The 48,380-nt window shown below is 73.1% G+C and carries 52 protein-coding genes (1 of these 52 only partly in view); 16 read left to right on the plus strand and 36 right to left on the minus strand.

Features of this window, described 5'->3' with window-relative positions; all coding sequences use genetic code 11:
• The 4 genes from ACI6PP_RS00830 to ACI6PP_RS00845 all read left to right on the plus strand — a co-directional run.
• Window positions 1–517, plus strand: partial view of a DedA family protein gene (locus ACI6PP_RS00830; RefSeq protein ID WP_421108233.1) — the 3' portion only. 104 nt of this gene lie to the left of the window's left edge; 517 of the gene's 621 nt are visible here — the last part of the coding sequence; the start codon falls outside the window, past its left edge; it ends in the stop codon at window positions 515–517.
• Window positions 517–852, plus strand: coding sequence for a YnfA family protein (locus ACI6PP_RS00835; RefSeq protein ID WP_421108235.1), 336 nt, complete (start codon window positions 517–519; stop codon window positions 850–852). The genes ACI6PP_RS00830 and ACI6PP_RS00835 overlap by 1 nt, the downstream gene beginning before the upstream one ends.
• An 18-nt stretch (window positions 853–870) precedes the next feature.
• On the plus strand, window positions 871–1,824 hold the full coding sequence (locus ACI6PP_RS00840) for an SDR family NAD(P)-dependent oxidoreductase (RefSeq protein ID WP_421108236.1): 954 nt from the start codon (window positions 871–873) through the stop codon (window positions 1,822–1,824).
• Window positions 1,825–1,914: 90 nt separating this feature from the next.
• The gene (locus ACI6PP_RS00845; RefSeq protein ID WP_421108238.1) at window positions 1,915–3,468 is read left to right on the plus strand and encodes a hypothetical protein; all 1,554 of its coding nucleotides are present in this window, start codon (window positions 1,915–1,917) and stop codon (window positions 3,466–3,468) included.
• On the opposite strand, the gene ACI6PP_RS00850 is transcribed toward ACI6PP_RS00845, so the two are convergent.
• Complete coding sequence (locus tag ACI6PP_RS00850) at window positions 3,457–3,897, minus strand: SRPBCC family protein (RefSeq protein ID WP_421108240.1); 441 nt, start codon at window positions 3,895–3,897, stop codon at window positions 3,457–3,459. The genes ACI6PP_RS00845 and ACI6PP_RS00850 overlap by 12 nt on opposite strands.
• A gap of 176 nt (window positions 3,898–4,073) precedes the next feature.
• On the opposite strand from ACI6PP_RS00850, the gene ACI6PP_RS00855 reads away from it, so the two are divergent.
• Complete coding sequence (locus ACI6PP_RS00855) at window positions 4,074–5,000, plus strand: AurF N-oxygenase family protein (protein ID WP_421108241.1); 927 nt, start codon at window positions 4,074–4,076, stop codon at window positions 4,998–5,000.
• A gap of 3 nt (window positions 5,001–5,003) precedes the next feature.
• On the plus strand, window positions 5,004–6,632 hold the full coding sequence (locus tag ACI6PP_RS00860; RefSeq protein ID WP_421108243.1) for an FAD-dependent oxidoreductase: 1,629 nt from the start codon (window positions 5,004–5,006) through the stop codon (window positions 6,630–6,632).
• On the opposite strand, the gene ACI6PP_RS00865 is transcribed toward ACI6PP_RS00860, so the two are convergent.
• Both ACI6PP_RS00865 and ACI6PP_RS00870 read right to left on the minus strand, forming a co-directional pair.
• A complete protein-coding gene (locus ACI6PP_RS00865; protein WP_421108244.1) occupies window positions 6,629–7,405 on the minus strand; it encodes an SDR family NAD(P)-dependent oxidoreductase in 777 nt (258 codons plus the stop codon). The genes ACI6PP_RS00860 and ACI6PP_RS00865 overlap by 4 nt on opposite strands.
• Window positions 7,406–7,425: 20 nt before the next feature.
• Entirely contained in the window at window positions 7,426–8,697 is a 1,272-nt protein-coding gene (locus ACI6PP_RS00870; RefSeq protein WP_421108245.1) for a DUF445 domain-containing protein, read from the minus strand.
• 65 nt (window positions 8,698–8,762) lie between these two features.
• On the opposite strand from ACI6PP_RS00870, the gene ypfJ reads away from it, so the two are divergent.
• The 4 genes from ypfJ (at window position 8,763) to hrpA (ending at window position 15,971) form a co-directional block, all read left to right on the plus strand.
• On the plus strand, window positions 8,763–9,683 hold the full coding sequence (gene ypfJ / locus ACI6PP_RS00875; protein ID WP_421108247.1) for a KPN_02809 family neutral zinc metallopeptidase: 921 nt from the start codon (window positions 8,763–8,765) through the stop codon (window positions 9,681–9,683).
• Window positions 9,673–10,443, plus strand: a complete 771-nt coding sequence (locus tag ACI6PP_RS00880; RefSeq protein WP_421108248.1) for a CPBP family intramembrane glutamic endopeptidase — start codon at window positions 9,673–9,675, stop codon at window positions 10,441–10,443. The genes ypfJ and ACI6PP_RS00880 overlap by 11 nt, the downstream gene beginning before the upstream one ends.
• Window positions 10,444–10,500: 57 nt before the next feature.
• The gene (locus tag ACI6PP_RS00885) at window positions 10,501–11,880 is read left to right on the plus strand and encodes an acetamidase/formamidase family protein (RefSeq protein WP_421108250.1); all 1,380 of its coding nucleotides are present in this window, start codon (window positions 10,501–10,503) and stop codon (window positions 11,878–11,880) included.
• A gap of 197 nt (window positions 11,881–12,077) precedes the next feature.
• Window positions 12,078–15,971 (plus strand): ATP-dependent RNA helicase HrpA, encoded by a 3,894-nt coding sequence (hrpA, locus tag ACI6PP_RS00890; RefSeq protein ID WP_421108252.1) that lies wholly within the window; start codon window positions 12,078–12,080, stop codon window positions 15,969–15,971.
• Window positions 15,972–16,095: 124 nt separating this feature from the next.
• On the opposite strand, the gene ACI6PP_RS00895 is transcribed toward hrpA, so the two are convergent.
• The 5 genes from ACI6PP_RS00895 to ACI6PP_RS00915 form a co-directional block, all read right to left on the minus strand.
• Window positions 16,096–16,455: an FKBP-type peptidyl-prolyl cis-trans isomerase gene (locus ACI6PP_RS00895; RefSeq protein WP_476712913.1), complete on the minus strand. Its 360-nt coding sequence runs from the start codon at window positions 16,453–16,455 to the stop codon at window positions 16,096–16,098.
• A 21-nt stretch (window positions 16,456–16,476) separates the two neighbouring features.
• Complete coding sequence (locus tag ACI6PP_RS00900; protein ID WP_421108323.1) at window positions 16,477–17,277, minus strand: aldo/keto reductase; 801 nt, start codon at window positions 17,275–17,277, stop codon at window positions 16,477–16,479.
• 127 nt (window positions 17,278–17,404) lie between these two features.
• Entirely contained in the window at window positions 17,405–17,872 is a 468-nt protein-coding gene (locus ACI6PP_RS00905; protein WP_421108256.1) for a MarR family winged helix-turn-helix transcriptional regulator, read from the minus strand.
• 44 nt (window positions 17,873–17,916) lie between these two features.
• Entirely contained in the window at window positions 17,917–19,131 is a 1,215-nt protein-coding gene (locus tag ACI6PP_RS00910; protein WP_421108258.1) for an acyl-CoA dehydrogenase family protein, read from the minus strand.
• A gap of 30 nt (window positions 19,132–19,161) precedes the next feature.
• Window positions 19,162–20,496, minus strand: coding sequence for an acyl-CoA dehydrogenase family protein (locus tag ACI6PP_RS00915; RefSeq protein WP_421108260.1), 1,335 nt, complete (start codon window positions 20,494–20,496; stop codon window positions 19,162–19,164).
• A 161-nt stretch (window positions 20,497–20,657) separates the two neighbouring features.
• Here ACI6PP_RS00915 and def point away from each other — a divergent pair, with 161 nt between their 5' ends.
• Window positions 20,658–21,257: a peptide deformylase gene (def, locus tag ACI6PP_RS00920; protein ID WP_421108262.1), complete on the plus strand. Its 600-nt coding sequence runs from the start codon at window positions 20,658–20,660 to the stop codon at window positions 21,255–21,257.
• Here the strand turns inward: def and ACI6PP_RS00925 are convergent.
• From ACI6PP_RS00925 to ACI6PP_RS00945, 5 genes are read right to left on the minus strand one after another with little or no spacing between them, the layout of a single operon-like run.
• On the minus strand, window positions 21,254–22,060 hold the full coding sequence (locus ACI6PP_RS00925; RefSeq protein WP_421108264.1) for a TrmH family RNA methyltransferase: 807 nt from the start codon (window positions 22,058–22,060) through the stop codon (window positions 21,254–21,256). The genes def and ACI6PP_RS00925 overlap by 4 nt on opposite strands.
• Window positions 22,053–22,538, minus strand: a complete 486-nt coding sequence (locus ACI6PP_RS00930) for a precorrin-2 dehydrogenase/sirohydrochlorin ferrochelatase family protein (RefSeq protein ID WP_421108266.1) — start codon at window positions 22,536–22,538, stop codon at window positions 22,053–22,055. Before ACI6PP_RS00930 ends, ACI6PP_RS00925 begins: the two co-directional genes overlap by 8 nt.
• 1 nt (window position 22,539) lies before the next feature.
• Window positions 22,540–23,679 (minus strand): SPFH domain-containing protein, encoded by a 1,140-nt coding sequence (locus ACI6PP_RS00935; protein ID WP_421108268.1) that lies wholly within the window; start codon window positions 23,677–23,679, stop codon window positions 22,540–22,542.
• Window positions 23,680–23,710: 31 nt separating this feature from the next.
• Window positions 23,711–24,172, minus strand: a complete 462-nt coding sequence (locus ACI6PP_RS00940) for an NfeD family protein (protein WP_421108270.1) — start codon at window positions 24,170–24,172, stop codon at window positions 23,711–23,713.
• Window positions 24,173–24,211: 39 nt separating this feature from the next.
• Complete coding sequence (locus ACI6PP_RS00945; protein ID WP_421108272.1) at window positions 24,212–24,997, minus strand: ABC transporter ATP-binding protein; 786 nt, start codon at window positions 24,995–24,997, stop codon at window positions 24,212–24,214.
• An 84-nt stretch (window positions 24,998–25,081) separates the two neighbouring features.
• On the opposite strand from ACI6PP_RS00945, the gene ACI6PP_RS00950 reads away from it, so the two are divergent.
• The gene (locus tag ACI6PP_RS00950; RefSeq protein WP_421108274.1) at window positions 25,082–25,810 is read left to right on the plus strand and encodes a hypothetical protein; all 729 of its coding nucleotides are present in this window, start codon (window positions 25,082–25,084) and stop codon (window positions 25,808–25,810) included.
• 28 nt (window positions 25,811–25,838) lie between these two features.
• Window positions 25,839–27,068 (plus strand): phosphoserine phosphatase SerB, encoded by a 1,230-nt coding sequence (gene serB, locus ACI6PP_RS00955; RefSeq protein WP_421108276.1) that lies wholly within the window; start codon window positions 25,839–25,841, stop codon window positions 27,066–27,068.
• Window positions 27,069–27,364: 296 nt separating this feature from the next.
• On the opposite strand, the gene ACI6PP_RS00960 is transcribed toward serB, so the two are convergent.
• Window positions 27,365–27,877, minus strand: coding sequence for a SixA phosphatase family protein (locus ACI6PP_RS00960; RefSeq protein WP_421108278.1), 513 nt, complete (start codon window positions 27,875–27,877; stop codon window positions 27,365–27,367).
• 132 nt (window positions 27,878–28,009) lie between these two features.
• Between ACI6PP_RS00960 and ACI6PP_RS00965 the strand changes: the two genes are divergently transcribed.
• Window positions 28,010–28,183: a CsbD family protein gene (locus ACI6PP_RS00965; RefSeq protein ID WP_421108280.1), complete on the plus strand. Its 174-nt coding sequence runs from the start codon at window positions 28,010–28,012 to the stop codon at window positions 28,181–28,183.
• 87 nt (window positions 28,184–28,270) lie between these two features.
• Here ACI6PP_RS00965 and fabI read toward each other — a convergent pair whose 3' ends face one another.
• The 3 genes from fabI to ACI6PP_RS00980 all read right to left on the minus strand — a co-directional run bounded on the left by fabI (window position 28,271) and on the right by ACI6PP_RS00980 (window position 30,097).
• Window positions 28,271–29,050, minus strand: coding sequence for an enoyl-ACP reductase FabI (fabI, locus tag ACI6PP_RS00970; protein WP_421108282.1), 780 nt, complete (start codon window positions 29,048–29,050; stop codon window positions 28,271–28,273).
• A 45-nt stretch (window positions 29,051–29,095) separates the two neighbouring features.
• Window positions 29,096–29,800, minus strand: a complete 705-nt coding sequence (locus ACI6PP_RS00975) for a beta-ketoacyl-ACP reductase (protein ID WP_421108284.1) — start codon at window positions 29,798–29,800, stop codon at window positions 29,096–29,098.
• 81 nt (window positions 29,801–29,881) lie between these two features.
• Window positions 29,882–30,097: a dodecin gene (locus tag ACI6PP_RS00980; RefSeq protein WP_421108286.1), complete on the minus strand. Its 216-nt coding sequence runs from the start codon at window positions 30,095–30,097 to the stop codon at window positions 29,882–29,884.
• Window positions 30,098–30,185: 88 nt separating this feature from the next.
• Between ACI6PP_RS00980 and ACI6PP_RS00985 the strand changes: the two genes are divergently transcribed.
• Window positions 30,186–30,482, plus strand: coding sequence for a DUF3099 domain-containing protein (locus ACI6PP_RS00985; protein ID WP_421108288.1), 297 nt, complete (start codon window positions 30,186–30,188; stop codon window positions 30,480–30,482).
• A 13-nt stretch (window positions 30,483–30,495) separates the two neighbouring features.
• Here the strand turns inward: ACI6PP_RS00985 and ACI6PP_RS00990 are convergent, their stop codons facing one another.
• Together ACI6PP_RS00990 and moaA are read right to left on the minus strand one after the other, a co-directional pair.
• Window positions 30,496–30,708 carry an acetone carboxylase gene (locus tag ACI6PP_RS00990; RefSeq protein WP_421108290.1) on the minus strand — a complete coding sequence of 71 codons (213 nt, stop codon included), beginning with the start codon at window positions 30,706–30,708 and terminating at the stop codon, window positions 30,496–30,498.
• A 7-nt stretch (window positions 30,709–30,715) separates the two neighbouring features.
• Entirely contained in the window at window positions 30,716–31,729 is a 1,014-nt protein-coding gene (gene moaA / locus ACI6PP_RS00995; RefSeq protein WP_421108292.1) for a GTP 3',8-cyclase MoaA, read from the minus strand.
• A gap of 72 nt (window positions 31,730–31,801) precedes the next feature.
• Here moaA and ACI6PP_RS01000 point away from each other — a divergent pair, with 72 nt between their 5' ends.
• Window positions 31,802–32,587, plus strand: a complete 786-nt coding sequence (locus ACI6PP_RS01000; protein WP_421108294.1) for an SURF1 family cytochrome oxidase biogenesis protein — start codon at window positions 31,802–31,804, stop codon at window positions 32,585–32,587.
• Between the two features lie 3 nt (window positions 32,588–32,590).
• On the opposite strand, the gene ACI6PP_RS01005 is transcribed toward ACI6PP_RS01000, so the two are convergent.
• From ACI6PP_RS01005 to ACI6PP_RS01085, 17 genes are all read right to left on the minus strand, one after another.
• Window positions 32,591–33,406, minus strand: a complete 816-nt coding sequence (locus tag ACI6PP_RS01005) for an enoyl-CoA hydratase/isomerase family protein (RefSeq protein ID WP_421108296.1) — start codon at window positions 33,404–33,406, stop codon at window positions 32,591–32,593.
• A 241-nt stretch (window positions 33,407–33,647) separates the two neighbouring features.
• A complete protein-coding gene (locus ACI6PP_RS01010; protein ID WP_421108298.1) occupies window positions 33,648–35,246 on the minus strand; it encodes an ABC-F family ATP-binding cassette domain-containing protein in 1,599 nt (532 codons plus the stop codon).
• Between the two features lie 62 nt (window positions 35,247–35,308).
• Window positions 35,309–38,104, minus strand: coding sequence for an AfsR/SARP family transcriptional regulator (locus ACI6PP_RS01015; protein WP_421108299.1), 2,796 nt, complete (start codon window positions 38,102–38,104; stop codon window positions 35,309–35,311).
• Between the two features lie 46 nt (window positions 38,105–38,150).
• On the minus strand, window positions 38,151–39,212 hold the full coding sequence (locus ACI6PP_RS01020; RefSeq protein WP_421108300.1) for a hypothetical protein: 1,062 nt from the start codon (window positions 39,210–39,212) through the stop codon (window positions 38,151–38,153).
• Window positions 39,209–39,847 carry a hypothetical protein gene (locus tag ACI6PP_RS01025; protein WP_421108302.1) on the minus strand — a complete coding sequence of 213 codons (639 nt, stop codon included), beginning with the start codon at window positions 39,845–39,847 and terminating at the stop codon, window positions 39,209–39,211. Before ACI6PP_RS01025 ends, ACI6PP_RS01020 begins: the two co-directional genes overlap by 4 nt.
• Window positions 39,844–40,692, minus strand: coding sequence for a TadE/TadG family type IV pilus assembly protein (locus tag ACI6PP_RS01030; protein ID WP_421108303.1), 849 nt, complete (start codon window positions 40,690–40,692; stop codon window positions 39,844–39,846). The genes ACI6PP_RS01025 and ACI6PP_RS01030 overlap by 4 nt, the downstream gene beginning before the upstream one ends.
• The gene (locus tag ACI6PP_RS01035) at window positions 40,689–41,138 is read right to left on the minus strand and encodes a TadE/TadG family type IV pilus assembly protein (RefSeq protein WP_421108304.1); all 450 of its coding nucleotides are present in this window, start codon (window positions 41,136–41,138) and stop codon (window positions 40,689–40,691) included. The genes ACI6PP_RS01030 and ACI6PP_RS01035 overlap by 4 nt, the downstream gene beginning before the upstream one ends.
• Window positions 41,135–41,572, minus strand: coding sequence for a TadE/TadG family type IV pilus assembly protein (locus tag ACI6PP_RS01040; protein ID WP_421108324.1), 438 nt, complete (start codon window positions 41,570–41,572; stop codon window positions 41,135–41,137). Before ACI6PP_RS01040 ends, ACI6PP_RS01035 begins: the two co-directional genes overlap by 4 nt.
• Window positions 41,569–41,790, minus strand: a complete 222-nt coding sequence (locus ACI6PP_RS01045; RefSeq protein ID WP_421108306.1) for a hypothetical protein — start codon at window positions 41,788–41,790, stop codon at window positions 41,569–41,571. Before ACI6PP_RS01045 ends, ACI6PP_RS01040 begins: the two co-directional genes overlap by 4 nt.
• Before the next feature lie 39 nt (window positions 41,791–41,829).
• Complete coding sequence (locus ACI6PP_RS01050; protein WP_421108307.1) at window positions 41,830–42,729, minus strand: type II secretion system F family protein; 900 nt, start codon at window positions 42,727–42,729, stop codon at window positions 41,830–41,832.
• Window positions 42,726–43,613 (minus strand): type II secretion system F family protein, encoded by an 888-nt coding sequence (locus tag ACI6PP_RS01055; protein ID WP_421108309.1) that lies wholly within the window; start codon window positions 43,611–43,613, stop codon window positions 42,726–42,728. Before ACI6PP_RS01055 ends, ACI6PP_RS01050 begins: the two co-directional genes overlap by 4 nt.
• Window positions 43,610–44,917 (minus strand): TadA family conjugal transfer-associated ATPase, encoded by a 1,308-nt coding sequence (locus tag ACI6PP_RS01060; protein WP_421108310.1) that lies wholly within the window; start codon window positions 44,915–44,917, stop codon window positions 43,610–43,612. The genes ACI6PP_RS01055 and ACI6PP_RS01060 overlap by 4 nt, the downstream gene beginning before the upstream one ends.
• Window positions 44,914–45,708, minus strand: a complete 795-nt coding sequence (locus ACI6PP_RS01065; protein WP_421108312.1) for a CpaE/TadZ family protein — start codon at window positions 45,706–45,708, stop codon at window positions 44,914–44,916. Before ACI6PP_RS01065 ends, ACI6PP_RS01060 begins: the two co-directional genes overlap by 4 nt.
• A 4-nt stretch (window positions 45,709–45,712) precedes the next feature.
• Entirely contained in the window at window positions 45,713–46,408 is a 696-nt protein-coding gene (locus ACI6PP_RS01070) for a hypothetical protein (protein ID WP_421108313.1), read from the minus strand.
• A gap of 134 nt (window positions 46,409–46,542) precedes the next feature.
• The gene (locus ACI6PP_RS01075; RefSeq protein ID WP_421108314.1) at window positions 46,543–46,968 is read right to left on the minus strand and encodes a hypothetical protein; all 426 of its coding nucleotides are present in this window, start codon (window positions 46,966–46,968) and stop codon (window positions 46,543–46,545) included.
• The gene (locus ACI6PP_RS01080) at window positions 46,965–48,188 is read right to left on the minus strand and encodes a CpaE/TadZ family protein (protein ID WP_421108316.1); all 1,224 of its coding nucleotides are present in this window, start codon (window positions 48,186–48,188) and stop codon (window positions 46,965–46,967) included. The genes ACI6PP_RS01075 and ACI6PP_RS01080 overlap by 4 nt, the downstream gene beginning before the upstream one ends.
• The coding region (locus ACI6PP_RS01085; RefSeq protein WP_421108317.1) for a hypothetical protein at window positions 48,185–48,380 on the minus strand (196 nt) is incomplete at its 5' end. The genes ACI6PP_RS01080 and ACI6PP_RS01085, both read right to left, overlap by 4 nt.

The following is a 48,380-nucleotide window of genomic DNA, read 5'->3' on the forward strand; positions in this document are numbered from 1 at the left end:
GGTGCCGGGCGAGGTCGCGGTCCTCGTGGGAGGCGTGGTCGCCCACGGCGGGTCGCTGCCGCTGTGGGCGGTGATCGTGGTCGGCATCCTGGGTGCCGCCCTCGGCGACCAGGTCGGCTTCGTCGTCGGACGACGCTGGGGCCCGCGGCTCGTCGAGCACCTGCCCCACCGCGTCCGCACGGGCGGCGAGGTCGACCGCGCACTGGACCTGGTGCGCCGTCGTGGCGGCCTGGCCGTCGTCGTCGGACGGTGGGCCGCGGCCCTGCGCGCCCTCGTGCCCGGCGTCGCGGGGATGTCCGGGATGCGCCAGCTCACCTTCACCCTGTCCAACGTCGTGGGTGGAGCGATCTGGGTGGGCGTCGTCGCGGTCGCCGGGTTCGCCGCCGGCGCCTCGTACCGTCAGCTCGAGACCCGCCTCGGGCGTGGCGGCGAGGTGGTGGCGGCCGTGGTGGTCGTCGCGCTCGTCGCCGCCGTGCTCTGGCGCCGCCACCGCTCGTCCCCCACCCCGGAGGCCTGATGACGATCACCCGCTCCATCGTGCTGTTCGCCGCGGCCGCCCTGCTCGAGATCGGCGGCGCCTGGATGGTGTGGCAGGGGGTGCGTGAGCACCGGGGCCTGCTGTGGGTGGGCGCCGGCGTCGTCGCGCTCGGCCTGTACGGGTTCGTCGCGACCCTGCAGCCCGACGCCGACTTCGGACGGATCCTCGCCGCGTACGGCGGGGTGTTCGTCGCCGGCTCGCTCGCCTGGGGCGTGGTCGTCGACGGGTTCCGCCCCGCGCGCACCGACGTGCTGGGTGCGCTCATCTGCCTGGTCGGCGTCGCGGTGATCATGTACGCGCCCCGCAGCCAGTGACGTCGTAGCGTCGTCGCCATGAGCACCCCACAGCAGCCCATCGGCTCCGGGTTCGGCGCCGACACCACCGCCGCCGAGGTCCTCGCCGGCATCGACCTCACCGGCAAGGTCGCGGTCGTCACCGGCGGCTACTCCGGCCTCGGTCTGGAGACCACCCGCGCGCTCGCCGGCGCCGGCGCGCACGTCGTCGTCCCCGCGCGGCGTCCCGACGCCGCGCGCGAGAACCTCGACGGCATCGACGGCGTCGAGGTGGACGAGCTCGACCTCGGCGACCTCGCGAGCGTCGAGGCGTTCGCCGACCGCTTCCTGGCGTCCGGACGCACGATCGACCTGATGATCGACAACGCCGGCATCATGGCGTGCCCCGAGACGCGCGTCGGCCCGGGCTGGGAGGCCCAGCTCGCCACCAACCACCTCGGCCACTTCGCGCTCGTCAACCGGCTCTGGCCCGCGCTCGCGCCCGGTGGCGCGCGCGTGGTGTCGGTGTCGTCGTCGGGACACAAGAACAGCCCCGTCGTCTGGGACGACCTGCAGCTCGAGCGCGGCTACGACAAGTGGAAGGCCTACGGCCAGGCCAAGACCGCCAACGCCCTGTTCGCCGTGCACCTCGACGCCCTGGGCAAGGACGTGGGCGTCCGCGCGTTCTCGCTGCACCCCGGCGGCATCCTGACCCCGCTGCAGCGGCACCTGCCGAAGCAGGAGATGGTCGACAAGGGCTGGATCGACGAGGAGGGGAACTCGCTGAACCCGTCGTTCAAGACGCCCGAGCAGGGCGCCGCCACGTCGGTCTGGGCGGCCACCTCCCCGCAGCTCGACGGCCTGGGCGGCGTCTACTGCGAGGACTGCGACGTCGCGCCGGTCTCCACCGACTCCTCGCCCGGCGTCCGTCCCCACGCCGTCGACCCCGACGAGGCCGCCCGGCTGTGGTCGGTCTCGGCCGAGCTCACGGGAGTCGACGCGTTCGCCTCCTAGCGGCGCCCCAGGGTCGACGTGCCGGAGGTCACGCCCGTCGTTCACGTCGAGGACGGGCTTTCGTCACGTCGACCACGGACAATCGCTGACGTGGGGGTCACGTCGGTCGAGCGCGCGCAGACGCCCTCTGGGCCCCTCGCCCGTCTCCGCGGGCGGCGCGTGTCCGACCGCGCCTGGGTCGGGCTGTGCGTGCTGCTGGTCGTCGCGGTGCGCCTGCCGTTCCTGACGCTGCACGTCGGCGCCGACGAGGGCGGGTTCCTGCTGCTCGGGTCGCAGTGGCGCTCCGGCGCCGGCTCGCTCTACGGCCAGTACTGGGTCGACCGGCCGCCGCTGCTCATCGGCGCCTACGGGCTGGCCGACGCGCTCGGTGGCGTGGTGGCGCTGCGCCTGATCGGCTGCGTCGCGGCCGGCGCCACCGTCCTGCTCGCCGCCCACGCCGGACGGACGGCACGCGGCGCCGCCGGTGGACGCTGGGCCGCGATGGCCGCCGGCGCCTTCCTCACCACGTCGATGTTCGGGGCGCCCGAGGTCAGCGGCGAGCTGCTGGCCGTCCCGTTCGTGATGGCCTCGGTGGCCGTCACCCTCTCGGTGATCGGCACCCGCGACCCCCGCCGCCAGCTGCTCGGCGGGCTCCTCGCCGGCGCGCTCGCGGCCGTCGGTCCCCTGGTCAAGCAGAACTTCGTCGACGGCTTCGTGTTCGCCGTCGTGGCCCTGGCCGTCGCCGCCCTCACCGGACGGATCGACCGCCGCGCCGCGGGGCGTGCCCTGGCGGGCGGCGTCGTCGGCGCCCTGGTGACCGCGGCCGTGGTGCTCGCCTGGGCCGCCTCGCGAGGGACGTCCCTGCCCGAGCTGTGGAACGCCCTGATCCCGTTCCGCGCCGACGCCGCGGCCGTCATCTCCAGCTCGGCCAGCCCCGCCACCGGCGAGCGACTGGTGCGGCTCGTCGGGTCGTTCGTGATCAGCGGCGGCGCCGTCCTGGCCACGCTCGCCCTGATCTCGGTGGTCCGACGACGCGGACGCGACCACGTGGGCACCGGTGCCGTCGCCGTCCTCGGCTGGGCGACGTTCTCGGTGTTCGCCGGGGGCAGCTACTGGCTCCACTACCTGCTCGAGATGCTGCCCGGCCTCGCGCTCGCGGCCGCGATCGCCGGTGGCGGCGTGCGGCGCACGCGTCGGGTGGGACGTCCCGTCGTCGTGTACGCGCTGCTGCTCGCCGTGGTCGCCGGCACCACCAGCAGCATCACCCGCATCCAGGAGGGCTCGGTGCCCTACACGGCGGGCACCTGGCTGGGCGCGGCGTCCCGTCCCGGCGACACCGCGATCGTGGCCTACGGGCAGCCGGGGATCCTCTACGAGGCCGGGCTGAGCAGCCCGTACTCGATGGTGTGGAGCCTCCCGGTGCGGGTGCGCGACCCGAGGCTCACGCAGATGACCGCCGTCCTCGAGGGCCCGCGCGCACCGGTCTGGCTGGTGCAGTGGAGGGGGACGATGCGGTCGTGGGGCATCGACCCGTCGGCCGCCGAGCCCGTGATCGAGGCGCGCTACCGCCGCGTCGCCGACGTCTGCGGGTACGCGGTCCTGCTGCGCGACGACGTGGAGCGCCCGGTGCCGCCCACGCCCGCGGTGTGCCCCTCAGGACCCTGACGCCTCGAGCGCGTCCCTGATCCCGTCGCGGCACAGGTCGGCGAAGATGCCCAGCCACTGGGTCATCGCCGCGTCGTCGACGGTCGAGTCCACGACCATCAGGTGCTCCACGACCGTGCCGCGGTCACCGGCGTCGAGCACGTGCAGGGTCTCGGTGGCGCCGCCGACCGGGCTCTGGTTGCGGAGCACCAGCCGGCACCGCGACGCCGAGCGCTCGTGGCGGACGACCACGACGTCGGACTCCAGCGGCTCGTCGAAGACCCAGGTGGTCGAGACCAGCTCGGCGCCGACGTCCTCGACCCGGCCGTCGACCGGGGCGAAGGTGCGGACGGCCCGTCCCCAGTGACCGGGGCCGGTGAGGTCGGTCACGACGGCCCACGCCCGCGCCATCGGCAGCGTGGTCGTGAGCTCGCGCCTGGATGACGTCACGTCGCTGCTCTCCCCCGTACGACGGCCCCTCGCCGCTGGCGCCCCCGTCGCGGAGGCACAGCCCGATCCTACTGGTACGTACCAGTGCGAAACGACGTGTCGGCGCGTGACGGTAGCCATATGACACGAACGATGTATCATTCATCGTGTCAGTTAAGTCCACTCGGAGGTGTCCCATGAGCAGCACCACGATCCGCCCCGGCAACATCCGTGACGAGGCCCCCGAGGGCGGCCACGACGACGTCGCCGCGCGCCTGCTCGACTCGGCCGCGACGCTGTCCTACGACCCGGCCACCGAGCTGGACTGGGACGCCCCGCTCGAGCCCGGCCTGTACGGCCTGAACCCCGAGTGGTGCTCGCTGTACGGCACCCCGCTGTGGGACGAGATGACCGAGGACCAGAAGGTCACGCTGACGCGGCACGAGGTCTGCTCGATCATGAGCACCGGCATCTGGTTCGAGATGATCCTGCAGCAGATGATCCTGCGCGACCAGTACGTCCAGGACCCCTCCACCTCGGAGTTCCAGTTCGCGCTCACCGAGATCGCCGACGAGTGCCGGCACTCGATCATGTTCGCGCGCGCCTGCGCCAAGATGGACGTCCCGAACTACACCCCCAAGCGCCTCACCGTCGAGGTCGCCCGCGCCTTCAAGACCCTCGCCAACGCCGAGGCCGCGTACGGCGGCATCCTCGTGGCCGAGGAGGTGCTCGACGTCATGCAGCGCGACTGGATGCGCGGCGAGCAGGTGCTGCCGATCGTGCGCGGCACCAGCAAGATCCACGTGGTCGAGGAGTCGCGGCACATGAAGTTCGCCCGCGAGGAGATCCGCGAGTCGATGCAGGGCGTCAGCGAGCGCCGTCGCCGGATGAGCGCGTTCGTGATCTCGATGGCCGCCTACTTCATCGTCACCAGCATGGTGAACCCCGGCGTGTACGCCGCCGCCGGGCTCGACACCAAGCGCGCCGTGCGCGAGGCCGCCCGCAGCGAGCACCGCAAGGCGATGATGCGCACCAGCTGCGCGCACCTCATGCACTTCCTGTCCGAGGTCGGCCTGCTGACGCCCCGCGCGGCCAAGGTCTACCGCAAGATCAACATGCTCTGACCCATGTCCTACGCGATCACGCAGAGCTGCTGCAACGACGCCACGTGCGTCTCGGTGTGCCCGGTCAACTGCATCCACCCGACGCCCGACGAGCCCGACTTCGGCACGACGGACATGCTGTACATCGACGGTGACAGCTGCATCGACTGCGGTGCCTGCGCCGACGCGTGCCCGGTCGACGCGATCCGTCCCGCCGACCGGCTGTTCGGCCCCGAGTCGATCTTCGTCGAGCTGAACGCGCAGTACTACGCCGATCGCGACGTCGACCACACCTGGGGCGAGCCGCAGTTCCCGCGGTCGATGCCCACGCCGAGCCGGGGGCTGCGCGTCGCGGTCGTCGGCACCGGGCCCGCGGCGTCCTACACCGCGCAGGAGCTGCTGTACGCCACCGACGCCGAGGTCACGATGATCGACCGGCTGCCCGTGCCCGGCGGGCTGGTGCGCGCCGGCGTGGCGCCCGACCACCCGTCCACCAAGCGCATCGGCGACAGCTTCGCGTCGATGTGGGACAACCCGCGCCTGCACCTGGTGGCCAACCTCGACGTGGGCCGCGACGTCAGCCGCGAGGAGGTGCTCGAGCACCACCACGCCGTCGTGTACGCCACCGGAGCGGCGTCCGACCGCGCGCTCGACGTGCCAGGCGAGGACCTCCCCGGCAGCATCAGCGCCACCGACGTCGTCCGCTGGTACAACGGCGACCCGCTCGCCGACGTCGAGGCGCCCGTGCTGACGTCGGCGCGCGCCGTCGTCGTCGGCAACGGCAACGTCGGCCTCGACGTCGCCCGCATCCTCACCGGCGACCCCGACCACCTCGCCACCACCGACATCGCCGACGAGGCCCTCGCCGCCCTGCGCGACGGCGCGCTGCACGAGGTGGTCGTGCTCGGCCGCCGCGGCCCCGAGCACGCCGCCTACACCGGCCCCGAGCTGGTGGCGCTGGCCCACCGCCTCGACGCCGAGCTGGTCGTCGCCGACGACCCCGACACCCGCGCCGCCATCGAGGCCGCCGCGCCCGGCACCCGCGCCGCGCTGCTGCGCGACGTGCCGATGGTCCCGGTCGACCTCACCGCTCCCCCGGCTCCGGGTCGCCGCATCGTCCTGGCGTTCGGCCTGGCCACCCGCGAGCTGGTGGGCGACTCCCACGTCACCGGGGTCCGCACCGCGCGCGGCGACGAGCCCGGGCCCGAGGTGGCCACCGGGCTGGTGGTCCGCGCCGTCGGGTACCGCGGCCGGCCGGTCGCCGACCTGCCCTTCGAGGACGAGTCGGGCACCGTGCCCCACGAGGGCGGAGGCGTGGTCGACGCCGACGGCGCCCGCGTGCCCGGCACCTACGTCGCCGGCTGGATCAAGCGCGGCCCCTCCGGTGGCATCGGCGCCAACCGCACCTGCGCCGCCGATACCGTCGCGACGATCCTCGACGACCTCGGCCACGGACGCGTCCCCGCCCCGAGGCGCGGCGCCGCCGCGTTCGCCCGGCTCGTCCGCAAGCGGCAGGGCGACGCCCTCGGCCTGAAGCACGTGCTCAACATCGACCGCACCGAGCGCGAGGCCGGCGCCGCCGCGGGACGCCCGCGCGTCAAGCTCACCACCGTCCCCGACCTGCTGGCCGCCGGACGCGGACGCAAGCGCTAGAAGACCGAGTAGCCGCCGTCGATCGTGACGATCGACCCGGTCATGAAGCTCGACGACGGCGAGGCGAGGTGCACGACCGTCGGCGCGATCTCGTCGGGCGTGGCGTACCGCTCCATCGGCGCGTCCTCGATCCACTGGCGCCGGAACTCCGGCTCGTCCACCGGCGACATCTCGGTCTTGACGTACCCCGGCGCGACGGCGTTGACGCGGATGCCCAGCGGGGCCCACTCGGCCGCGAGGGACCGCGTGAGGTGGTGCACGGCGGCCTTGGACGCGTTGTAGGCGGGCTGCCACTGGGGACGGTTGACGATGTCGCCCGACATCGAGCCGATGTTGACGATCGACCCGCCGCCGTGCTCGGCCATGTGCCGGGCGGCGGCCGTGCTGAGCATCCACACGCCCATCACGTTCACGTCGAAGACCTCGCGGAACTCGTCGTCGCCCACCTCGAGCGCCGGTCGGTGCACGCACGTGCCCGCGTTGTTGACCACGACGTCGAGGCGGCCGGTCTCGTCGACGGTGCGGGCGACGAGCGCGTCCACCTCGGCACGGTCGGTGACGTCGGTGCGCACGGCGAGCACGCGTCGGCCGGTCTCCTCGGCGAGCGACGCGGCGACGTCGACGGACGCGTCGCCGTCACGCGCGGCGATGACGACGTCGGCGCCCGCCTCGGCCAGCGCACGCGAGAACGCGAGGCCGAGGCCGCGGTAGCCGCCCGTCACGATCGCGGTGCGCCCGTCGAGGGCGAACCTGGAGAGCACGGTGTCGGTCATGGGTTCCTCCGGTGGATGGGTCAGACGAGCACGACGAAGGTGTGGATCACCAGGCCGACGAGACCGCCGACGACGGTGCCGTTGATCCGGATGAACTGCAGGTCGCGGCCCACGTGCAGCTCGATGCGCCTCGCGGCCTCGTGGCCGTCCCAGCGGTCGACGGTCTCGGAGATGACGGTGGCCAGCTCGCTGCCGTAGTTGGTCACCAGGAAGGCCGCCGCGTCGCTGAGCATCGTGTCGAGGCGCTCCTGGGTGGCCGCGTCGTCCACGACGAGGCGGCCGTAGCCCACCAGCGCCTCGATGCCGCGGGTGCGCAGCACGCTGTCGGGGTCGGCCAGGGCGTCGGCGAACGCGTTGCGCAGGGCGTTCCAGATCGAGACGGCGCTGTCGCCGACCTTCGGCTGCGCCAGCACCCGACGCTTGAGCCGCTCGGCGCGCTCGCGGGTGTCGTCGTCGTGCTGGAGGTCGTCGGCGAGCTGGGCAAGGAAGTCGTCCAGGGCCTTGCGGGCGCGGTGCTCGGGGTCGTCGCGGACGTCGGCGGCGAACGCGATGGCCTCGCGGATCAGGCGCTCGGAGACGCGCTCGTCCACCCACTGCGGGGTCCACCACGGTGCCCGCTCCTGGACGACGGCGACGATGTCGCCCTCGTGGTCGGTCAGGTAGCGGTGCAGCTCGCCCACCGCCAGGTCGACCAGGCCGTGGTGGGCGCCCTCGGCGACGACCTCCTGCAGCAGCTGCCCGGCGACGGGGCTGAGCTCCTCGTCGGCCAGCCGCGGGATGAGGGTCTGCTCGACGAGCGCGCGCACGTCGTCGTCCTTGATCCGGACGACGGCCTGGCGGGCGATCTTGGCGACCTCGCCGACGACGCGCGTGGCGTGCGCCTCGTCGGAGACCCACGTGCCGATGCGGCGGCTGACCTGGGCGCTCATGACGCGCTCGCGCACCACCTCCTGGGACAGGAAGTTGTCGGTGACGAACTCCTGGAGGCTCTGGCCCAGCGCCGCCTTGCGGGTGGGGATCAGCGCGGTGTGCGGGATCGGCAGGCCGAGCGGGTGGCGGAACAGCGCGGTGACGGCGAACCAGTCGGCGATCGCGCCCACCATGCTCGCCTCGGCCCCGGCGTTGACGAACCCCCAGAAGCCGTCCTGCCCGAGCGTGGCGGCGAAGACGACCGCCGCGAGCACGAGCAGCGACAGGGCGACGGCCTGCATGCGTCGCAGCCCCTTCAGACGCGCGGCGTCGGCCTCGCCGCTGCCCGGGACGTTCAGCTGCAGGGGGGTCTGGGTGGTCACGAGCCGACCTTAGGTGGTGGCGCGGCCGACGGCCCGCGGGCCCGCCGCGCCCTAGACTCCCGCCCATGACCTTCCGCGAGGGCGCCGAGCTCGACACCAGCCAGGTGACGTCCGGAGGTGGCGGCCGCGGCGGCGCCATCGTCGGCGGCGGGGTGGGCAGCATCCTGCTGCTCGTCCTGGGCCTGATCTTCGGCGGCGACGTCCTCGGCGGCGCCGGTGGTGGCGGCGGGCTCGCCTTCGACCCGACGACGATCACGCAGGCCGGGCAGTCCGAGGGGGACCTGTCGGGCAAGGCGTTCGACGAGTGCCGCACCGGTGCCGACGCCAACGCCAACGACACCTGTCGCGTGATCGGCACCGTCAACAGCGTGCAGGACTACTGGAGCGACGCGCTGCCGGCCGACGGCAACCGCCAGTACCGCGAGGCCCAGACCGTCCTGTACTCCGGGCAGACCCAGTCACCCTGCGGCACCGCGTCCAACGCGACCGGCCCCTTCTACTGCCCGAGCGACGAGCGGGTCTACATCGACGCGTCGTTCTTCGACGAGCTCACCCGCACCTACGGCTCCGACGGCGGTGCCCTCGCGCAGATGTACGTCGTCGCGCACGAGTACGGCCACCACGTGCAGCAGATCCTCGGGGTGCTCGGGGCGGCCCAGCAGGACCGTCAGGGCGCCGAGTCCGGGTCGGTGCGCATCGAGCTGATGGCCGACTGCCTCGCGGGCGTCTGGGCCAACCACGCCTCGTCCACCCGCGACGCCGACGGCGAGGCGCTGCTCGAGCCGCTGACGCGCCGCGACGTCGAGTCGGCGCTGTCGGCGGCGGCGGCCGTCGGCGACGACCGCATCCAGCGCGCGTCGGGCGGCCAGGTGAACCCCGAGGCCTGGACGCACGGGTCGGCCGCGCAGCGTCAGCGCTGGTTCACCACCGGCTACGAGTCGGGCACGCTCCAGCGCTGCGACACGTTGAACGCGCGTGACCTCTGAGACCACCTCGCCGACGGCGTCCACCCGGCGCCGGCTCGGCATCGAGGTCTGGATCGTCCTCGGCCTCTCGCTCGGCCAGTCCGGGGTCTACGCGCTCGTCAGCCTGGTCGCCAAGCTGACGCAGGGTCCGCTGCGCGACCAGACCGCGACGCTCAACGCCTCGCGCAGCTCGCGCGAGTACCTCGACCTCACCTACCAGCTGCTCGGCATCGGGTTCGCGCTCGTCCCCGTGGTGCTGGCGCTGTTCCTGCTGTGGACCGGTGGCGACCGCGTCCGCGACGTGCTCGGTCTCGGTCGCGGCGGCACGGGCCGCGCGGTGCTCGAGGGCGCCGGCCTCGCCGCCCTGATCGGGCTGCCCGGGCTCGCGCTGTACTTCGTCGGGCGCGCGATCGGCATCACCGCGACGGTCGTCCCAAGCGGCCTGGACGCCTACTGGTGGACGGTGCCGGTGCTGGTGGTCGCGGCGGCGCAGAACGCCGTCCTCGAGGAGGTCGTCGTCGTCGGGTACCTGATGACGCGGCTGCGCCAGATCGGCTGGTCACCGGCCGCGACGATCGTCACCAGCGCCCTGGTCCGCGGGTCGTACCACCTGTACCAGGGCATCGGCGCGGGCCTCGGCAACGTCGTGATGGGCCTGGTGTTCGGATGGTTCTACCACCGGTTCGGACGGGTGCTGCCGCTCGTCGTCGCCCACACCATCCTCGACGTCGTCGCGTTCGTGGGCTACGCGCTGCTCAAGGACGTCCTCGGCCTGCCGTGACGCGCCTGACGTCCTCGGGCAACCGGGACGAAACACCCCGCTCCTAGCGTCACGCAGATGACACCCTCCCCCGGTCACGACGCCCTCGCCCACGCCACCGCCCGCCGTCTGCTCGCCGGCATCGGACGACGCGACCTGCTCCGGGCGGCCGCGGCCACCGCCGCCACGGGCGCGGTCGCCGGCGCGCCCGTCGCCGCCGAGGCCGCCGGTCGTCCGCGTCCGGGGAAGCACCGTCCCGTGGGCGTCCTGCAGCCCGGGACGGGCCGCATCGACGGCGACCACTACCTCAGCGCCACCCCCGACTCCGTGCGCTGGGGCTACGTCCCCGGCACCGACGCCGAGCCCGTGCTGACGATGCGCTCGGGCCGCACGGTGACCATCGACGCCCTCTCGCACGAGGGGATCCTGGAGGACCAGGGACGCGACCCGCTCACCTGGTTCGGCTCGAAGGGCGTCGGGCGCTCCGAGGTGCTGCGCGACGCCGTCTCGGTCGCCCGCGACTACGACCGCACCACCCGCGACTTCGACAAGGACGGCCCGCACGTCGTCATCGGCCCGATCCACGTCGAGGGCGCGCGCCCCGGCGACGTCCTCAAGGTGCAGACGCTGTCGGCGACGCCCCGCGTGCCGTACGGCGTCGTGTCGAGCCGTCACGGCAAGGGAGCGCTGCCCGTCCAGGCCGGCGGCCTGCCCGCGGCCGGCATCACGCTCGACGAGGTGATGCCGCCCGTGGCCACCGACGGACGCGCCACCGGCGACCCCGAGCGCTACGGCAACGTCTCGGTCTTCACCCCGGTGGAGTCGACGCGGCGGGGGCCGGTCGCCGTGATGGACCGCCGCGGCGGCAGCGTCAAGTTCCCGCTCCAGCCGTTCATGGGGATGATGGGCGTCGCGTTCGCCGACGGGAGCAGCGAGACCGCACCCGAGCTGAACTCGATCCCGCCCACGCTCGGCGGCGGCAACATCGACATCAGCCTGCTCGGCCCGGGCTCGACGTTCTACCTGCCGGTGCGCGCCGACGGTGCCCTGTTCTACGTCGGCGACCCGCACCTGGCGATGGGCGACGGCGAGGTCGCCCTCACCGCGCTCGAGGGCTCGCTGCGGGCGACGTTCCGCCTCACGGTGTGCAAGCGCGGACGCGGCGGCGCGCCGGCCGTCGCGTTCGACTACCCGTTCGCCGAGACCGCGGACGCCTGGATCCCGATCGGTCTGTCCGACCCCGACGGCTCGCTCGGCGGCGGGCAGTCCAGCGACCTCGACGTCGCGATGCGCCGCGCCGTCGTCAACGCGCTCGACTTCCTCGAGGCCGAGCAGGGCATGGACCGCGCCACGGCGTACGCCTACCTGTCGGCCGCGGGCGACTTCGTCGTCTCCCAGGTCGTCGACCGCACCACCGGCGTCCACGGCGTCATCGCCAAGTCGCACTTCGTCCGGTAGTCGTCGCGACAGGACAACCGGCCCGTCGCCCCAGCGGAACCACCCGCACCACTCCCCACGGAGAACCGACGACACCGTGGGAAGTTCTCCGGGGTGTCGTCGGATTCCCAGGTGAACCTGGGAATCCGACAACAGGTCCGGCGAGCCCACCACCGGGGCGGGCGCGGTTGGCGGGGGCTGGGATGATGGGCGGGCCCATGAGCAGCCCCTCCCCCTCCACCGCCGCACCCGACCTGCGCGACCTGCGTCGCCGGATCGGGGCCGTCGGCCTGCGCGACGAGCGTCGTCTGCGCCGCCGGCTCGACCAGCTGCGCGGTCAACGCGACGAGGCCCGCCACGCGCAGGACCTCGAGCGCCTCGTCCAGGACGTCGGCACCGCCGAGGCCAGGGTGGAGCACCGCGCGTCCCTGGAGCCACGGCTCGACCTGCCGCCCGAGCTGCCGGTCTCGGGCCGCGCCGACGAGATCGCCGCCGCGATCAGCGAGAACCAGGTGGTGATCGTCGCGGGCGAGACCGGCTCGGGCAAGACCACGCAGATCCCCCGCATCCTGCTCGGCCTGGGACGCGGCGTCCGCGGTCGCATCGGGCACACCCAGCCACGACGCATCGCGGCGCGCACCGTCGCCGAGCGCATCGCCGAGGAGTGCGGCGGCGAGCTGGGCGGCACCGTCGGCTACACGGTGCGGTTCCACGACCAGGTCTCCGACGACACGCTCGTCAAGGTGATGACCGACGGCATCCTTCTCGCCGAGATCCGCAGCGACCCGTTCCTGCGCCAGTACGACACGATCATCATCGACGAGGCGCACGAGCGGTCGCTGTCGATCGACTTCCTGCTCGGCTACCTCAAGCGGCTCCTCCCCCGCCGCCGCGACCTCAAGGTCGTCATCACCTCGGCCACCATCGACCCCGAGAGGTTCGCCGCGCTGTTCGACGGGGCGCCGATCATCGAGGTCAGCGGGCGCACGTTCCCCGTCGAGGTCCGCTACCGGCCCGTCGTCGACCGCGACGACACCGACCCCTTCGAGGCGGTCGCCGACGCCGTCGAGGAGCTCGGCACCGAGGGCGACGGCGACGTGCTCGTGTTCCTGTCGGGCGAGCGCGAGATCCGCGACGCCACCGACGTGCTGAACCGCCGCAGCTGGCGACGCACCGAGGTGCTGCCCCTGTACGGACGGCTGTCGGCCGCCGACCAGCACAAGATCTTCCAGCCCCACACCGGACGACGCGTCGTGCTGGCCACCAACGTCGCCGAGACGTCGCTGACCGTGCCCGGCATCCGCTACGTCGTCGACGCCGGCACGGCCCGCATCTCGCGCTACAGCCAGCGCCTCAAGGTCCAGCGGCTGCCGATCGAGCCCGTCTCGCAGGCCAGCGCCAACCAGCGTGCGGGCCGCTGCGGTCGCGTGGCCGACGGCATCTGCATCCGGCTGTACTCCGAGGAGGACTACGACGGGCGCCCGGAGTTCACCGACCCCGAGATCCTGCGGACCAACCTCGCGTCGGTGCTGCTGCAGATGGCCTCGGCCGACCTCGGCGCCGTCGAGGACTTCCCGTTCATGGACCCGCCCGACAGGCGGGCCGTGCGCGACGGCGTCGAGCTGCTGCTCGAGCTGGGTGCGCTGCAGCCCGAGGTCGAGGGCGAGAACCACCGTCTCACCGACGTCGGACGCGTCGTGGCGGGTCTGCCGCTCGACCCCCGGCTCGCCCGCATGCTCGTCGAGGCCCAGCGCAACGACTGCCTGCGCGAGGTGCTCGTCATCGTCTCCGGCCTGTCGGTGCAGGACCCCCGCGAGCGCCCGTCGGACGCCCAGCAGGCCGCCGACACCAAGCACGCGCGGTTCGCCGACAAGGGCTCGGACTTCGCGTCCTACCTGCACCTGTGGGACTACCTGCGCGAGCAGCGCAAGGCCCTGTCGGGCAGCGCGTTCCGGCGGATGTGCCGCGACGAGTACCTGCACTACCTGCGCGTGCGCGAGTGGCAGGACGTGCACGGGCTGCTGCGCCAGAGCGCCAAGGACCTGCGCTGGTCGCTCGACACCCCGCCCGCCGACGCCGACCGCGTCCACCAGTCGCTGCTCGCCGGCCTGCTCTCGCACGTCGGTCTGCAGGAGCCGGAGGGACGCGACTACCTGGGCGCCCGCGGTGCCAAGTTCGCGGTGTTCCCCGGATCGGCCCTGGCCAAGAAGCCGCCCCGCTGGGTGATGGCCGGCGAGCTGGTCGAGACCAGCCGGCTGTGGGCGCGCACGGTCGCGCGCGTCGACCCCGCGTGGGTCGAGCAGGCCGCGTCCCACCTGGTCAAGCGGTCGTACTCCGAGCCGCACTGGTCCAAGAAGCGCGGGTCGGTGATGGCGCACGAGCGGGTCACCCTCTACGGCATCCCCCTGGCCGCCGACCGGCTCGTGACGTTCGGCAGCATCGACCCGGTGACGTCGCGCGACCTGTTCATCCGGCACGCGCTCGTGCAGGGCGAGTGGGACACCCGGCACCACTTCTTCGACCGCAACCGCGCGCTGCTCGACGACGTCGAGGACCTCGAGGAGCGCGTCCGCCGCCGCGACATCCGCATCGACGACGACACGCTGTTCGCCTTCTACGACCGCCTCGTGCCCGCCGACGTCGTGTCCGGCCGGCACTTCGACACCTGGTGGAAGCAGGCACGCCGCAGCTCCCCCACGCTGCTCGACCTCGACCCCGAGCAGCTGCGACGCGACGGCGCGCTCGTCGACGCCGACGCGTTCCCGACGTCGTGGACGTCCGGACCCGACGCGCCCGCCATGCCGCTCAGCTACGTCTTCGAGCCCGGCACCGAGACCGACGGCGTCACCGTCGACGTGCCGCTGGCGCTGCTGCCGCGCGTCGAGGAGTCGGAGTTCGCCTGGAACGTGCCGGGCCACCGCGAGGAGCTCGTCACCGCGCTCATCCGCACGCTGCCCAAGACCTGGCGCAAGCAGTTCGTCCCCGCGCCCGACTACGCGCGTCGCGTGCTCGAGCGCATCGGCAGCACCGAGGGCGACCTCGCCACCACGGTCGCCGACGAGCTGCGCCGGATGACCGGCGTCGTCGTGCCGGCGCAGGAGTTCGCCGTCGACGCGCTGCCGCCGCACCTGCGTCCGACGTTCCGGGTGCTCGACGACGGCCGCGAGGTCGGCCGCGGCAAGGACCTCGCCGCGTTGCGCGAGGAGCTGCGCCCCAAGGCCCGCAGCGTGCTGTCGGCGGCGTCGTCGGGCCTGGAGCAGACCGGCGAGACCACGTGGGCGTTCGGCACCGTGCCCCGCTCGGTGACCACCGAGATCTCCGGCCACCAGGTCACCGCGTACCCGACGCTCGTCGACCGCGGCACGAGCGTCGACCTGACCGTGGTGGAGTCCGAGGACGTGCAGGCCGCGCGCACCACCGCGGGGCTGGCACGGCTTATTGTCCTGAACACCAGCTCGCCGGTGCCGAACATCATGCGGGCGCTGTCACGCACCGACACCCTCGTCCTGGCCACCAGCCCCTACGCCACGGTCGCCGACCTCGTCGAGGACTGCCGGCTGGCCGCCGTCGAGGAGCTGATCGCCTCGGCGGGCGGGCCGGTGTGGGACGCGGACGCCTACGCGCGGCTCCGCGAGCACGTGCGGGCCGAGGTGCACGGCGCCACCGAGCGCGTCCTGCGGCTCGTGGTGGCCACGCTGCACGCGTGGGGCGAGGTGCGCCAGGCGATGGCCGACGCCCCGCCGGCCCGGGCCGCCACCGTCGACGACGTGCGCGTGCAGGTGTCGTGGCTGGTGTTCGCCGGCTTCGTCCGCGAGACCGGTGCCCTGCAGCTGCAGCACCTCCCCCGCTACCTCAAGGCGGCGACGTCGCGGTTCGCCGACGGCGTCGACGTGCGCGTGGACGCCGAGCGCACCGCGACCGTCCAGGACCTCGAGGCCGAGCTGCACGAGATCGTCCAGGCGCTCCCCGAGGTGCGACGCGACACCGCGTCCGTCCGACAGTGCAGGTGGATGCTCGAGGAGCTGCGGGTCCAGCTGTTCGCCCAGCGGCTGCGCACCGCGGGCGCGGTCTCGGAGAAGCGCGTCCGCAAGGCCCTCGACGCCCTGCGCTGACAGCCAGCGATCTACCTCACGGAGAGGCGGCTGGCGCCCGGCTGGCAAGGCGCGCCGAGGACGGCGAACTGTTCTTGTTCGCCGACGAGGCAGCAACGCCGCCAGCCGGGATGCCAGGCGTCTCTCAGCCGACGCCGAGCAGGTCGATGACGAAGATCAGCGTCTGGCCGCTGAGGCGGTGGCCGCCGCCGGCGGGGCCGTAGGCGAGCTCCGGCGGGATGACCAGCTGGCGGCGTCCGCCGACCTTCATCCCCGGGATGCCCTCCTGCCAGCCGGCGATCAGGCCCTGCAGCGGGAAGGTGATGGACTCACCGCGGTCCCACGACGCGTCGAACTGCTCGCCGGAGTCGAACTCGACCCCGACGTAGTGCACCTCGACGCGGTCGCCGGCCTTGGCCTCGTCACCGTCGCCGACGACGACGTCGGTGGACTGCAGCGTGGTGGGGGCGTCCCCACCGGGGAAGTCGATCTCGGGCTTGGTCAGGTCAGTCATGGCACCAGCCTCTCAGGACAGGAACTCGTCGGGGTTCGGGCCCGTGCGGTCACCCTGGTCGAGCGCGCTGATGGCGGTGACCTGCGCGTCGGTGAGCTCGAAGTCGAAGACGTCGAAGTTCTCGACGATGCGCGACGGCGTGACCGACTTGGGGAAGACGACGTTGCCCTCCTGGACGTGCCAGCGGATCACGACCTGCGCCGGGCTCTTGCCGACCTCCTCGGCGATGGAGCCGATGGTGGGCGACTCGAGGTCGCCGCGGCCGAGCGGGGTCCAGGCCTCGGTCAGGATGCCGCGGTCGGCGTTGACCTGGCGGAGCGCGGTCTGGGTGAAGAAGGGGTGCACCTCGACCTGGTTGACGGCAGGAGTCACGTCGGTCTCGGCCGCGAGCCGGTTCAGGTGGTTCTCGTGGAAGTTCGAGACACCGATCGAGCGGGCCTTGCCGTCGCGGTACAGCTCCTCGAAGCCCTTCCAGGACTCGACGTAGCGGTCGAGGCCGGGCAGCGGCCAGTGGATCAGGTAAAGGTCGACGTAGTCGAGCCCGAGCTTGCCGAGGCTCTCCTCGAGGGCGGCGATCGCCTCGTCGTGGCCGTGGGAGTCGTTGTTGAGCTTGGTGGTGACGAACAGCTCGTCGCGGTCGACGCCGGACGCGGCGATGGCGCGGCCCACGCCCTCCTCGTTGCCGTACATGGCAGCGGTGTCGATGTGGCGGTAGCCGGCGTCCAGCGCGGCGCCGATCGCCTTCTCGACCTCGTCGGGCTCGACCTGCCAGACACCGAACCCGAGCTGGGGGATGGTGTTGCCGTTGTTCATGGACAGGCTGGGGACCTGGGTCACAGGTGATCGCTCCTCGTGCTGGTGGGCGTCAGAAAGCGGCGTCCGGTCCGGACGCCACACCCATGCCAACACGAGCCGGAGCGGCGCGCATTCCCGAGGAAGCTCAGGCGATGCCGGCGTTGTCGAGCGCGAGGTTGAGCCGGCCGAGCTGGCCGGCGAACGCGGCGAGCTCGGGGGCGTCCCAGTCCTCGAGGGCGTGCACGAGGTTGTCGTGGCGCTGCTGGCGCACGCTCGCCAGACGCGTCGCAGCCTCCTCGGAGACGGCCACCAGGCGCGCGCGTCCGTCGGTCGGGTCGGGCACGCGCTCGACGAGGTGCAGCTTCTCCAACGTCGCCAGGCCCCGGCTGATCGTCGACTTGTGGACGCCGATGCTGTCGGCGAGGTCGCTGCCGCGCACGCCGACGCCGGTCTCGTCGGTGGACTCGCTGACCGCGATGAGCATCAGGTACGAGGCGTAGTCGAGGTCGGGGTGGATCTGCGTCACCAGCTGCATGCTCCGGATGCGGGATCGGCGCATGAGCCTCACGAGCTCGTACTCGACGTCGTGCTCGACGGTGATGTCAGGGCTCATGGGCGCAGGTTATCGTCCCGCACCCAACGTCGTCGCGACCGCGGTCACTTGAGCTCCGACGAGCTGAGGCCCAGGAGGCGGCGCGCGACGATCAGCTGCTGGATCTGCTGGGTGCCCTCGAAGATGTCGAGGATCTTGGAGTCGCGGGCCCACTTCTCGAGCAGCTCGTTCTCGCCGTAGCCGAGGGTGCCGGCCAGCTCGACGCAGCGCAGCGTGATCTCGGTGCCCACGCGACCGGCCTTCGCCTTGGCCATCGAGGCCTCGAGCGAGTTGGGCTTGCGGTTGTCGGCGAGCCAGGCCGCCTCGAGCGTCAGCAGGTAGGCGGCGTCCCACTCGGCCTCCAGGGCCAGGAACGTCGACACGGCCCCCACCTGCAGGTGCGCCGGGCGGTCGTAGTCGACCTGCATGCCGGCCTCGTCGAGGAGCCGCTTGAGCTCCTCCAGGGCGGCGCGCGCGCACCCGACCGCCATCGCGGCCACCAGCGGACGCGTGTTGTCGAACGTCTGCATGACGCCCGCGAACCCCTGCTTGGTGTCGACCTCGGGGCTGCCGAGCAGGTTTTCGGCGGGCACGCGGCAGTTCTCGAGGATGATCGTCGCGGTGTCGGAGGCCTTGATGCCGAGCTTGTGCTCGAGGCGCTCGACGCGGATGCCGGGGAGGTCCTTGGGCACGACGAAGGACTTGATCGCCGCGCGTCCCTTGTCCTTGTCGAGGGTCGCCCACACCACGACGGAGTCGGCGCGGCCACCGGAGGTGACGTAGATCTTCTCGCCGTTGAGCACGTAGTGGTCGCCGTCCTTGACGGCCGTGGTGCGGATCGCGGCCGAGTCCGAGCCGCAGCCGGGCTCGGTGATCGCCATCGCGGCCCACGTGCCGTCGAACCGTGCGAGCTGCTCGTCGCTGGCCACCGACGCGATGGCCGAGTTGCCCAGGCCCTGGCGGGGCATCGACAGCAGCAAGCCGACGTCGCCCCAGCACATCTCCATCACGGATAGCACCGACGACATGTTGGTGCCGTTCTTGACGCCCGCGTCCTTGCCCTCGGTGGTCGAGCGGCGGACACCCGCGGCGCCGGCGCCCTGACCCTGGCCGGAGTCACCCATGCCGTCGACGAGCGAGGCGAGCAGGTCCAGCTCCTTGGGGTACGCGTGCTCGGCGCGGTCGTACTTGCGGGAGTTGGCGCGCAGGAACTCCGCGGCCACCTGGTGCGCCTGGTCGACGAAGGCGCGGAACTTCTTGGGGCTCTCGAGGTTGATCATCGTCAGTCCTTTCTCGTCGGGTCCTCGTCGTCAGACGAGGAGCCCGCCCTCCATCACGCCGATCGCCCGCAGGTCGCGGTACCACCGCTCCACCGGGTGCTCCTTGACGAAGCCGTGGCCGCCGAGCAGCTGGACGCCGTCGGTGCCGATGCGCATGCCGTGCTCGGAGCACAGGCGGCGCGCGACGGCCGTCTCGCGGGCGAAGTCGAGCCCCTGGTCGGCTCGCGACGCGGCGCGCAGCGTGGCCAGGCGCATGCCCTCGAGCTCGATGCCGATGTTGGCGACCATGAAGGCCACGCTCTGGCGGTGCGCGACCGGCTCGCCGAAAGCCTTGCGCTCCTTGACGTACGGGATCACGTAGTCGAGCACCGCGCGGCCGGTGCCGAGCGCGAGGGAGCACCAGGCGATGCGCGCCCGGCGCACGCTGTCGGCGTAGACGGCGGGATCGCCGTCGCCGAGCAGCGCGTCCTCGGGCACCTCGACACCGTCGAGCACGAGGCGACCGAGGCCGGCGGCGCGCACGCCCATGGACGGCTCGGCCTCCACGACGACGCCGGGCGTGCCCGACTCGAGCAGGAACAGCGCGGGGCCGGTGCCCTCGAGGTGGGCCGCGACGACGAAGAGCTCGGCCCGGTCGCCGCGGACGACGGCGGCCTTGACGCCGTCGAGCCGGAAGCCGCCCGCGCTGCGGGTGGCGGTGGTGCGCAGGGCGAAGGGGTCGAAGAAGGCGTGCGGCTCGGCCACGGCCAGCGCGGCGGCGGGCACGTCGTCGCCGGTGAACGCGCCGAGGTAGGTGGCCTGCTGGTCGGCGGTGCCCCAGGAGGCGAGGGCGGTGGCGACGGCGTTGGGCGCCAGGCAGGCCACGGCGATGCCCATGTCGCCGTGCGCGAGCGCCTCGCCCACCAGCACGCCGGTGGTCGCTGAGCGCTCGGCCGACAGACCGCCCAGCTCCTCGGGCACGCCCACCAGGGTGAGGCCGAGGTCGGTGGTCTGCGCGAGCACCTCGCCCGGCGCCTCGGTGGACTCGTCGGCCTTCTCGGCGGCCGGACGCACGACCTCAGCGGCGAACTCGGACACGACGTCGACCATCATCTGCTGGTCGTCGGTGGGCGTGAGGTCGAAGACGCCCGAGCGCGAGGCCGGCCTCTGACGGGCGGCGCCGCCCTGGCCGCGCTGGCGCGGGAAGCGGCGCGAGACGGCGCCCGCGGTCTGGAAGCCGGCCTTGGCGCCGTGGTAGACGGCGCTCTCGGTGGCCTGGCGCAGGCCCAGCTTGTCGAGGACGGGCAGGCCGGCGAGCTTGTTCATCGCGGCCAGGCCGAGACCCATCGCGTCGCGGCGGTGCGGTGAGGTCGGTGCAGAGGGCACGGTCGACTCCTTCGTGGCGGTGCTGAGGCTTCAACTGTAACTCTGAGTTGCAGTTTTGTCGCTGTCTCGTGGCTCTCACTTCGACGTGTCGGCCGGTCCGCCCCCGAGGCCCCGTCTCCGATAGCCTGGGGCGCCCCCTCCGCACGTCCCAGGAGTCCTCCGTGCCCCGACAGCCCGACGCGTCCGTCCCGACCGGCGGCACCGTCCGTCCGATCGTGCGCTGGGGCGAGCCGGTGATGCACCACAGGCTCAAGCCCGTCACCGAGCACGACGACGCGCTGCGCGAGCTCGTGGCCGACCTGTTCGCCACCATGTACGCCGCCGACGGCGCCGGGCTCGCGGCCAACCAGATCGGCGTCGACCTGCAGGTCTTCGTCTTCGACTGCACCGACGGCGACGACATGCGCGTGGCCGGCGTCGTCTGCAACCCGGTGCTCACGCTCCCCGAGGGCAAGGACCGCAACCTCGACGACGACGACGAGGGCTGCCTGTCGCTGCCCGGCGCCTTCACCGCCTGCGCGCGCCCGGACTGGTCGCAGGTCGACGGCACCGACGCCGACGGCAACCCCGTCACCTACGTCGGCGAGGGCGGCACCCTGGCCCGCTGCCTGCAGCACGAGACCGACCACCTGCACGGCACCGTCTTCGGCGACCGGGTGCCCAACCGGGCGCGCAAGAAGCTCTACAAGCAGCACGACGCGGTCGCCGAGGACTACCCCGCCGACTGGCCCGTCACCCCCCGCGACGACTCGCGCGACTAGGTCGCGCGGGGTCGCAGGGCGTAGCAGGCGACGGCGGCCGCGGCGGCGACGTTGAGCGAGTCGATGCCCGGCGCCATGGGGATGACGGCGCGGTGGTCGGCCGAGCGGGTCCAGTGCGCGCTCAGGCCGGGGCCCTCGGCACCCAGCATCAGGGCGACCGGGCCGTCGAGGTCGAGGCCGGCGACGTCCTCGGCGTCGTCGGCGAGCGTCATCGCGACGGTGGTGAAGCCGCGGTCGCGGAGCAGCTGCGGCGTGCCGAACCAGTCGTCGACGCGGGCGTAGGGCAGCCAGAACACCGAGCCCATCGACACCTTGATCGCCCGGCGGTACAGCGGGTCGGCGCAGCGCGGCGACAGCAGGACCCCGTCGAACCCCAGCGCGGCGACGCTGCGGAACACCGCCCCCACGTTGGTGTGGTCGCTGAGGTCCTCGACCACCACGACGCGCGAGGCGCCGTCGAGCACCTCGTCGACGGTCGCCAGCGGCGCGCGCTCCAGCGAGGCGAGCGCGCCGCGGTGCACGTGGAACCCCGTCAGCGCCTCGATCTGCTTCTCGGGCAGGACGAAGCACGGGGCGTCGGACGCGGCGAGGACGTCGCCGAGCGAGTCCACCCACCGCGGGGCCATCAGGAACGAGCGCGGACGGTGGCCCGCCTCGACGGCCCGGCGCACCACCTTCTCGCCCTCGGCCAGGAACAGCCCCCGCTCGGTCTCGAGCAGCTTGCGCAGCTGGACGTCGCGGAGGTCGACGTAGTCGGCGAGCCGCGGGTCGGTCGGGTCCTCGACCTCGACGACGTCAGCCACCGGCGCCGTCCTCGAGCGCCTGCATCAACGCGTCACGGGTGGCCGCGGCCGTGGCCGGGTCGCGGTTGGCCATCACCGCGACGGTGATCGGGCCGTGGTGCCCCGACGCCGGCGTCCAGGCCGTGCCGCGCAAGGCGTCGTCGGCACGCACGCAGAACACCCGGGCGTCCTCGGCCTCGGCCACGACGGCCTCGTTGACGGCCGGGTCGTCGGTGGCCGCCATCGCGTACCAGGCACCGTCGAGGTCGCCGCGCTCGTAGGCGCGCTCGGCGAGCGAGACGCGTCCGTGCCGCACGTGGTCGCGCACCTCGTCCAGGACGTCGGGTGCGACGACGTGCACGCGGGCCCCCGCCTCGAGCAGGGTCCGGATGCGGCGGCGCGCGACGCGTCCCCCTCCGACGACGACCACCCGCCGTCCCACCAGCAGGAGGCCGGCGGGGTACGGCGGGTGGCTCGGTCCGGGACCGTGGTCGCTCACGTCAGGCGCTGGGCCCAGCCGGCGGCGGGTCGCCGGCGTCGTCGACGGCCGGCGGCTGCTCGGCAGGAGCGGGCGCGGCGAGTCCGCCGGAGGTGCCGGCACCGGTGGGCGACGCGGCCTCCTCGGCGGCCTTGAGGGCCTCCTTGACGGCGTCGGACTGCTCGCGACGGTCGGCCTCCAGCGACGGCGCGGGCGGCGTCTCGATGTCGACGCGCTTGGCGGGACCGTCGGTGTGCACCGGGATCGAGCCCACGGCCTGGCCGAGGCCCTTGAGCGCGTCGCCGATCTCGCTGGGGATGAAGAACATCTTGTTGGCCTCGCCGTCGGCGATCTTCGGCAGCATCTGCAGGTACTGATAGGCCAGCAGCGACTGGTCGGGGCGGCCGTCGTGGATGGCCTGGAAGACCGTGGAGATGGCCTGGCCCTCGCCCTGCGCGCGCAGGATCTGCGACTCGCGCTCGGCCTGCGCCCGCAGGATCTGCGACTCGCGTGCACCCTCGGCCGACAGGATCTGCGACTGCTTGTCGCCCTCGGCCGACAGGATCGCGGACTGGCGCTGGCCCTCGGCGGTGAGGATGGCCGCGCGCTTGTCGCGGTCGGCGCGCATCTGCTTCTCCATCGAGTCCTTGATGGACGGCGGCGGGTCGATGCCCTTGAGCTCGACGCGGTTGACCCGGATGCCCCACTGGCCGGTGGCGCCGTCGAGCTCGCCGCGCAGCTTGGTGTTGATCTCGTCGCGGCTGGTCAGCGTCCGCTCGAGGGTGAGCCCACCGATGATGTTGCGGAGCGTGGTCATGGTGAGCTGCTCGATCGCCTGGATGTAGTTGGCGATGCGGTAGGTCGCGGCCGTGGGGTCGGTGACCTGGAAGTAGATGACGGTGTCGATCGAGACCACCAGGTTGTCCTCGGTGATCACCGGCTGCGGCGGGAACGACACGACCTGCTCGCGCACGTCGATCAGGTAGCGCATCTTGTCGATGAACGGCGTGATGATGTTCAGGCCGGGGTTGAGCGTGCGCTGGTACTTGCCGAACCGCTCGACGATGCCCGCGCGGGCCTGCGGGACGATCTTGATCGTCATCGCCAGCGTGACGATCGCGAGCAGGGCGATCACCGCCAAGATGATGGTCACTGCACCCATTGCAACACCGTTCCCTTCGGTCCCGACACGGCTACATGTCGTGGGGGTAGACGACGGCGGTCGCGCCGTCGATCTCGAACACCTGCACGCGCGTGCCGGGCTCCAGCACCGCGGTCTCGTCGTAGGACCTCGCCGTCCAGATCTCTCCGTGCATCCGCACCTGGCCACCGTCGCGGCCGATGGTCGTCGTGACGACGGCCTCGGTGCCGATCAGCGCCTGGGCGCCGTCCTGGAGGTGGGCGCCGCGGTGCAGCCTGCGCATCATCGGCGGCCGCACCAGCCCCAGCATCGAGACCGACACCACGACGGCGAGGGCGATGTTGACCGGCAGCGGCGCACCGAGACCGTCGCCGATCGCACCGGCGAAGGCTCCCGAGGCCAGCATGAGCAGCACGAGGTCGAGGCTCACGAGCTCGGCCGCGGCGAGCAGGACGCCGCCGGTGGCCCAGGCCGCCCAGCTGTTGTCCCCCCACCACTGCCAGAAGTCGTTCACGACTCCACCCTAGTGGGGCGGCGGGCACGAAGTGCCAGGTCAGCGGGCGCGTCGGGCGGCCCAGCGGCCGTCGACGTGGTCGACGACGAGCGGCAGGCCGTAGGTGCGTCCGAGCGTGTCGGCGTTCATCGTCGTCTCGATCGGCCCGGCGGCGACGACGCGTCCCTCGCGCAGCATGAGCACGTGGGTGAACCCCGCGGGGATCTCCTCGACGTGGTGCGACACCATCACCGTCGCCGGCGACGCGGGGTCACGGGCGAACTCGGTCAGGAACGCCACGAGCTCCTCGCGCCCGCCGAGGTCGAGGCCGGCGCCCGGCTCGTCGAGCAGGAGCAGCTCGGGGTCGGTCATCAGGGCGCGGGCGATCATCACGCGCTTGCGCTCGCCCTCGCTCAGGGTGCCGAACGTGCGGTCGGCGAGGTGCGCGACGCCGACCTGGCGCAGCAGCTGCGCCGCGCGCTCGTGGTCGAGGTCGTCGTACTCCTCGCGCCAGCGCCCGAGCACCGCGTACGACGCGGAGACCACGGCGTCCGACACGCTCTCGGCGCGCGGGATGCGCTCGGCGAGCAACGAGCTGGTGTGGCCGATCCGCGGACGCAGCTCGAACACGTCGACCGCGCCCATCACCTCGTCCAGCACCCCGGCCATGCCCGTCGTGGGGTGCACCTGGGCGCCGACCACCTGCAGGAGCGTGGTCTTGCCCGCGCCGTTGGGGCCGAGCACCACCCAGCGCTCGCCCTCGCCGACCGTCCAGGAGACGTCGTCCAGGAGCAGGGAGTCGCCGCGCCGCACCGCGACGTCGAGGAGCTCGATGACGGCGACCATGCACGACCTTCCTGACGTCGGCGGACCGACGCTGTGGGCTGGGACCAGGCCAACCTATACGAGGACACCCGTAGTCTTGGTCGGGTGTGGGACATCCCTGTGTCGGTGCGCTGGGCGTGCTGGTTCAACGCCTGGCTCGAGGGCCGGGTGTCGCTCGACGAGGCCCGTGACGCCGTGGTCGGCGACGACGCCGCGCACGACGTGCTGGGGCTCGAGGACGACGCCACCACGCCGCTGATCCTCGCCTGGGGACGTCTGCGCAGCCGCGGTGCCACCGGCGCCCGTCCGGTCGTGGTGGAGCCGGGCGACCTGATCGGGCTGGCCGGTCCCCCGTCGTTCAACGGGGCGGCGCTCGACGTCGGCGAGGCCGTCGTCGTCGAGGGCAGCGGGCTCGGCCTGGTGCCGAGCGTCGTCGGAGCGGGGGTGTTCTGGCAGGTGCACGAGGCCCGGGGCGGTGCGCACGTGCCGTCCGTCGCCGAGGCCGAGCGGGCCCTGCGTGAGCAGCTGGCCCACACCGCCGGCGCGCTCGTCGAGCTCGACGTCGCCCGGTGGCGCCCCGAGATCGCCGACGCGCTCTCGGAGCTGCGGTCGTCGTCCGACCCGGTGCTGCCCGACGGCTACAGCCCGCGGGCGACGCGCGTCGCGGGGCTCGCGTCACGGTGCCTGACCATCGGCACGCTCGCCGCCGACGTGCCCACGGGCGCGGTGTCGTCGTGGGAGCACGACCAGCGCGAGCAGCACCTCGTCGCCCTGCGCCGCGCGGCGCGTCACGCCCTCGTCGCGGCGGCCAGCGAGCCTGCGCTCGCGAGATGAGCGGCGCGCGCCGGTAGGCTCCCGTCACGTGGACGACCGCCCTGCACCCGCGCCCGTGCTGCACGAGCCGACGGTCTCGCTGACCCTCACCGGACGTGACCAGCCGGGCGTCACCCAGGTCCTGTTCGAGGCGCTCGCACCGCTCGGCGTCGAGGTGATCGACATCGAGCAGCTGGTCATCCGAGGCCGCCTGGTGCTCGGCGTCCTGCTGACCCAGCCCGAGGACCGTCCCACGTTCGACGCCGCCATCGACGCGGTGCGCACCCGGCTCGGCGTGGACGTCGACGTCGAGCCCGGCACCGGCGACAACCGTCCCCGGCGCCACGGACGCTCGCACGTCACCGTGCTCGGGATGCCGCTGCTGCCGGGGGCCTTCGCCGCCGTCGCCGCCCGGATCGCCGAGACCGGTGCCAACATCGACCGCATCGTCCGGATGGCGCGCTACCCCGTCACCGCCATCGACCTCGACGTGTCGGGCGCCGAGCCCGACCGCCTGCGCACGGCGCTGGCCACCGAGGCCGCCGCCCAGGGCATCGACGTCGCCGTCCAGGAGCTCGGGATGCAGCGGCACGCCCAGCGCCTGGTGGTGATGGACGTCGACTCGACCCTCATCCAGGGCGAGGTGATCGAGATGCTCGCCGCCCACGCCGGCTGCGAGCAGCAGGTCGCGCAGGTCACCGAGGCCGCCATGCGCGGCGAGATCGACTTCGCCGAGTCCCTCGAGCAGCGCGTCGCCCTGCTCGCCGGCACGCCCGTCTCGGCGCTCGACGACGTGTACGCCAACCTCGTCTACAGCCGCGGGGCGAAGACGATGGTGCGCACCCTCAAGCGACTGGGCTACCGCTTCGCGCTCGTCAGCGGCGGCTTCACCCAGGTGATCGAGCGGATCGCCGCCGACCTCGGCGTCGACTACTTCGCGGCCAACGACCTGCAGGTGGCCGACGGCGTCCTCACCGGACGCGTCGAGGGGACCGTCGTCGACCGGGCCGGCAAGGCCACCGCCCTGCGCCGCTTCGCCGAGCAGGCCGGCATCCCCGTCGCCCACACCGTGGCCATCGGCGACGGCGCCAACGACCTCGACATGCTCGGCGCCGCCGGCCTCGGCATCGCGTTCAACGCCAAGCCCGTCGTCCGCGAGGCCGCCGACACCTCCCTGACCGTCCCCTACCTCGACGCCATCGTCTACCTCCTCGGCATCACCCGCGAGGAGATCGAGTACGCCGACGACCTCGAGGGGTTCGACCGAGTCGACCACTAGCAACGGCGGCAACCACGGATCGGAGCCGTCGTGCGAGCACCCCGACGGCCGGAGCGCTGGTGACCTCCGCAGCGGTGGGTATGCCCCCACGATCGGCCGGTTCCTGGGGCCATACCCACCGCTGACCCGCGACGGGGCGTAGCGGCGCGCGCCGCGGGACGTCCCGCGCGACGGCGCCGATCTGTCAGTTCTGCACGACCCGTCCGCCCGGAGGTCCTGTCGCTGCGGGCAGGTGGGCGGGGCGGACGGGCCACGCAGAACTGCCGGATCGGCTCCTTGGCTGGGGTTGCTTGTCTTCAGTACTCGCGGGGGGTGACGAAGGCGGTCAGGTCTCCGCCGGGAGCCCCCCACTCCGCAAGACCGACGACCGCACATCCGCAGGTGGGGAGACCTTGGAGGCTGAGGCGGTCGTGGGTCTCCCCCGGGGTGTCGGCCAGCTGGAGGGCCAGGGCGGTCATGGTGGGGTTGTGGCCGACGACGAGGACGGTGCGGACCTCGGGGTCGGTGTCGGCGACGACGGCCCGCGCCTCGTCGGAGCCGGCGGCGTAGAGGTCGTCGCGCACCTCCACCTCGACGTCCAGCGCCTCCAGGCTCGGGGCCAGCTGCTCCCACGTCGCGGTGGTGCGGGCGGCCGAGGAGACGTAGGCCACGGCGGGCGCCGCAAGCGCCAGCCCGGCGATCCAGGTGCCGAGGCGCGAGGCGTCCTCGAGGCCGCGGTCGGCCAGGCGGCGCGCGTGGTCCGTGGGGCCGGACTGCTCGGCCTTGCCGTGCCTGACGATGACGAGATGGCGTCCGAGGGTGTCGTCCATGGCGACATCGTGCCCGACGTGTGCACGACGGGCGAACACCGTCGGCTGCGAGTGGGCTCGAGGTGCGTCGTCACCACCTGGGTGCCACGCTGGAGGAGTACGTCAGTCCACTTCACCAGAAGGAGGGTCCTCATGGGCCTCGGAGACAAGATCAGCAACGCGGCAGAGGACCTCAAGGGCAAGGCCAAGGAGGCCGTCGGCGACGCCAAGAACGACGACAGCCTCAAGGCCGAGGGCAAGGCCGACCAGAGCAAGTCCTCGGCCAAGCAGGCCGGCGAGAACGTCAAGGACGCCTTCAAGAAGTGACGTCCCCGCGCTGACGCCTCACCGCGTCGCGCACCACGAACGCCCCGACCGTCACGGTCGGGGCGTTCGTGCGTCCGGAGCCTGCGCTCAGACGCCCATCGCGTGGTAGCCGCCGTCGACGTGGACGATCTCGCCCGTGGTCGCGGGGAAGAAGTCGCTCATCAGGCCCACGACCGTCTTCGCGGTGGGCTCGGTGTCGGTGTTGTCCCACCCGAGCGGCGCGCGCTCGGACCACACGCCCTCGATCTCCTCCATCCCCGGGATGGCCTTGGCGGCCAGCGTCTTGAGCGGGCCGGCCGACACGAGGTTCACGCGGATGCCCTCGGGGCCGAGGTCGCGCGCCAGGTAGCGCGCGCACGACTCCAGGCCCGCCTTGGCGATGCCCATCCAGTCGTACGCCGGCCACGCCACGGTGGCGTCGAACGTCATGCCGACGACGGTGCCGCCGGGCGACAGCAGCGGACGGGTGGCCGCGGCGAGGCTCATCAACGAGTACGCCGACACCTGGACGGCCTGCGACACGTCGGCCCACGGGCCGGTCATGAACTTGCCGCCGAGGATGGTCTCGGGATTGCCGTAGGCGATCGAGTGGAAGACGCCGTCGAGGCCGTCCTCGAAGCCCGGGACGGCGCGCACGGCGTCGGCCAGGCCGTCGAGGTGCGACTGGTCGGTGACGTCGAGCTCGAGCACCTCGGCGGGCTCGGGCAGCCGCTTGACGATGCGTCGCGTGATGCCGAGCGCGCGCCCGAAGTTGGAGACCACGACGGTGGCTCCCTGCTCCTGGGCGATGCGGGCGACCGCGAACGCGATCGAGTTGTCCATCGTCACGCCGGTGACGAGCAGCTTCTTGCCGTCGAGGATGCCCACGGGTGCTCCTTGCTGGGGGTCGGTGCGGGGGTGTGAGGGGGTGGGTCAGTGACCCATGCCGAGGCCGCCGTCGACCGGCAGCACGGCGCCGGTGACGTAGGCAGCCGCGTCGGACGCGACGAAGACGCAGACGCCCGCCACCTCGTCGACGCTCGCGTAGCGCTTGAGCGGGATGGCCGCCTTGTACTCCTCGCGCTGGGCCTCGGGCAGCTCGGCGGTCATGTCGGTCTCGACGAAGCCGGGCGCGACGACGTTGGCGGTGATGCCGCGGCTGCCGAGCTCACGGGCGAGCGAGCGCGCCATGCCGACCAGGCCCGACTTGGACGCCGCGTAGTTGACCTGGCCGGCGCTGCCGAGCAGGCCGACCACCGACGAGATGAACACGATGCGGCCGCGCTTGAGGCGCAGCATGCCCTTGGCAGCGCGCTTGGCGACGCGGAACGAGCCGGTGAGGTTGGTCGCGAGGACGCTGTCCCAGTCGTCGTCGGACATCCGCAGCACCAGGGTGTCGCGGGTGATGCCGGCGTTGGCGACGAGCACCTCGACGGGTCCCTGCTGCGCCTCGATCTCGGCGAACGCGGCGTCGACCTGGGCGGCGTCGGTGACGTCGCAGCGGACGCCGAGGAAGCCCTCGGGCGGCTCGCCGGAGCGATAGGTGACCGCCACGTCGTCGCCGGCCTCACGGAACGCCTGGGCGATCGCGAGTCCGATGCCTCGGTTGCCTCCGGTGACGAGGACGGACCTGCCCACACGTGCCTCCAGCTGTCGGGGTCGAAGTTCGCTGTGACGCTATCGGCTACCAGGCGGTAGGCGTAATCACGGGGCCCGCTGCTACTCGTCGTCCTCGAGGCGGAAGCCGATCTTCATCGTCACCTGGTAGTGCGTGGGGTCGTCGCCCGTGATCTGCCCGCGGATGCCGGTGACCTCGAACCAGTCGAGGTGGCGCAGCGTCTGGCTGGCGCGGTTGATCCCGTTGGTGATGGCCTGGTCGACGCCGTCCGGGGACGTGCCGACGATCTCGCTGATGCGGTACGTGCGGTCGCTCATGGGGACATCATGGTGGATCGGGGTGGACCCGGTGCGATCGGTCCGAGGCGATCTGAACTCTGCCCGGCCCGGGCGTACCGTGGAAGACATGGAGAACCGCAAGGACGACACCGTCAGCATCACGAGTGCGCGTCCCGGCCGAAGCGTGGATCTGCGCAACCGACAGACCCGTTACCTCGTCTCGATGATGATCCGCACCGTCTGCTTCGTCCTGGCCGTGGTGGCCTCGGGTCCGCTGCGCTGGATCTTCATCTTCGGCGCCGTGTTCCTGCCGTACGTGGCCGTGATCTTCGCCAACACGAGCAGCGAGGGCGACAGCGTCGACCCCGACGTCATCACCCCCGAGCCGATCGGCGAGATCGGCTCCACCGAGCCGCGCCGCTGACACCGGCCGAGGCTCAGACGGCGTCGACCGTCCTGGTCTCCTTGTAGAAGCCGCGCGCCGACAGGAACGCCCGCAGCGTGAGCTCGTGCTCGGGGCACGCCAGCCACGTCTTGCGTCGCTCGGGCGTGTGGATCTTGGGGTTGTTCCACAGCACCGCGTGCGTCGCGGGCTCCTGGCATCCCTTGGCCGAGCAGACGAGCGGGCCCTCGGGGGCGGCGTCGGTCACCGGCGTCTCAGCCGCCGATCGCGGACATGGGGCGCACGGGCTGCAGGAAGCCGACGTCGTCGATGCCGTGACCGGGGAGCTTGGTCCACAGCGCCGCGCGCCAGCGCTCGGCGAGCTCGGCGTCGTCGGCTCCCCCGCGCAGCGCCGCGCGAAGGTCGGACTCCTCACGGGCGAACAGGCAGTTGCGCACCTGGCCGTCGGCGGTGAGCCGGACACGGTCGCAGTCGCCGCAGAACGGGCGCGTGACGGACGCGATGACGCCGACCGTCGCGGGGCCGCCGTCGACGGCGAACTCCTCGGCCGGGGCCGAGCCGCGGGCGCGGCCGGCGGGCGTGAGGTCGAACCGGGTGGCGAGGGTCGCGAAGATCTCGTCGGCGGTGATCATGCCCTCGCGGCTCCACTGGTGCTGCGCGTCGAGGGGCATCTGCTCGATGAAGCGCAGCTGGTAGTCGCGCTCGAGGCACCACTGCAGCAGCTCGGGTGCCTGGTCGTCGTTGACGCCGCGGAGGAGCACGGCGTTGATCTTGACCGGACGCAGGCCGGCGGCGTGGGCCGCCTCGAGGCCCGCGACGACGTCCTTGAGACGGTCGCGGCGCGTGATCTCGAGGAAGGTCTCGGGACGGACGGTGTCGAGGCTGATGTTGACGCGGTCGAGGCCGGCGTCGGCGAGCGCCTGCGCGGTGTGCTTGAGGCCGAGGCCGTTGGAGGTGATGGACGTGCGGACGTCCGCGTCCATCGCCTTGACCGCCGAGATGATGCCGGGGAGGCCGCGGCGCAGCAGGGGCTCGCCGCCGGTGAAGCGCACCTCGGTCACGCCGAGCCGCTGCACCGCGACGCCGACGAGACGGATCATCTCGTCGTCGGTGAGCGTCTCCTCGGTGGGCATCCAGTCCAGGCCCTCGGCGGGCATGCAGTACTGGCAGCGCAGGTTGCAGCGGTCGGTGAGCGAGACCCGCAGGTCGGTGGCGACACGCCCGTGACGGTCCACCAGCGGGGTCGTCTTCTCCAGGGAGGCGGTCATCTGGCGAGTCTACGGGCCGGTAGCCACATGGGCGCGTCCGTCCCCCACCCGCCCACCCGATACCGTCGTGACGTGTACCGCTTCATGCTGAGCGCCCGCTGGCTCGGCTTCGCCGTGTTCGTGGCGCTCTTCGCCGGGCTGACGATCCGCCTGGGCTTCTGGCAGATGGACCGGTACCACCAGCGCGGCGAGGAGAACCGCGTCGTGGCGGCCAACCTCGACAGCGCGCCGGTGGGCATCGACGCCATCGACGGCGACGGCCGCACCCCCACCTCGGAGGACGAGTGGAAGCGCGTCGAGGTGCGGGGCACCTACGACGTCGACAAGCAGGTCACCGTCAAGTACCAGACCCGCGACGCCGGCCCCGGCGTCGACGTCGTCACCCCCTTGGTGCTGGAGTCCGGACGCGCGGTGCTCGTCGACCGCGGCTGGACGGCCAGCCAGAACAGCGGCCAGAGCATCACCGAGGTGCCGGCGCCGCCCACCGGTCCGGTGACGGTGGTGGGCTGGTGGCGCGAGGACAGCGGCGCCAAGGACAGCGCCGTCGTCCCCTCGCGGGGCCAGGTGCGCGCGGTCTCGTCCGAGGGCATCGGCACCACGACCGACTACGACCTGCACCGCGGCTTCCTCGACCTGCGCACCCAGGACCCCGCACCGTCGCGCGACGACGCCCTGGTGGCCGAGCCGCGTCCGAGCCTGGGCATCGGCCCGAGCCTGTTCTACGCGTGGCAGTGGTGGTTCTTCGCCGCGATGGCGATCACCGGCTACTTCTACTTCGCCTACGCCGAGGCGCACCCCAAGCCTCGACGCGGGTCGGCCGTGAAGGGCGAGCGCCGCCCCACGCCGACGTCGGTCTGAGCCTCAGCCCAGCAGGCTGGCGAGCATCCGGAGCAGGTCGGCCTGGGCGCGTCGCTCGGCCGCGGCCTGCTGCTCCAGGTCGCGCTCGGACGCCCCGAGCAGCAGGCCCTTGAGCGCGGTGATCGTCTGGTGGGGCGGCGTCGTCAGCGCGCCGACGAGCTCGCGGGCGGTTGACTCGAGGGCGTCGAGCGGCACCACGGCGGTGGTGATCCCGAGCGCCTGCGCCTCCGCGGCCCCGATGGTGCGGGCCGTCGCGCAGATCTCGAGGGCGCGGGAGTAGCCGACGATCTCGACCAGGGCCTTGGTGCCCGTCAGGTCGGGGACGATGCCGAGCGCCGACTCCTTCATGCAGAACTGGGCGTCCTCGGCCGCGACGCGCAGGTCGCACGCCAGGGCGAGCTGGAACCCGCCGCCCACCGCGTGGCCCTGGACGAGTGCGACGGAGACGAACTGCGGCGAGCGCAGCCAGGTGAACCCGCTCTGGTAGTCGGCGATCTGCTCGTCGAGGCGCTCGTCGTCGAGGGCGGCGACCTCGGGGAACGTCCGCTCCCCCGGCACCCCCTCGGCGGTGAGCATGGCGCGGTCGAGACCGGCCGAGAACGACGCGCCCTCACCCCGCACCAGCACCACCCGGACGTCGGCCGGCACCGCACGTCCGATCGAGGCCAGGCCCCGCCACGTGCGCGGCGTCTGCGCGTTGCGGGCCTCCGGGCGCGTGAGCGTCACGGTCAGCACCGGCCCCTCGACCTCGGCGCGCAGGCCCGCCGCAGCGAGCTCCTCGGTGTCGAACAGCGGGCTGGGGCTCGTGGCGTCGCTCATGCCGCCCACCCTAGGGCTACCGGCCGGTAGCCAGTCTCCGGGCCGAGCGGACCGGGCCGGACGGGAAATCGGCGTATGGCCGGTCCAGGCGGCCATACGCCGATCCTCCGGTCGTCTGGCCCACGCCCGTCCCCCGTCGCCGAGTGGCGCAAAACCCGACACGAGTGGCGCAAGTTCGGGCCCGGCACCGCGTGTCGACCCCGACTTTGCGCCACTCGCCGTGAAGGGGACGGCGGGCGGCTCAGGCCAGGGAGACCAGATCTCTGTACTCGTCGGTCCAGAGATCCTCGACGCCGTCGGGGAGGATGAGGACGCGGTCGGGCGAGAGGGCCTCGACGGCGCCCTCGTCGTGGGTCACCAGGACGATGGCGCCCTCGTAGGCGCGGATGGCGCCGAGGACCTCCTCGCGGGAGGCGGGGTCGAGGTTGTTGGTGGGCTCGTCGAGCAGCAGCACGTTGGCCGCCGAGACGATGAGCGACGCGAGCGCCAACCGGGTCTTCTCGCCGCCGGAGAGCACGCCGGCCGGCTTGTGGGAGTCGTCGCCGGTGAACAGGAAGGCGCCGAGCACGCTGCGGGCCTGGGTGTCGGTCAGGTTCGGTGCCGACGACTGCATGTTCTCGAGGACGGTGCGGCTGGTGTCGAGCGTCTCGTGCTCCTGGGCGTAGTAGCCCAGGCGCAGTCCGTGGCCGGGCTGGATCTCGCCGGTGTCGGCGGCCTCGGTGCCCGAGAGCAGCTTGAGCAGGGTGGTCTTGCCCGCGCCGTTGAGGCCGAGGACCACGACGCGGCTGCCGCGGTCGATCGCGAGGTCGACGTCGGTGAAGATCTCGAGCGACCCGTACGACTTGCTCAGCGCCTCGGCCATCAGCGGGGTCTTGCCGCAGGGGGCGGGCGTCGGGAAGGAGATCTTCGCGACGCGCTCGGCGCTGCGCACGCCCTCCAGGCCGCTCATCATCCGCTCGGCGCGGCGCGCCATGTTCTGCGCGGCGACGGCCTTGGTGGCCTTGGCCTTCATCTTGTCGGCCTGGGCCATCAGCTGGCCGGCCTTGCGCTCGGCGTTGTCCCACTCGCGCTTGCGGCGACGCTGGTCGGTCTCGCGCTGCGCCAGGTAGGCCTTCCAGCCCATGTTGTAGGTGTCGACCTCGGCGCGGTCGCCGTCGAGGTGGAGCACCTTGTTGACGGTGTCGCCGAGCAGGGCCACGTCGTGGCTGATCACCACGAGGCCGCCGCGGTGGTTCTTCAGGTAGTCGCGCAGCCAGACCACCGAGTCGGCGTCCAGGTGGTTGGTGGGCTCGTCGAGCAGCAGCGTGTCGGCGTCGGAGAACAGGATCCGGGCGAGCTCGACGCGTCGACGCTGGCCGCCGGAGAGGGTGCCGATCTGCTGGTCGAGCACGCGGTCGGGCAGCCCCAGGCTGGCGGCCATCGTGGCCGCCTCGGCCGCGGCGGCGTACCCGCCGCCGGCGTGCAGCTCGGCGTCGGCGCGGGTGTAGCGACGCATGGCCTTGTCGCGGACCTTGTCGTCCTCCGAGCCCATGTCGATCTCGGCCTGGCGGAGCTTGCGCACCACCTCGTCGAGCCCGCGGGCGCCGAGGATCCTGTCGCGCGCCGACATCTCGGTGTCGCCGGTGCGGGGGTCCTGCGGCAGGTAGCCGATGGTGCCGCTCACGGTGATCGAGCCCGCGGCGGGCTCGCCGTCGCCGGCGAGGATCTTGGTGAGCGTCGTCTTGCCCGCGCCGTTGCGTCCGACCAGCCCCACCTTGTCGCCGGCGCCGACGCGGAACGTCACGCCGCTCATGAGCACGCGTGCGCCGACGCGCAGCTCGAGGTCGTGGACGCTCAACATCGAAGACTCAGCTCACTACGGGGACGGGGGCCGACAGGGGCCGCAGCAGGCGGGGCCTGTCGTCACGCGGCGCGTGTGCGGTGTCCGGGCAGCAGCTCGTCGACGAGGGCGTCGGTCTGCGCGGAGGCCCCGAGCGGTGATCCGTGCTCGGCGATCTCAGCGTACATCTGGTCGGCAACCGCACGGACGTCGGCCCGTCCGCCGAAGCGGTCGGCCAGACGCAGCGCCGCACGCCACAGCTCCTCGCTGGCCGGGCACATCACCAGGCCCTGCTGGAGCGCGTCACGGGCGAAGTCGCCGTCGTCGTTCTGGGCCCCGTGCTCGGCCAGGACGCGGGCGGCGATGCTCACCGCGAGCGCCATGTCGGCCTCGACGGTCGTGCTCGCGAGCCAGCTGTACCGGCCCCTGGGCAGGTCGGCCCAGGCGCGGCCGCGGACGAGCGACAGCGCGCCCCGGAGCGTCTCCAGACGCGCGGGCCCGTCGAGCCGCGACCCGCGGTTGAGCCGGGCACGGAAGCGGTCCCAGTCGACGCCGACCTGGCGGTCGTCGAGGGAGACGATGCCGCCCTCGGACCGCAGTCGGGGGGTCCCGTCCTCGTCGGAGCCGAGCCACCGCGCGACCTGCTCGAGCGTGGCGTCGCGGACGTCGTCGCCGACCCCGCGGGGCCAGATCGCCGACGTGAGCCGGTTGAGGTGCACGCCGCCCGGGTGCACGGCGAGGTACGCCACGACCTCGGTCCACAGCTCGACGCGGTCGGGGTCGGCCTCGCCCGCGCCCTCGACCACGACCGGGCCGAGGACGCCGACCGACACGGCCGGCACCTGGTCGTCGTCCTGCGAGGCGCCGAGCGCCTCGGCCACCTCGCCGAGCTCGACCCGCGGTGCGCCGGACGCGACGACGGGCAGCAGCTCGCCGATCACGCGCGAGCTCTCGACGGTGAGCTGCTGGGCCTGCACGTCGATGCCGAGGTAGGACGCCGACAGGCGCCCGGCCGGGGTGAGCGCGACCCGCAGGGCGGCCTCGGGGGTGTCGCCGACGACGACGACGCCGAGTGCGACCTGCTGGTCGGCGGCGAGGTCGCACAGGCGCTCGAGGTCCGTGCCGACGGGGAGCCCGGAGCAGACGACGAGGTGGTAGGTCCAGGCCTGGCGGTCGGTGCCGTGCAGACGGGCCTCGCGGGCCGAGACGGTGTCGGCACGGCGGCAGGCGGCGCGCTGCTGGCGCGCGACGTTCTCGAGCGACTCGAGCACGCGCTCGACGTCGTCGACCTGGCGCACGGACTCGGGCGCGACGGGCGCGACGTCGTCGGCGAACCCGACCAGCGTGACGGTGCGGTCGTCGGCCCAGGGGTGGGTGGCGGTGTCGACGGCGATGCTCATGGCCAGGGCCCGGGCGGTGTCGGCGTCGCCGCCGAGGCTCATCGGGCCGGGTACCGACTCGAGGTCGAGGAGCAGCATGGTGCCGTCGTCGCGGCGACCGACCGTCACGAGTCCGGGCAGGGGGGCGACGCCGTCGACGTGGTCGGTCTCGGCGTCGCGCGCGAGGCTCCAGACGCGCGCGTCGTCGCTCACGCTCCACCCGCGGGGGGCGTCGACAACGGGAGTCTCGGCGAACGTCATCACCAGGCCGGCGTCACCGACCGAGCACCGGCTCGGCGCCGGCACGGGCCCCTGGAGCGAGCCGCCCCAGCTGCGCAGCGCGCGGTCGAACCACCGAGCGCCGTCGACGTCGGCCTCGTCGCGCAGCCGGGCGCCGGGCGGCGGGCCTGCGGGGTGGGGGCCGTCGGGCTCGGGGTCGGTGCCACGGGCCGCCCACAGCTGGGCGGTGCCGAGGCCGGCACGCTGGCGCCGCAGGCGCAGGGCGAGGCCGCCGGCGAGCAGGCCGCCCGCCACGCCGAACATGGGCGTCCAGCTCGCGAGCGACGACCCCTCGTCGGCACCGGCGTCGACGACGGCCGTGTCGGCGACGTCGGTCTGCTCCGGGGTGTCGGGGGCCACCGGCGCGGGCGCCGCCGGGGCGGGCGCGACCGGGCCGCGGGTGGCGTTCTCGATGACCTTCAGGCCGGGGCCCTTGGCGTCGTTGGGCATCTGCAGCACCCAGCCGGGGTGGATCAGGTCGGGCTGCTTGAGGGTGCGGCCGTCGGGCTGCGTGACGTCCTTGTTGAGGTCGTAGAGCTCCTTGTAGCGGAAGCCGTCGCCCAGGTAGCGGTCGGCGATGTCCCAGAGCGTGTCGTAGTTGCGGTTCTCGGGCGGCTTGACGTCGTAGTACGTGACGACGCCCTGGTCCTGGGCGGCGACGTCGGCGGCGGTGGCCGCGGTGAGCTCGCCCTCGGTCGGGAGGTCGTCGATCGCCTCGGCGGCCTGGTCCATGGTCGGCGACAGCGAGGCCAGCGAGCTGACCGAGGTCACCTGGTGGTGCGACGACGAGGCGGCGACCGCGTTGGCCGAGGGCATCGTCACCGCGGCCGTGCCGACGAGGAGCACGATCGAGGCCACGAGCCGCCGCGCGAGGCCCTGGGTGCCGATGCCGCCGCCGGGGACGCGAGGGGCGAGGCCGCGGACGCCGCGCTCGTTGACCGCCTCGACGACCAGGCAGACGCAGAAGTGCGCCCAGGCCAGCCAGAGGACGACCGCCAGGACGCCCATCACGGTCTGGGCGTCGAGCCGCGCGGTGAGCCAGGCGCTGCTCGGCGGGCCGCTCGGCAGCGGCACCTCGAACGCGGTGTACAGCGCGATCGGCACGCCGACCACGATCAGCACGGTGCCGACGAGCGCGGCCAGGCCCTGCGCGACCTGCGCGCCGCGGCTCGGCACGTCCACGGCGGGCAGCTGACGCTGCCGGCTCCGGGTGCTGCTCATGGGTGGCTCCTCGTGAATCTGGTCCGGGACGGGACGGTGCGTGCGCTCAGCTCAGGCTGAACCGGGGCGGCACGTTGCTGGCCTGCGCCTCGCGGACGGGCAGCGGCTGGTCGGTGTACTGGATGAGCTCGGTGCCGCCGTCGGCGTTGCGCTGGCCGAGCGTCCGCCACGGGCCGCCGTCGCTGGAGTACTCGACGCGCCAGTAGACCGCGACGCGGACGATGTACACGGGACCGAGCGACTCCGGGATCTCCCGGTCGGTCTTCTTCATGTTGTCGCGCGCGGTGGCCGACGAGCGCTTGAACAGGATGTAGCAGTTCGAGGCCTGCTTCTTCGGGTCCGGGCCCGCCTGCTCGTCGTACGTCGGGTTCTCCTGGTTGCAGATCGTCTGCTCCATGTCGTTCTGGAGCGGGTCGATCCGGATCTTGGTCGCCTGCGCACGCATCCGCATGGGTCCGTTGTTGTTCTCGATGTACGGACCGCCGTCGGCGTCGCCCGCGTACTGGCCACCCGCGACCACTCGCTGCGTGCCGCGCTCGAGCCACCGGAACGTCATGTACGCCGGCACGCCGACGCGCGGGACCGGCGTGGGCCGGGACTGCAGGAACGGCGTGGGGAAGTCGGTGGCGCGCGTCTGGGCGAGACGGTCCCACAGGAACTCCGACAGCGGCGAGGGGTCGTAGGTGGTGTCGTAGTCGTTGGGCAGGTAGGCCAGGTGCACGTTGACCTGACGGCCGGGACCGCCGTCGAGGGTGTCCCAGTCGAGGTAGTCGATGCAGGTGCGGATCCACCACTGGCCCTCGTCGGGCGTGGGGTTGAACGGCACCGTGGTGCCCTCGCGGGGCTTGCTGAAGCGGCAGCGGTCGAACTTCTGCTTGCCGAAGCGCTCGCGCAGGGTCTGCACCTCGCCCCCGGCGCCGGTGATGCAGTACGAGCCCATGCCGGTGCCGTTGGCGTGGACCACGCACCCGTTGGACGACTCGGACGCGCCGCTGCTCGACCCCTCGGCCGCGGCGGGCGCCGACGGGGCCGTGAGCACGGTCAGGGACAGGACCGCGGTCGCCGTGGCGACCAGGAACGACCGCAGGGGTCGGACGCGGGCTGTCATGGTGAACCTCCTGGACATGTCTGGCCGGTGCGACCGCTCTCGGTCACCCTCCACGTCTCCCCCGAGCGCCTCAGGACGGTGAGGACCTCGACCCATCCCGGGTCGGCCCCCTCCGACGCCTCGCCCGTGGCCTCGACGAAGAAGCCGGTGCTCGGCGCCCACTGGCACACGGTGAGCCGGACCGTGGCTCCCGACTCGCTCGTGGATTCTAGACGCCCAAGGGGTCGCAGACCGACGGTCAGTCCGTCGCGGGCGTCGGTGGCACCCCGGGCGGTGATCTGCTGGACCGCCTCGGACGTGGCGACGCGCCGCAGCTCGGGCGTGGCCTCGTGCGCCCGGAGGCTCTCGGCCCGGGCCTCCTCGAACGCCGTCCAGGCGGCCAGCACGGCCGGGTCCAGGTCGCCGGCACCACGGAGCTCGGCACGGGCCTGGGTGGGCAGGCCCTCGGTGGGCGGCACGCTGCCGGTGGGGATGGTGGGCTCGAAGTCGCCGCCGCCACCGGCGTCGGCCTCGGACGTCGCCGAGGCCGTGGGGCCGGACGGCAGGTCGACCGAGGGCGCCGCCTCCCCCGAGCAGGCAGCCGTGCCGAGCACCGCCAGCGTCACGGCGGCCAGGGCCGCCCGCCGCGCGGTCACTGCTCGTCCCCGGGCTGGGCGGCGCCTGGATCCTCGTCGTCGTCGGCCGGCGGGGCGGTGGTGGGGCAGGTCGGCGGCTGGTCGTCGTCGAGGTCGTTGTTCTCGGTGGGCACGGTGGTGGGAGGTGTGGTGGGAGGTGTGGTCGGCGGTGTCGTGGTCGGCGGGTCGTCCGGGTCCGGCTCGGCGGGCGGGTCGTCCTCGTCCGGGGGCTCGGAGGTGGGCGTGGTCGACGGCGTGACGCACGGCGCCAGGGTGCCCGGCGACAGCGGGTCCTGCTCGCCCGGTCCGACGGTCGGCAGCCCACCGGCACCGGGGTCGGCGGGCGCGACGGTGGGCGGCGGGACCGTGGGCACCGCGCCCTCGTCCGCCTCGTCGATGCCGGTGAAGGCCCGGGCGACGGCGCGCCCGCGGGACTCCAGGGGTCCGGCGCCGAAGATGTCGAGCAGCAGCGGGTCGACCTCGACCCGCGTCTCGACGCCGATGGTCAGGAAGCGCCCGCTCGCGTCCTCGTCGGGCACGAGCACCGGTGCGCACGCCGTCAGCGTGACGTCGCCGGGGACGCCGTCGGCGCCGTTCATGGCGTCGTCGCAGTACTGGCGGACGAGGTCCTGCGCCAGGCCGGGGACCAGCCGCGTCTCCTCGACCTGCAGGTCGAGCGCCTGGGCGCCGGCGCGGGCGGCCTCCTGGGCGTAGGCGATGGCGCGGGCGCGGCCGTTGAGCTGCCGGCCGCCGTCGATGACCAGACCCGCCAGCGGGATCAGCGCGAGCACGGCGATGAGCACGAACGGCGTGATCGAGCCCGCGCTCCCCCGCCGCCCCTCGAGCCGCTCCCACCAGCGCGTCACGGCGTGTACCCGCGGTACCGGTCGAGCGGGCTGACGAACGCGCGCTCCACCTCGATCGTGCCGAGCGGCAGGAACGCCAGGTCGGCGAGGTTCAGCTGGCAGCGCACCGTCACCCGCACGCGCTCGACCTGGGTGGGCTGCGACAGGTCGGGCAGCTGGAACGCACCGGGCGAGGCGACCGCCTCGGACGCCGCGGTGTCCTTGCACGACGTGGGTGCGGTGGCCAGCGTGGACGTGGTGATCTCGCGGGTCAGCTCGGGCACGGCGCTGCGCGAGTTCTGCGCCGTCGCGGCACGCGCCGCGTCACGCGACGCCTGGTCGACGAGGCTCTCGGCCTGCGAGATGCGTCCGAACGCGAACATCAGCGACATCACCAGGAAGATCGCCGGGGCCAGGATCACCAGCTCGAGGGTCGCGGTGCCGCCCTCGCGGCGCGCGGCCCTCACGGGACGTCCGGGACGCCCGGGTCGCCCCGGAACTGCTCGAGCGTGGCGGTGACGGTCTGGGTGACGTCGGCCCGTCGCCCGGGCACGTCGATGTAGCCGGTGACCGTCATCGTCACCAGGCCGGTGTCCTCGTCGATCTCCGATCGCGCCTGCGCGCCCTTGAGCACGCCGACGTTCCGGGCGTAGAAGATGCTCACCCGGCGTGCCTCGGTCTGGAACGCCTCCGGGTCGGCGTTGGTGCCGGCCAGGCGGAGGTACGACACGCCCTCGCGCGCGGACGTCAGCGCCACGTTGCGGCCGTAGAAGTACAGGCCGAACCAGACGATCGCGAAGATGCACAGGAGCAGCAGCGGCGCGATGAAGGCGAACTCGATCGCGGTCGTGCCGCGTTCGGCACGACCGTGACGCAGACGCCGCCACAGGGACGTGGTCAGCCCCCGTTCACGCCGTCCTGGATCTCGTTCGTGCGCGACTCCACGACGTTGCTGATCACCGTGTAGATGCCGAGCGCGAGCGTCACGACGATCGCGGAGATGATCGCCCACTCGATCGCGGACGCCCCCACCTCGGAGCGGCCCTCGCGGCGCGCGCGCTCGGCGCGCCCGCGGACCAGGACGATCAGCATCTGCGCGTACTGGAGCTGCTGGGACATCGGGGATTCCTTTCGTCGACGACATGGAGGTCATGCGCGTCACCGGAGCTGTTGGATCGCGGGGTAGGCCAGGAAGATCAGGAAGGCGCCGCACATCAGGAGCTGCGCCATGAGCATCGACTGCGAGCTCTCGCCGGCCGCGCCCTCGACGTCGACCATCTCCTTGCGTCGCATGCTCTCCGAGCGTGCCATCAGCGACGCCCGGATCTTGGCACCCTCGTCGCCGGCCAGGGCGAGGGCGGACGCGAGGTCGCGGAGCTCCTCGACGCCGAGCTCGCGTCCGAGGTGGGCGATGCCCTCCCAGGGCGTCCAGCCGGCCAGCCGCGCGTTGGAGAGCGCCTGGCGGATGCGGACCATGCCCCAGTGGTCGCCGATCGAGGACGCCGCCATCAGCGCCTCGGGCAGTCCGCGTCCGCCGGCGAGGTTCATCGCCACGAGGTCGAGGAACGAGCCCATGACGTGCCGGAAGTCGCGGCGGCGCGCCTCGGCCTCACGGTGCAGCTGCAGGTCGGGCAGCATGAAGGCGCCGGCGGCGACGGCGAGCACCACCACGGTGGGCACGCCGACGACGCCGATGCGCAGGATGAGCAGAACCGTCGGGAACCAGATCAGCGCCGCCAGCGCGAGCAGGACCTTGTTGCCGAGGTGCGTGGTCAGCGAGCGGTTCATCACCGCGAGGTCGGCGCGGGTGCGCGGCAGCTGACGTCCGCGCGCCTCGAGCTCGGCGATGATGCGCTCGCCGATGGTCTCCCGGATGCTGTCGAGGCGGCCGTCGACGCTCGCGCCGGCGCCGCTCAGCGTGATCGACCGGCGCTGGCGCTGGCCGCCGTCGAGGCGCGCGAGGGTGGCGCCGACGCCGGGCACCGGTGCCGACAGCACCGAGACCAGCAGAAGGATGCCGGCGCCGACGGCGGCGCCCGCGAGGTAGGACAGGATCATCCGGCGCCTCCGATCGGCACGCGGTCGGTGGTGTTGCCGGCCACGAGGAACCGGTCGGGCACGTCGACGCCCGACAGCCGGCGCAGCCACCAGACGCTGAGCGCGAACAGGGCGATCACGACGGCGAGCACGCCCTGGCCCTCGACGGTCCCGTACGGCGCGACGTAGTCGCCGTTGAGCAGGATCAGGCCGCCGGACATGACGACGATGACGCCGACGACGATCTGCACGCTGCGCCGGGTGGAGCGACGGCTGCTCTCGACCCGGCGACGCAGGTCGAGCTCGTCGCGCGCGGAGTCGGCGAGGGCGGTGAGCACGTCGCGCAGTCCGGGGCCGCGCAGGCGCGCGTTGAGGATGAGCGAGGCGACCACGAGGTCGGCCGACGGGTCGTCGAGGTCGTCGGCGAACTTGACCAGGGCGTCCGGCAGGGGCTCGCGCACGCGCAGCCGGTCGACGAGCAGGTTGAGCGACGGCCGGATCGACGGCGCGGCGTTGATCGCGGTGGCCGGGATCGCCTGCTCCAGGCCCACGGCGCCGGCGATGGTGTCGCGCAGCGACTCGGTCCAGGCGGCCAGTCCCTCGATCCGGTTGATCGCGGCGCGCTCCTCGCGCGACCCGCCGAACAGCCGGTCCCACAGGGCGACGAGCGCCCCGATGGCGAGCGCGAGCACGATCCACCCGGTGACGACGAGCGTGAGGGCGAACATGATCACCCCGGCCACCACGAAGCGCACCTGGCGCTGCATCTTGCGCGGCGACCACTGGCGGCGCGGCGTCACCGCGTGCGGCGGCGTGCCGTGGAGCGCGACGTACAGCAGCACGACGCCGAGCCCGACGAGCGCACCGCTGGTGTAGAACAACGGCATCTCGAGGTCGGTGATCATGCCCAGGCTCCGTGGACGAGCGGCTGGTACCCGTGGTCCTCCAGCTCGGCGATGCAGGCGATGGGCGCGTGCGGCATCGCCCTGCCCTCGGAGTCGGGGGCGAAGACCTCGCTGGAGAGCACCTGGCCGTCGTGCCCGACGACCTCGCGGATGCTCTCGACCACGCGCGCCTGACCGCCGCCGGTGGCGTGGTCGTTGTGCTTGCGCACGAAGACGACGAAGTCGAGCGCGCCGGCGATGAGCAGCGTGGTGGCCTCAAGCGGCAACCGCTCGCGCGACTGGATCGCGTAGGTGCCGATGCGGTTGAACACCTCGAGCGAGGAGTTGGCGTGGATGGTCGACAGCGAGCCGTCGTTGCCCTGGCTCATCGCGTTGAGCATGGTGACGATCTCGTCGCCGAGCACCTCGCCGACGATCACCCGCGAGGGGTTCATGCGCAGCGAGCGCCGCACCAGCTCGGCCATCGAGACGCCGCCGAGTCCCTCGGAGTTGGGCAGCCGCTCCTCGAACGCCACCACGTTGGGGTGCAGGTCCTGGTACTCCCCCAAGCCCAGCTCGAGCGCCCGCTCGACCGTGACGAGCCGCTCGGAGGCGTCGATCTCGTTGGCCAGCGAGCGGAGCATGGTCGTCTTGCCGGCGTTCGTGGCCCCGGCGATCATGATGTTCTTGCGAGCACGCACGGCCGCGCGCAGGAACTGGCCGACGTCGCGGCTCATGGTGCCGTTGCCGATCAGCTCGTCGAGGAAGACCCGGCCGAGGCGCGCCTTGCGCACCGAGATCGACGGGCGGGCGCACACGTTCATCACCGCGGACAGCCGCGAGCCGTCGGGCAGGCGGAGGTCGAGCTGGGGGTTGGCGCTGTCGAAGGGCCGGCTCGACAGGCCGGTGTGGGCGGCGAGCACCTGGATCAGCTCGACGAGCTCCTCGTCGGACTCCGCGACGGGCGGGTGCGTCTCCTCGTGGCCGTCGCCGTACTGGACGAAGACCTGGTCGCAGCCGTTGATGTCGATGTTCTCGACCTCGGGGTCCTCCAGCAGCGGCTGCAGCCGGCCCACGCCGAACAGGGCCGAGTGGATGGCCGAGGCCACCTGCGCCTCGTCGTCGGCGGCGATCGGCGCGCGCCCCTCGGCGATCTCGTAGCGCGCGTGGTCCTCAAGGACCTGGACGATCAGCGAGCGCGCGTACTCGCGCTCGTCGTCGGCCGACATCGCGGTGACGCCGCTGACCTGGTCGCGGCGGCGCTGCTCGTTGAGCCGGTCGGCCACCTGCACGCGCAGCTGGCGGACGAGGTTGTGGTCGGTCACGCCTGCACCTCCTGGGTCTGCGGGACCGGCGAGAACCGTGCCTCGGTGTCGTCGGACAGGATGCGGACGAGCGGCGCCGCCGAGCGCACCAGCGACGTGCGCCCGCTGTCGCCCTTGATCTGCCCCTGGAACACGGCGGCGCCGCGACGGTCGTGCGCCACGTGGTGAACGCCGCGCACCGGGACCTCGGCGCGCTCGAGGGCCTCGCGCACCTCGCGGACCGCACGCGTGCGCTTGGGCTCGGCGACGACCACGACGTGCACCGGCGTGCCCAGCGGCCCGCCGAGGTTGGTGATCACCGACGAGAGCCGCTCGCGCAGGTGCACCACGTTGCTCGGCGTCGTGTCGACGACCAGCACGACGGCGTCGGCCGAGCCGAGGAGGTTGTTCTGCGGGGTGGTGGCGCCGATGCGGCCGAGGTCGGCGACCACGTCGGTGCCGACGAGGTCGGCGAACAGCGGGCCGAACTGGATCCACTGCTGCGACAGCGCCACGGCCTGCTCGGGCGTCCCGACGCCCACGAGGACGTCGAGCCCGCCGACGATGGTCTGGGTGTGCTCGCGCACGAGCCCCGGGTGCAGGCTCTTGCGGCCCGCGGCGACCAGGCTCATCAGGCCGCGCTGCGGGTCGAGCACCTTGCCGTCGTGGGCCGGCAGGCGCACCGCGACGTCGCTGCCGGCGGGGTCGCACTCGGCGAGCAGCACCGGGCGCGGCCAGAGCCCGCCGAGGACCAGGCCGAGCGTCGTGGCGCCCGGCGAGCCCTTGGCCGAGGCGACGGCGATCAGGGCCATGGGGTCAGCTCCTCGCGCAGGCCGTGCCGAGGCCGGCGTCGGAGGCGTCGCCGACCAGCGCGACCTGCACGCCGTCGTTGGCCAGTCCGCTGGACAGGGTCTTGAAGCAGCGGCCGCCGATGCTCACCTGGACCGGGACGTCGCTGTCGGCGCCGCCGATGCCGCCGCTGTCGTCGCCCTCGGGGACGCTGACCACCTCGCCCAGGACGATCTGGGGCTCGGCGTCGGCGCCCGCGCCGGACTCGACGGTCATCGCGACCGAGGTGCCGGCCGTGAGGTTGCGCGCGACGGCGGGAGACACCGACACCGTGGCCTGCACGGTGCCCTCGGGCAGTCCGCCGTCCTCGGCGAGCATCCCGCTGTTCAGGACCGTGCCCGGGACGAGCCTCGTCGTCGCGAAGTACTTCTCGACCTGGTCGCGCTGGTCGGCCGACACGCCGTCGTCGAAGCCACGCGGCAGGCGCACGGTCTCGAGGTCGTCGGCCTGGATCTGCTGGCCCTGGGCCACCTCGGAGCGCACCTGGAGGAACTCGACCCGGTCGCCGGCGCGGAGCGCGAGCCAGCCCGACGCGGCGGCGCCGCCGACGATCAGCAGCACGGCCAGGCCGGCGAGCGCCGGGCGGCGCTCGCGCGTCGACGGCAGCCGCGACGGCGGCTGCGAGGTCGACCGGTTGCTCGGGGCCGGACGGTTCTTGGCCATGCGGTGGAACCTCTCACGCTCACGGGACGAATGACCACAGGGCGGAAGGGACGAGCGTCGTCCCCCGACCACTCACTCGACAGAAAGGTACAGCCCGGACCGGGCACGCTGGGGCCGACGTCCGAATTGTGACGTCAATCCGTGGGAGCGGGCGTGGGCACGCTCGCCGACGGCGAGGCCGGCGAGGTCGACGCCGTGGGCGCGGAGGGCCCGGGCGAGGGCGCCGGCGTCCGGCTCTGCTGCTCCTCGCGGTCCCGCTCGCGCTGCTCCTGCGCCTGCTTGCGCTCCTCGGCCGCCTTGCGCGCCTGCTCCTGCTGGAACGCGTCCTTGATCGTGAGACCGCCGCAGATCACCGCCACCACGATCAGTCCCACGACGACGCCGGGCCAGGTGCGCCGGTGCTCGCGCCAGGTGCGGGCCGAGCCGTGGATCAGGGCCGAGCGCAGCTGGCGCCGACGCATGGCGTCGGCCTCGAGCACGTACTTCTCGGCGTCGGGGGTGTGCGCGTACGCCGGTGGTGGTGGAGGAGGAGGGGCCGGACGTCCCTCGGGCGAGCTCACCGGGAGCCGCCCGACAGCGCCACGGCCGCCGCGACCTCGAGCATCGCCTCGCGGGTGGCGGCGCCGACGAGCGAGGCGTCGAACATGCCCCCCTGGGCGAGGTGGACGTCGGGCGGCACCACGACGACGCGCTCGGGCGCGACGGCGACGCGGGCGACGATCTCGCGGTGGGCACGGCGGTAGGAGTCGGCGTACCGGCACACGACCACCACGACCGCCCGCTCGGCCGCCGGCGGGTTGATCTGCTGCAGGCGGGAACGGACCACCTCGAGCGCGGACACCCCCTGCTCCCCCACGCCGGTGACGAGCACGGCCTGGTCGCAGCGCGCGAGCGCCGCGTGGGCGGCGTCGCCTGGGTCGCGTCCGACGTCGACGAGGTTGAAGGCGTGGTCGGCACCGACGCGGTCGAGCAGTGCGGCGAGGTCGCGGCGCTGCAGCGGCTGCTCCCAGGGCGGTCCGTCGACGACCGCCAGGCCGGCCGAGGTGCGCGGCAGCTCCTCCAGCGAGTCGGCGCGGCGCAGCACGGTGGGCGCGGCCAGGGGCTCGGCGACGCCGAGCGCGCGCCCGAGCGACGGAGCGCCGGGCTGGAGGTCCAGGGCCGCCGAGCGGTCCTCGCGCAGCGCGGCGAACGCCGACGCGACCCCGCTCAGCACGCTGGTGGTGCCCACGCCGCCCCGGCCCCCGGCGAAGGCGACGACGCGGCGCTCGGTCTGGCGTTGACGCACCGCGGCGACCAGCTCGCGCTCGACGCCCGCGGCCTCGGCGGCGTCGGGCGTCAGCACGCCGCGCCCGACGGTGCGCAGCAACGAGCCCGGCGAGCGGGGTGCGGGCTTGCGCTGGGCCGTCCGGGCGATCATCTGCGCCACCGGGTCGTGGCGCCCGGTGCCGGCGTCGTCGGGGGTCGTCCAGGACGGCGTGGTGGACGGGTCGGCCCTCGGGACGACGGCGTCGCGGGCCGTCGGCGCCTGCGAGGGCAGGTCCGGGCGGATCGGCACGATCCGGGCCGTCGGTCCGCCCGTCGTCGGTTCGGGCGCTGGCGGCTCGGTGGCCTGACGCGTGCCCGCACCCGAGGCCGCCGACGGGCCGTCCAGCCCGAGGCTGCGCGGGTCGATGCCCATCCGGGCGAGGTCGGCGGCGGCGTCCTGGGCCGACTGCCGGGTGCGCTCCCGGGCGCGCTCGGCCTCGGCCTCGCGGTCGTCGACGGGTCCGTCGTCACTCACAGCAGGCCTCCCAGCAGCCCGTAGACGCCGAGCGCGCCGGCGAGCAGCACGAGCAGGTCGACGACGACGAGGAACTCCACGACGTTGAGCACGCGCTTGAGCCGCGCGCGGGTGATGTCGGACATGCCCAGGGTGCTGGTGCCCACGGCGAGCGCCAGGACGCCCACCGCGGCGGGCACGAGCCAGGGACGC

It is taken from the genome of Solicola agrisoli, assembly GCF_049059935.1.
Lineage (GTDB): Bacteria > Actinomycetota > Actinomycetes > Propionibacteriales > Nocardioidaceae > JAURVT01.

Excerpts from the sequence above, each read along its gene's own strand:
- ACI6PP_RS00835 (WP_421108235.1), top strand. The coding sequence starts at position 517 with ATGACGATCACCCGCTCCATCGTGCTGTTCGCCGCGGCCGCCCTGCTC.
- ACI6PP_RS00840 (WP_421108236.1), top strand. The coding sequence starts at position 871 with ATGAGCACCCCACAGCAGCCCATCGGCTCCGGGTTCGGCGCCGACACC.
- ACI6PP_RS00855 (WP_421108241.1), top strand. The coding sequence starts at position 4,074 with ATGAGCAGCACCACGATCCGCCCCGGCAACATCCGTGACGAGGCCCCC.
- ACI6PP_RS00860 (WP_421108243.1), top strand. The coding sequence starts at position 5,004 with ATGTCCTACGCGATCACGCAGAGCTGCTGCAACGACGCCACGTGCGTC.
- ACI6PP_RS00865 (WP_421108244.1), bottom strand. The coding sequence starts at position 7,405 with ATGACCGACACCGTGCTCTCCAGGTTCGCCCTCGACGGGCGCACCGCG.
- ypfJ (WP_421108247.1), top strand. The coding sequence starts at position 8,763 with ATGACCTTCCGCGAGGGCGCCGAGCTCGACACCAGCCAGGTGACGTCC.
- ACI6PP_RS00885 (WP_421108250.1), top strand. The coding sequence starts at position 10,501 with ATGACACCCTCCCCCGGTCACGACGCCCTCGCCCACGCCACCGCCCGC.
- hrpA (WP_421108252.1), top strand. The coding sequence starts at position 12,078 with ATGAGCAGCCCCTCCCCCTCCACCGCCGCACCCGACCTGCGCGACCTG.
- ACI6PP_RS00900 (WP_421108323.1), bottom strand. The coding sequence starts at position 17,277 with ATGAACAACGGCAACACCATCCCCCAGCTCGGGTTCGGTGTCTGGCAG.
- ACI6PP_RS00905 (WP_421108256.1), bottom strand. The coding sequence starts at position 17,872 with ATGAGCCCTGACATCACCGTCGAGCACGACGTCGAGTACGAGCTCGTG.
- ACI6PP_RS00910 (WP_421108258.1), bottom strand. The coding sequence starts at position 19,131 with ATGATCAACCTCGAGAGCCCCAAGAAGTTCCGCGCCTTCGTCGACCAG.
- ACI6PP_RS00935 (WP_421108268.1), bottom strand. The coding sequence starts at position 23,679 with ATGGGTGCAGTGACCATCATCTTGGCGGTGATCGCCCTGCTCGCGATC.
- ACI6PP_RS00945 (WP_421108272.1), bottom strand. The coding sequence starts at position 24,997 with ATGGTCGCCGTCATCGAGCTCCTCGACGTCGCGGTGCGGCGCGGCGAC.
- ACI6PP_RS00960 (WP_421108278.1), bottom strand. The coding sequence starts at position 27,877 with ATGGACGACACCCTCGGACGCCATCTCGTCATCGTCAGGCACGGCAAG.
- ACI6PP_RS00965 (WP_421108280.1), top strand. The coding sequence starts at position 28,010 with ATGGGCCTCGGAGACAAGATCAGCAACGCGGCAGAGGACCTCAAGGGC.
- ACI6PP_RS00980 (WP_421108286.1), bottom strand. The coding sequence starts at position 30,097 with ATGAGCGACCGCACGTACCGCATCAGCGAGATCGTCGGCACGTCCCCG.
- ACI6PP_RS00985 (WP_421108288.1), top strand. The coding sequence starts at position 30,186 with ATGGAGAACCGCAAGGACGACACCGTCAGCATCACGAGTGCGCGTCCC.
- moaA (WP_421108292.1), bottom strand. The coding sequence starts at position 31,729 with ATGACCGCCTCCCTGGAGAAGACGACCCCGCTGGTGGACCGTCACGGG.
- ACI6PP_RS01005 (WP_421108296.1), bottom strand. The coding sequence starts at position 33,406 with ATGAGCGACGCCACGAGCCCCAGCCCGCTGTTCGACACCGAGGAGCTC.
- ACI6PP_RS01010 (WP_421108298.1), bottom strand. The coding sequence starts at position 35,246 with ATGTTGAGCGTCCACGACCTCGAGCTGCGCGTCGGCGCACGCGTGCTC.
- ACI6PP_RS01015 (WP_421108299.1), bottom strand. The coding sequence starts at position 38,104 with ATGAGCAGCACCCGGAGCCGGCAGCGTCAGCTGCCCGCCGTGGACGTG.
- ACI6PP_RS01020 (WP_421108300.1), bottom strand. The coding sequence starts at position 39,212 with ATGACAGCCCGCGTCCGACCCCTGCGGTCGTTCCTGGTCGCCACGGCG.
- ACI6PP_RS01045 (WP_421108306.1), bottom strand. The coding sequence starts at position 41,790 with ATGTCCCAGCAGCTCCAGTACGCGCAGATGCTGATCGTCCTGGTCCGC.
- ACI6PP_RS01050 (WP_421108307.1), bottom strand. The coding sequence starts at position 42,729 with ATGATCCTGTCCTACCTCGCGGGCGCCGCCGTCGGCGCCGGCATCCTT.
- ACI6PP_RS01055 (WP_421108309.1), bottom strand. The coding sequence starts at position 43,613 with ATGATCACCGACCTCGAGATGCCGTTGTTCTACACCAGCGGTGCGCTC.
- ACI6PP_RS01065 (WP_421108312.1), bottom strand. The coding sequence starts at position 45,708 with ATGGCCCTGATCGCCGTCGCCTCGGCCAAGGGCTCGCCGGGCGCCACG.
- ACI6PP_RS01070 (WP_421108313.1), bottom strand. The coding sequence starts at position 46,408 with ATGGCCAAGAACCGTCCGGCCCCGAGCAACCGGTCGACCTCGCAGCCG.